Annotated in this window: 54 protein-coding genes, 1 tRNA gene and 6 pseudogenes (1 of these 61 running past the window's edge); 37 read left to right on the top strand and 24 right to left on the bottom strand. The window is 59.5% G+C overall.

Going from position 1 to position 57,257, the window contains the following annotated elements; genetic code table 11:
* Positions 1-50, bottom strand: the start of a protein-coding gene (locus tag NKI41_RS17910) for a DUF3320 domain-containing protein (RefSeq protein WP_352684284.1). The gene continues 5,539 nt to the left of window position 1, outside the view; 50 of the gene's 5,589 nt are visible here — the first part of the coding sequence; the start codon lies at positions 48-50; the stop codon falls past the left edge of the window.
* Positions 51-588: 538 nt separating this feature from the next.
* On the opposite strand from NKI41_RS17910, the gene NKI41_RS17905 reads away from it, so the two are divergent.
* Positions 589-1,035 (top strand): thermonuclease family protein, encoded by a 447-nt coding sequence (locus tag NKI41_RS17905; RefSeq protein WP_352684282.1) that lies wholly within the window; start codon positions 589-591, stop codon positions 1,033-1,035.
* A gap of 54 nt (positions 1,036-1,089) precedes the next feature.
* Here NKI41_RS17905 and NKI41_RS17900 read toward each other — a convergent pair whose 3' ends face one another.
* A complete protein-coding gene (locus NKI41_RS17900) occupies positions 1,090-1,323 on the bottom strand; it encodes a hypothetical protein (protein ID WP_352684280.1) in 234 nt (77 codons plus the stop codon).
* A 2-nt stretch (positions 1,324-1,325) separates the two neighbouring features.
* Positions 1,326-2,072 (bottom strand): annotated as a pseudogene (gene tnpC, locus NKI41_RS17895) (IS66 family transposase); the annotation flags it as partial.
* On the opposite strand from tnpC, the gene NKI41_RS17890 reads away from it, so the two are divergent.
* Entirely contained in the window at positions 1,961-2,197 is a 237-nt protein-coding gene (locus tag NKI41_RS17890; protein ID WP_352684352.1) for an excalibur calcium-binding domain-containing protein, read from the top strand. The pseudogene tnpC and the gene NKI41_RS17890 sit on opposite strands and share 112 nt — an antisense overlap.
* Positions 2,198-2,226: 29 nt before the next feature.
* Here the strand turns inward: NKI41_RS17890 and NKI41_RS17885 are convergent, their stop codons facing one another.
* From NKI41_RS17885 to hemP, 11 genes and pseudogenes are all read right to left on the bottom strand, one after another.
* Positions 2,227-3,108, bottom strand: a complete 882-nt coding sequence (locus NKI41_RS17885) for a hypothetical protein (RefSeq protein WP_352491527.1) — start codon at positions 3,106-3,108, stop codon at positions 2,227-2,229.
* A gap of 126 nt (positions 3,109-3,234) precedes the next feature.
* A pseudogene (locus tag NKI41_RS17880) lies at positions 3,235-3,381 on the bottom strand (DUF4236 domain-containing protein); the annotation flags it as partial.
* Positions 3,382-3,439: 58 nt separating this feature from the next.
* Positions 3,440-4,480: an OmpA family protein gene (locus NKI41_RS17875; RefSeq protein ID WP_352684278.1), complete on the bottom strand. Its 1,041-nt coding sequence runs from the start codon at positions 4,478-4,480 to the stop codon at positions 3,440-3,442.
* Positions 4,477-5,790, bottom strand: coding sequence for a methyl-accepting chemotaxis protein (locus tag NKI41_RS17870; protein ID WP_352516048.1), 1,314 nt, complete (start codon positions 5,788-5,790; stop codon positions 4,477-4,479). Before NKI41_RS17870 ends, NKI41_RS17875 begins: the two co-directional genes overlap by 4 nt.
* Positions 5,790-6,608, bottom strand: a complete 819-nt coding sequence (locus NKI41_RS17865) for a hypothetical protein (RefSeq protein ID WP_352516049.1) — start codon at positions 6,606-6,608, stop codon at positions 5,790-5,792. Before NKI41_RS17865 ends, NKI41_RS17870 begins: the two co-directional genes overlap by 1 nt.
* Positions 6,601-8,034, bottom strand: a complete 1,434-nt coding sequence (locus NKI41_RS17860; protein WP_352684350.1) for a hypothetical protein — start codon at positions 8,032-8,034, stop codon at positions 6,601-6,603. Before NKI41_RS17860 ends, NKI41_RS17865 begins: the two co-directional genes overlap by 8 nt.
* 857 nt (positions 8,035-8,891) lie before the next feature.
* Positions 8,892-9,503: a nitrogen fixation protein NifQ gene (locus NKI41_RS17855; RefSeq protein ID WP_352491520.1), complete on the bottom strand. Its 612-nt coding sequence runs from the start codon at positions 9,501-9,503 to the stop codon at positions 8,892-8,894.
* 323 nt (positions 9,504-9,826) lie between these two features.
* The gene (locus NKI41_RS17850) at positions 9,827-10,027 is read right to left on the bottom strand and encodes a ferredoxin (RefSeq protein WP_352491466.1); all 201 of its coding nucleotides are present in this window, start codon (positions 10,025-10,027) and stop codon (positions 9,827-9,829) included.
* A 40-nt stretch (positions 10,028-10,067) separates the two neighbouring features.
* Entirely contained in the window at positions 10,068-11,285 is a 1,218-nt protein-coding gene (locus NKI41_RS17845; RefSeq protein ID WP_352684275.1) for a cytochrome P450, read from the bottom strand.
* A gap of 846 nt (positions 11,286-12,131) precedes the next feature.
* Positions 12,132-13,199 carry a hemin-degrading factor gene (locus NKI41_RS17840; RefSeq protein WP_352684273.1) on the bottom strand — a complete coding sequence of 356 codons (1,068 nt, stop codon included), beginning with the start codon at positions 13,197-13,199 and terminating at the stop codon, positions 12,132-12,134.
* Positions 13,200-13,231: 32 nt separating this feature from the next.
* Complete coding sequence (hemP, locus tag NKI41_RS17835; RefSeq protein ID WP_023678236.1) at positions 13,232-13,336, bottom strand: hemin uptake protein HemP; 105 nt, start codon at positions 13,334-13,336, stop codon at positions 13,232-13,234.
* A 589-nt stretch (positions 13,337-13,925) separates the two neighbouring features.
* Here hemP and NKI41_RS17830 point away from each other — a divergent pair.
* From NKI41_RS17830 to NKI41_RS17750, 17 genes are all read left to right on the top strand, one after another.
* A complete protein-coding gene (locus NKI41_RS17830) occupies positions 13,926-14,246 on the top strand; it encodes a HesB/IscA family protein (protein WP_023678237.1) in 321 nt (106 codons plus the stop codon).
* A 264-nt stretch (positions 14,247-14,510) separates the two neighbouring features.
* Entirely contained in the window at positions 14,511-14,756 is a 246-nt protein-coding gene (locus NKI41_RS17825) for a NifU family protein (RefSeq protein ID WP_352491468.1), read from the top strand.
* A complete protein-coding gene (gene nifS / locus NKI41_RS17820; RefSeq protein ID WP_352684271.1) occupies positions 14,707-15,924 on the top strand; it encodes a cysteine desulfurase NifS in 1,218 nt (405 codons plus the stop codon). The genes NKI41_RS17825 and nifS overlap by 50 nt, the downstream gene beginning before the upstream one ends.
* The gene (gene nifV / locus NKI41_RS17815; protein ID WP_352684269.1) at positions 15,921-17,129 is read left to right on the top strand and encodes a homocitrate synthase; all 1,209 of its coding nucleotides are present in this window, start codon (positions 15,921-15,923) and stop codon (positions 17,127-17,129) included. The genes nifS and nifV overlap by 4 nt, the downstream gene beginning before the upstream one ends.
* On the top strand, positions 17,126-17,506 hold the full coding sequence (nifW, locus tag NKI41_RS17810; RefSeq protein ID WP_352684267.1) for a nitrogenase stabilizing/protective protein NifW: 381 nt from the start codon (positions 17,126-17,128) through the stop codon (positions 17,504-17,506). The genes nifV and nifW overlap by 4 nt, the downstream gene beginning before the upstream one ends.
* A 189-nt stretch (positions 17,507-17,695) precedes the next feature.
* Positions 17,696-18,547 (top strand): electron transfer flavoprotein subunit beta/FixA family protein, encoded by an 852-nt coding sequence (locus tag NKI41_RS17805; RefSeq protein WP_352684265.1) that lies wholly within the window; start codon positions 17,696-17,698, stop codon positions 18,545-18,547.
* 18 nt (positions 18,548-18,565) lie between these two features.
* Complete coding sequence (locus NKI41_RS17800; RefSeq protein ID WP_352684263.1) at positions 18,566-19,675, top strand: electron transfer flavoprotein subunit alpha/FixB family protein; 1,110 nt, start codon at positions 18,566-18,568, stop codon at positions 19,673-19,675.
* A 9-nt stretch (positions 19,676-19,684) separates the two neighbouring features.
* The gene (locus NKI41_RS17795) at positions 19,685-20,992 is read left to right on the top strand and encodes an FAD-binding protein (protein ID WP_023678244.1); all 1,308 of its coding nucleotides are present in this window, start codon (positions 19,685-19,687) and stop codon (positions 20,990-20,992) included.
* A gap of 11 nt (positions 20,993-21,003) precedes the next feature.
* Positions 21,004-21,303, top strand: coding sequence for a ferredoxin family protein (locus NKI41_RS17790; RefSeq protein ID WP_352594669.1), 300 nt, complete (start codon positions 21,004-21,006; stop codon positions 21,301-21,303).
* Between the two features lie 175 nt (positions 21,304-21,478).
* Entirely contained in the window at positions 21,479-23,242 is a 1,764-nt protein-coding gene (nifA, locus tag NKI41_RS17785; RefSeq protein WP_502901216.1) for a nif-specific transcriptional activator NifA, read from the top strand.
* 238 nt (positions 23,243-23,480) lie between these two features.
* Entirely contained in the window at positions 23,481-24,959 is a 1,479-nt protein-coding gene (nifB, locus tag NKI41_RS17780; protein ID WP_352684261.1) for a nitrogenase cofactor biosynthesis protein NifB, read from the top strand.
* Between the two features lie 31 nt (positions 24,960-24,990).
* Entirely contained in the window at positions 24,991-25,185 is a 195-nt protein-coding gene (locus tag NKI41_RS17775; RefSeq protein WP_352457023.1) for a 4Fe-4S dicluster domain-containing protein, read from the top strand.
* 99 nt (positions 25,186-25,284) lie between these two features.
* Complete coding sequence (locus NKI41_RS17770; RefSeq protein ID WP_352684259.1) at positions 25,285-25,605, top strand: nitrogen fixation protein NifZ; 321 nt, start codon at positions 25,285-25,287, stop codon at positions 25,603-25,605.
* Complete coding sequence (gene nifT / locus NKI41_RS17765; protein WP_352623411.1) at positions 25,602-25,814, top strand: putative nitrogen fixation protein NifT; 213 nt, start codon at positions 25,602-25,604, stop codon at positions 25,812-25,814. Before NKI41_RS17770 ends, nifT begins: the two co-directional genes overlap by 4 nt.
* A 37-nt stretch (positions 25,815-25,851) precedes the next feature.
* Positions 25,852-26,757 (top strand): SIR2 family NAD-dependent protein deacylase, encoded by a 906-nt coding sequence (locus tag NKI41_RS17760; protein WP_352684257.1) that lies wholly within the window; start codon positions 25,852-25,854, stop codon positions 26,755-26,757.
* A gap of 73 nt (positions 26,758-26,830) precedes the next feature.
* On the top strand, positions 26,831-28,699 hold the full coding sequence (locus NKI41_RS17755; protein WP_352594663.1) for an ABC transporter ATP-binding protein: 1,869 nt from the start codon (positions 26,831-26,833) through the stop codon (positions 28,697-28,699).
* Positions 28,699-30,594, top strand: coding sequence for an ABC transporter ATP-binding protein (locus tag NKI41_RS17750; RefSeq protein WP_352594661.1), 1,896 nt, complete (start codon positions 28,699-28,701; stop codon positions 30,592-30,594). The genes NKI41_RS17755 and NKI41_RS17750 overlap by 1 nt, the downstream gene beginning before the upstream one ends.
* A 603-nt stretch (positions 30,595-31,197) precedes the next feature.
* Here the strand turns inward: NKI41_RS17750 and NKI41_RS17745 are convergent.
* The 4 genes from NKI41_RS17745 to NKI41_RS17730 form a co-directional block, all read right to left on the bottom strand.
* A complete protein-coding gene (locus NKI41_RS17745) occupies positions 31,198-32,238 on the bottom strand; it encodes an LLM class flavin-dependent oxidoreductase (protein WP_352594659.1) in 1,041 nt (346 codons plus the stop codon).
* Positions 32,239-32,329: 91 nt separating this feature from the next.
* Complete coding sequence (gene hisC / locus NKI41_RS17740; RefSeq protein ID WP_352684255.1) at positions 32,330-33,469, bottom strand: histidinol-phosphate transaminase; 1,140 nt, start codon at positions 33,467-33,469, stop codon at positions 32,330-32,332.
* A gap of 235 nt (positions 33,470-33,704) precedes the next feature.
* A complete protein-coding gene (gene nifA, locus NKI41_RS17735; RefSeq protein ID WP_352566037.1) occupies positions 33,705-35,477 on the bottom strand; it encodes a nif-specific transcriptional activator NifA in 1,773 nt (590 codons plus the stop codon).
* 253 nt (positions 35,478-35,730) lie between these two features.
* Positions 35,731-36,072, bottom strand: a complete 342-nt coding sequence (locus NKI41_RS17730; protein ID WP_352684251.1) for a hypothetical protein — start codon at positions 36,070-36,072, stop codon at positions 35,731-35,733.
* 132 nt (positions 36,073-36,204) lie between these two features.
* On the opposite strand from NKI41_RS17730, the gene NKI41_RS17725 reads away from it, so the two are divergent.
* The 3 genes from NKI41_RS17725 to NKI41_RS17715 all read left to right on the top strand — a co-directional run bounded on the left by NKI41_RS17725 (position 36,205) and on the right by NKI41_RS17715 (position 39,131).
* Positions 36,205-36,414 carry a hypothetical protein gene (locus NKI41_RS17725; RefSeq protein WP_352503017.1) on the top strand — a complete coding sequence of 70 codons (210 nt, stop codon included), beginning with the start codon at positions 36,205-36,207 and terminating at the stop codon, positions 36,412-36,414.
* 54 nt (positions 36,415-36,468) lie between these two features.
* Positions 36,469-37,797, top strand: coding sequence for a dicarboxylate/amino acid:cation symporter (locus tag NKI41_RS17720; protein WP_352620933.1), 1,329 nt, complete (start codon positions 36,469-36,471; stop codon positions 37,795-37,797).
* Between the two features lie 302 nt (positions 37,798-38,099).
* Positions 38,100-39,131, top strand: a complete 1,032-nt coding sequence (locus NKI41_RS17715) for a LacI family DNA-binding transcriptional regulator (RefSeq protein ID WP_023678260.1) — start codon at positions 38,100-38,102, stop codon at positions 39,129-39,131.
* A gap of 581 nt (positions 39,132-39,712) precedes the next feature.
* Here the strand turns inward: NKI41_RS17715 and NKI41_RS17710 are convergent.
* Positions 39,713-40,642 carry a LysR family transcriptional regulator gene (locus tag NKI41_RS17710; protein WP_352506788.1) on the bottom strand — a complete coding sequence of 310 codons (930 nt, stop codon included), beginning with the start codon at positions 40,640-40,642 and terminating at the stop codon, positions 39,713-39,715.
* Positions 40,643-40,908: 266 nt separating this feature from the next.
* Between NKI41_RS17710 and NKI41_RS17705 the strand changes: the two genes are divergently transcribed.
* The 9 genes and pseudogenes from NKI41_RS17705 to NKI41_RS17665 all read left to right on the top strand — a co-directional run.
* Entirely contained in the window at positions 40,909-41,502 is a 594-nt protein-coding gene (locus NKI41_RS17705) for a NodA family N-acyltransferase (protein WP_352483781.1), read from the top strand.
* Positions 41,499-42,158 carry a chitooligosaccharide deacetylase NodB gene (nodB, locus tag NKI41_RS17700; protein ID WP_352457035.1) on the top strand — a complete coding sequence of 220 codons (660 nt, stop codon included), beginning with the start codon at positions 41,499-41,501 and terminating at the stop codon, positions 42,156-42,158. Before NKI41_RS17705 ends, nodB begins: the two co-directional genes overlap by 4 nt.
* Before the next feature lie 14 nt (positions 42,159-42,172).
* Positions 42,173-43,498 (top strand): chitooligosaccharide synthase NodC, encoded by a 1,326-nt coding sequence (gene nodC / locus NKI41_RS17695; protein WP_352609807.1) that lies wholly within the window; start codon positions 42,173-42,175, stop codon positions 43,496-43,498.
* Between the two features lie 80 nt (positions 43,499-43,578).
* Positions 43,579-44,175, top strand: a complete 597-nt coding sequence (gene nodS / locus NKI41_RS17690) for a nodulation methyltransferase NodS (RefSeq protein ID WP_352684345.1) — start codon at positions 43,579-43,581, stop codon at positions 44,173-44,175.
* A gap of 35 nt (positions 44,176-44,210) precedes the next feature.
* Positions 44,211-44,456 (top strand): annotated as a pseudogene (locus NKI41_RS17685) (carbamoyltransferase N-terminal domain-containing protein); the annotation flags it as partial.
* A gap of 43 nt (positions 44,457-44,499) precedes the next feature.
* A complete protein-coding gene (gene nodI / locus NKI41_RS17680) occupies positions 44,500-45,411 on the top strand; it encodes a nodulation factor ABC transporter ATP-binding protein NodI (protein WP_352684248.1) in 912 nt (303 codons plus the stop codon).
* A 3-nt stretch (positions 45,412-45,414) separates the two neighbouring features.
* Positions 45,415-46,203, top strand: a complete 789-nt coding sequence (locus NKI41_RS17675; RefSeq protein WP_352684246.1) for an ABC transporter permease — start codon at positions 45,415-45,417, stop codon at positions 46,201-46,203.
* 67 nt (positions 46,204-46,270) lie between these two features.
* Positions 46,271-47,233, top strand: coding sequence for a LysR family transcriptional regulator (locus NKI41_RS17670; protein WP_352684243.1), 963 nt, complete (start codon positions 46,271-46,273; stop codon positions 47,231-47,233).
* Positions 47,234-47,241: 8 nt separating this feature from the next.
* Positions 47,242-47,504, top strand: a pseudogene (locus tag NKI41_RS17665) (hypothetical protein); the annotation flags it as partial.
* 77 nt (positions 47,505-47,581) lie between these two features.
* On the opposite strand, the pseudogene NKI41_RS17660 reads toward NKI41_RS17665, so the two are convergent.
* A pseudogene (locus tag NKI41_RS17660) lies at positions 47,582-47,962 on the bottom strand (transposase domain-containing protein); the annotation flags it as partial.
* Positions 47,963-48,398: 436 nt separating this feature from the next.
* On the opposite strand from NKI41_RS17660, the gene NKI41_RS17655 reads away from it, so the two are divergent.
* Positions 48,399-49,190 carry a calcium-binding protein gene (locus NKI41_RS17655; RefSeq protein ID WP_352637434.1) on the top strand — a complete coding sequence of 264 codons (792 nt, stop codon included), beginning with the start codon at positions 48,399-48,401 and terminating at the stop codon, positions 49,188-49,190.
* Positions 49,191-49,250: 60 nt separating this feature from the next.
* On the opposite strand, the gene NKI41_RS17650 is transcribed toward NKI41_RS17655, so the two are convergent.
* Positions 49,251-49,448, bottom strand: coding sequence for a hypothetical protein (locus tag NKI41_RS17650; RefSeq protein ID WP_352637436.1), 198 nt, complete (start codon positions 49,446-49,448; stop codon positions 49,251-49,253).
* A gap of 137 nt (positions 49,449-49,585) precedes the next feature.
* Here NKI41_RS17650 and NKI41_RS17645 point away from each other — a divergent pair, with 137 nt between their 5' ends.
* The 3 genes from NKI41_RS17645 (at position 49,586) to NKI41_RS17635 (ending at position 54,531) form a co-directional block, all read left to right on the top strand.
* The gene (locus NKI41_RS17645; RefSeq protein ID WP_352637459.1) at positions 49,586-51,355 is read left to right on the top strand and encodes a type I secretion system permease/ATPase; all 1,770 of its coding nucleotides are present in this window, start codon (positions 49,586-49,588) and stop codon (positions 51,353-51,355) included.
* Positions 51,330-52,643, top strand: a complete 1,314-nt coding sequence (locus NKI41_RS17640) for an HlyD family type I secretion periplasmic adaptor subunit (RefSeq protein ID WP_352548197.1) — start codon at positions 51,330-51,332, stop codon at positions 52,641-52,643. Before NKI41_RS17645 ends, NKI41_RS17640 begins: the two co-directional genes overlap by 26 nt.
* Positions 52,644-53,313: 670 nt before the next feature.
* Positions 53,314-54,531: a tyrosine-type recombinase/integrase gene (locus tag NKI41_RS17635; protein WP_352637438.1), complete on the top strand. Its 1,218-nt coding sequence runs from the start codon at positions 53,314-53,316 to the stop codon at positions 54,529-54,531.
* Between the two features lie 21 nt (positions 54,532-54,552).
* Here NKI41_RS17635 and NKI41_RS17630 read toward each other — a convergent pair.
* Positions 54,553-54,628 (bottom strand) — tRNA-Ile (locus NKI41_RS17630).
* A gap of 173 nt (positions 54,629-54,801) precedes the next feature.
* Here NKI41_RS17630 and NKI41_RS17625 point away from each other — a divergent pair.
* Positions 54,802-55,512, top strand: a complete 711-nt coding sequence (locus tag NKI41_RS17625) for an SIMPL domain-containing protein (RefSeq protein WP_352472400.1) — start codon at positions 54,802-54,804, stop codon at positions 55,510-55,512.
* A gap of 132 nt (positions 55,513-55,644) precedes the next feature.
* Here the strand turns inward: NKI41_RS17625 and NKI41_RS17620 are convergent, their stop codons facing one another.
* Together NKI41_RS17620 and NKI41_RS17615 are read right to left on the bottom strand one after the other, a co-directional pair.
* Positions 55,645-56,004 carry a hypothetical protein gene (locus tag NKI41_RS17620; RefSeq protein WP_352637442.1) on the bottom strand — a complete coding sequence of 120 codons (360 nt, stop codon included), beginning with the start codon at positions 56,002-56,004 and terminating at the stop codon, positions 55,645-55,647.
* A gap of 225 nt (positions 56,005-56,229) precedes the next feature.
* Entirely contained in the window at positions 56,230-56,676 is a 447-nt protein-coding gene (locus tag NKI41_RS17615; RefSeq protein ID WP_023678278.1) for a YcgN family cysteine cluster protein, read from the bottom strand.
* Positions 56,677-56,911: 235 nt separating this feature from the next.
* Here NKI41_RS17615 and NKI41_RS17610 point away from each other — a divergent pair.
* Positions 56,912-57,257 (top strand): annotated as a pseudogene (locus NKI41_RS17610) (OmpA family protein); the annotation flags it as partial.

Genomic DNA, 57,257 nt, shown 5'->3' with positions numbered 1-57,257 from the left:
TCCTTTAAAGGCAGATCGCTTTGGAAGACCGATTTTTCAACTTCCGACACTCACACCCCCCTGATAGGCTGGACACATAGAGCCTACACAAGGGCTGTCCGCAACATAAAATGCTCGTTTTTCAACTTCGAATGGCTGCCACCAACACTTCAATCGTTTTAGCATTGTGAGCACCGCGGCTTAGTGGAAAAATTGCGGATGTTTGTTTAATGTTCCGGACACTTCGCATCCCCACCTTGATCTCGAGGTTCCCTTTCGGACAAAATGCCATCATACCTCTGGACGAGGTGTTGGCAGCTCTGGCATCTGCCTCGCCGGCCACGACCAACTGGCGCACAAGCCGACTTCTTTTTCAATCGGCCCTCCCAATTGCATTCCGAGAAAACTTGTAGGCTCCAGCGCGGAAAGATGGTCGTGTTCACGAAAAGGGCAACTACAAAGTCGTGACTTCGGGCTGATCTGCGAAGGCACCATGGTGTTCAAAGCGCCGAACTACAAGGCAAACCAGCGCCAGCGAAAAAGGCGCCTACGAAGCGTGCAGAGGCACGTTAGAAATCATGCAGCCTGCGTTTCGCAAAGGATCGGAAATTGAATAACAATCGCTATTCTCATCGTCGCCGCGCGCGACCAAGGCGCGGCGCGGAACCAATCGTCCGCAGACGTTTCTTTCCAGATGTGCCCTTGCCTCTGATCCTGGTGATCGTGGTGGCCTTGGCTGCTTACGCGACCCACTATTTTACAGGCTCGGGCGACCAGTTACGTGGTCTGGATATAGCAAACTCGACCGGGTCGAGACCGGCGCCGATTGTAGGCATAGCATCGGTGATTGATGGAGACACGATAGAGATCCACGGGCAGCGCGTCCGCTTCAACGGCATCGATGCACCCGAAAGCCGCCAATACTGCAATGACGCTAGCGCACATCAATACCCCTGCGGGCGCCAGGCGGCCGAAGCACTGGCGAATTTCCTTGCGGCTTCGCAGCCTGTCCAATGCACATTTGTTTCATGGGATCGGTACGTACCCATCCGGTGAAGACCGCAGACGTGTATCCGGCGGCCATGAGGACCTGAGCACCGCGGTGCCGGGTCAAGTTTTTGATGGGGAGACGCGATGATATTCTTCGAGGAGGAGTTCGATCTCCTCGATGCCTTCATCGGTGAAGGCCAAGATCCCGTCGTCATCGTTGGCGCCGTAGACCCAGATGACGCCGTCCTCGGGCTCGAGACCGAGCGTCAGGTCCTGGATGAGCGCTTCGCTGACGCCGAGGTCCCTGGCGACACGTTCAACGGTGTAGACGTGATGCACCTTATTGCGCTGCATGATCAGGCCGCCGCTGATTGGGTCCGCAGTTGTGCGAATCTCCAATTCCACGGCAGCAAATCATCGATCCGATGGGCTGGGTGGGCTGCGATGCGCGCCAGGATATCGGCGAGCCAGGCCTGAGGGTCGATATCGTTCATCTTGGCGCTGACGATCAGGCTGTAGAGAACGGCAGCGCGCTGTCCGCCGCGATCGGAACCGCAGAACAGCCAGGACTTTCTGCCGAGAGCGATGCCGCGCAGGGCTCGCTCGGCTGCATTGTTCGATAGGCAGATCCGCCCGTCGTCGAGGAACCGGGCGAAGGATGACCAGCGGCGCAGCATGTAGTTGAAGGCCTTGGTCAGATCATGTCCGCGCGAGAGCTTGTCGCGCGTCTCGATCATCCAGGTCTCGAGCTCCGCGACCAGCGGCAGGCTCCGCTCCTGGCGCACGGCGTGGCGTTGGGCCGGCGACAGGCCGTTGATCTCGCGCTCGATATCGAACAGGGCATCGATGCGCTTCACGGCTTCAACCGCGAGCGGATAGACCAGGTTGGGCTTCTCGCCGTGCGCCTTCTTGCGCGCCGCCGCCTCGATATCGGCTAGCTCGAACACTTTGCGCCGGCTGTGAGCCCAACAGCTGGCTTCCAGAATAGGCGCTGGCTGACGGGCCGCCGTATAGAGATCGCCATAACCACCAAAGGCATCGGCCTGCAGAATGCCGCTCCAGCCGGCGAGATGCGCCGCGGGATGTTCGCCTCGGCGATCGCGAACCTCGCCGCTTTTGCACGGAGATTTCATCTTGCGAAGAAGCGCGTTGGTATCTCGCCAACTGCTCATGGGGGAGCAAGTTGGATCGAGATAGCGATGGGATTCCATGCGAAGGCGTTTGCTGACCTGGCCATGCTTTGAGCCATCGCCACTATCAGTCCCTTGAGTGCGCGTTCAGCGTTATGGATTGGCGGTCGGAGCTTCGATGCAATTGCGCGAGTGCCGATAGAGCCTGGCAAAAGGGCTGGCTGACGTTTGTCTTGGAAAATTCCACCAGCTCGTTAAGTCCGGACGGGCTAGAAAACCGCAACGCTTCGTAGCGGCAGACAGGGATCTGCCGATTGTCTTTGAAACGCTTGTCGGGCCCGCCGTTTTTGTTTGGGTGAGCCCAAGTGTAGCTCACGATCTCCGCATCAGATGGAACTTTGCCGGTCTCGATAAAATTACTCGGGGCGAATTGGGTCTGCAGATCGGCATATCCGACTGCGCCGTATCGGTTTCCGTCCTTCACCAGCACTAGGTCAGGCATGAAGAAGAGCACCTGCCGACCCACATGGATTGAAGGCGGAGTAACGTTGCTGCGCACAACCTTCGGCAAGGAGCTTTCAAGTGTCGTGGGCTTTTTATCGACCAGCATGCTGGCCCCGGCATTTCGCTTCCAAGCCGTCAGATCCTCTATCTTGCCGCCGGCAGCGACATGCCATCTCCCGCCGCAGCCGGTGAGAGTTTCGAACGCGCCGACAAGTCGCCCGTAGGCGGCCTCCGCGTCTTTTTCCAAATCGTAATAGAGCACGCTTACCCGGCGGTAGCTGTCAAACCATTTGCCAATGAGCATACCCGGCACAAAGGCACCGATGCCCAGCACCGGTGCGGCACCTCCGAGCTTGGTCCCCACAAGGAAACCTGCAATCCCGAACAGAACCGCGAGTGCTACGGACAGCCGCGTCTGCGATTGCCTAGCATTGATTTCATCGAGTACATTGGCAAATGTCTCGTCACGCATCTCCACCACATCGCGGGACTCGATTTCCCTCATTACGACGCCGTCAGAGACGTACTCCGGGGGCGAGGATTGTGGACGGGGTTGCGGCGCAGATCGGGTTTGAGAGAGCTGTACTACCTTCTTGGCGCTAGCCTTGCCTAAAGTGCCACGATAGTAGAGCCCACCGACGCCGGCGTGGATGTAGTGACCTCGTGGCCCAGTGCCGATGCGGAGGCCCTTCACGCCAACGGAAGCGCCAACCCCGCCGGACGAAAAGTTAAAGCGGAATGGTCCCGCACTGATCGATTTTCGAACGTAAAACCCCATAGCCCAATCCCCCAACTCAACTGCCGTACCGGCTAAGGCGCCAGTCTCTCGTCCCCATTCATGGCTTGGCGCCACCAACCGGCGCCAATTTTGATCGCTGCCTCACCCTAATCTCGATGCGCCTTCGAGCCCGCACATCGCCCATCTGCGCTCCGTCGGTGAGATGATCGCCGGGCAGGATGAGCTGACCACCTGACATCGGCAAAATCGTAAACCCCTTTAATGCGGGCATGTCACTGAGCACACTCGTGACTGAAATCGCGCGCGCCAGACCAAGGCCGGCATTGTCGGCGGGATGGAGTGAGCCGATTTCCACTTTCCCTGACAAAACCGGTTGGAGCCCTTTGTCCATGTTGGAGGATTCGCCCGCCATTGCCTGTTCGTCCGTGTGTCCAATCACCTCAATCACGTCGACACCGTAAGAGGTCGCAGTGCCGGCGATTGTCTTCGCAAGATCGCGCAACTTTGTTTTGAACGGATCCGAAAGCTCTGCGCTTCCGGTATCGAAATTATAGCCATCCAGTTCGCTGAGACTAATGATCGGCGGCCAATCGTGAGGTTTTGCTGCTTGCGTCGGCTCTGCAGCCTTCTTGAGCACATCAGCCAGATCCTGCAGCCCTTTGTCGGTGCCGATGTAACCAAATTCTTTCAAGACCTTCGCCGCATCTATCATGGCCTTGGCCTGATCAACGCTTATGTCGTTGTCCGCAAGGACCTTCGCGACAGGGGCATTTCGCACGACCTCCTCCAGGGAAATACCTGCTTCCTTGACCGACTTAACAGCATCCTTGGCCAGGACCAGCTCGCGCCATTCTTCGTCGGGAACGGTTCCTCCGCTCGCGGGCTGAAACACCGCTTTTATCTGAGCCAGAAGCCGCTTGTTTTCGGCTTCGAGCCTCTGCACGTTTTCCTTGTTTGATTGAGTGGCTCGCAGCGCCTCATCGGTCTCTTTCTGCTTTTTCGTGATGATAGCACCGGCTGCTAGCAGCAGGCAGAACACCAAAAGCAGCATCGTCTCGGCCATGGTCAGGCCCAGTATCAAACCGCGGCCGTAACCCTTGCGCTCGAAGGCGACCGAAGTTCCGCCAGCGTCACTCACCTGCCCCACCAACTGGTTCGCTTCGGCGGTTCCGTTCGTTCGGCGGGAGGCTCGCTTCCCAGAGTTTGGAAAGCGTCTGGTTGGGGCTCAGGCTCGACCCTAATCGGTGCGCTCTCGACGGTGTCATTTGCGGCCAGATCTGCCAGTGGCTGTTCGATCGCGATAGGAGCGTTGAGAGGGGGAACAGGCCTCGGCGCGTGGAGGCTTCTTCCTGCCAAGGTTGCGACAAGGTCTCCGGTGTCCTTGCTTTGCTTTTGCACCACTGCAGCAAGCGCCTGGGTCAAGCGCTGTTGCGCTTGGACACTCTCCGCTGTTTGCTCTGCGGCTGCCACAGCCCTTTCCACACCTGCGGCCACTTTAGCCACAGCATCAACGATGCCCGCCATGCGGGCTTGCTGTTCCTGCGAAGCCGTCTCTGTTTTGACAGCATATTGGGCGACCGCGCTGCCAAGGAGTTTCACCATCGGCGCCAGATCGTTCTTAAGGACCTCATCAGGGACGACAACCTTCTCTAACTTGGTGGCTACGCTGTCGGCCTGTTCACCCAGTCTGCCAACTGAAGAGGACATTGAGCTGTTGGCCTTGTCGAGCAGATCGGCTGCCGCCTCGACGCGCTGTGCGATCGACGAGAACTGACTTTCGATCTGCCCAAAATTATCGCTCAAAGCATTGCTGAGCTTTCCCGAGGCCTCTTGAACCGGTTTGATCGATTCCATCGCGATTTTATCTAGCGCCGATCTTATGTGCTCTCCGTTCCGCTCCGCTTGAACGGCAATTTCGGCAAAACCCTCCTCCAACATCTGATTGCTGACGCGGCGAAAGTCAGCGAATTCCCTGGTTACACTTTCCATCTCAGCTCTTACACGACGCGTCATATCGGCGAGTTCGTGCCTGGCCGTCCGTTCGATGTCGGCAGGATCGCGGCGCATCTGATTGTAAAAGATCCGCAGAGCAATGCCCGTGATCGTCGACGTCACCGCGATACCAAAGTTCCTCACGATTGTGTCGGTGGATCCTTCGGAACCAAACTGAAACAGCGATACGCCGAGACTCGTCAACGTAAACAGGAAACCCATGTAGTAGAGATTGTCGCCAGTCTGCTCATCGTGGAGCCGCAGCTTGCCGGTGAAGACGGACGCGGCAAGATAGATGAGCATCAGGCATACCGGTGCGCTCGCCGCCATTATCGGGTCTACGCCCGACAGCTTGGCTATTGCGATGAACACACAGCCGCCCAGGGTTAGTGTCGCAAAGACGACAAGGGGCAGGCTCGGATGTCCCAAGAAGGACTCCCCTCGCTTCTTGGCCATCAGTTTAACCCCTCCAACCCTACCAGCTTCTCAAACTCGCCATGATGAGCTTGAACCCACCGGGTCCAGAACTCTGCATGTCCGAAAGAGCCAAATGGCTTCTTCGCCCTATCGACATAGAGTATCGTAACCCCCACGCCATCAAGCGATGTCCCGTAGGTCCTGTCGGCCGAACTATCAAGGTACTTCTGGTAATCGAGACCCGAACGATATTGTGAGTACAGCGCCGTATGTTCAATCATATCCGACACGACTATTATTCGCTTTGCGGTCTTCTCTTTCGCCAAACCGCTATCGAATAATGACAGTTTGATTTTTTGCATTCCGGCCATGATTGGAGATTGGCTAGCGGATTCTCCATTGGGAATCTGGTCGGGAAGCTTCGTCAGAGGATCCTCGAATGCATCTTCCCATTTCTTCTGCCGCCGGGACGGATTGTTCGTCCAGCTGTCGACCGTCGAGCCATCGCCCGGGTTGCATCCATCAAACATCACAGTCAGGTCGCCGGGGGTCGGGCCCAGCGTCAATATCCTCAGATAGCCGCCGGGCTCGACGCGCCCAATGGTCTTACGGAATTCATTCTTCAAATCGGCCATGGTTATTGGCGAAATCGGGTCGGTGGCGTCGATCAAGACCGCCGTCAGGCTTACAGGACCGGCCAACGGGCAATTCGTGCTGGCGTCGATTTGGTCCTTCCCGGATCTCGACCACATCCAAACAAAACCGGCCAGCATCGCAGCCGACAGCACGGCCAATCCAACTGCTGCCACAATGGTGCCGCCACTGCCATTCTTTCTTCTGCGGCCCCGCCTAGCCATTCACGCTGTCCGGATGAAGCTTGTCGAGATCTCGGTACTGTTCGATCCCCCGCTCGCATTCCAGCCCGATGAGCCGCACCTGAGCGTTGAGTTCTTCCTGCGCGTCACGAATTGAGGCGCCCAGGTCCTTCTCGCTCCATTCATCGTCGGACGATATCAGGGGTTTTATGCGCTCGAGTCTGTAGGGCGTGGCAAAATGTTTTGGCGCTGGCTCTGTGCGGGCCTGGATATTGGCCTCCCTGTACTTTGCGAGAAGCTGGTTGCAGGCTCGCTCCAGCTGGTCTTGATGCTGCACAAAGAGCGTCAGCAGCCTCGACCGATGATCGATGATCGCCCGATGCTCCCTGCGTCTGCTCCCCAGCCGCTTGACGATGTCCTCCACCTTCTCGTTGTGCTCATCGCGCACCTCTTGCAGAGCCTCGATGAGCTCGCTCTTGCGCTCGATGTAGTCTTCCCTGCGAGCGACCAATCTGTTTTCGACACCCGCATAGCCTGGGTATGGGTCGAGAACGAACCAGCCGTCGATAAATGCAAAAATCGAAAACATGAGACCGATGCCGAACAGAAGCCAGGATTTCACATCCATAAGGCCGGCCGGATTGGCGAGCATGCTGCGCACAACCTCGACACCGGCTCCGTTCACAAAGGACCCGCTGACCTCGCGGTAATGTGCAAGCGCTAGGTTTATGGTCAATGCCAAGCCGATGTATGCCACTATCGACAACGCGCCGATCACCTTCACGAAAAACGATCTGTGAGTCACCAGGCGTGCACAGAATATTGCGAAAAGCAGAGCGGCGCCGATGTTCAAAAACGAGAACGCGGCGGCTTCGAGGAGTCCGCCAAAAAATCCCTGGTCATTTCCCTTGGCAAGGAAATTTCCGTTCATCGCCGTTTCAATCAGAAACAGGAAAATCAGCAAGGAAATTCGGAAAACGTAGGCTGCTCCGTGCTGAATCCTAACGGCGCGGACAAGCCCGTGCTTCTGTTTGAACCAGGCGTGCTCCTTCTCCGCGTCGTTGAGCGATTTTCGCAATCCGTGAAGTTCGTCCAGGCCTACCGCGATCGAGGCCTTGAAATCAGAAACACTGGCGGCGTTCGCCTGACGGATCAGACCAAATTGCTCTTCAAAGTCGAGGCCCGCCAAACGTCCGGAGAGAAGCTGCAGGCTATCCTCGAGGGTGTGGTGTGCCGCCTTTTTTTCGTCCTCGACCCTCTCGATGACTGCATGCTCAACGTCGTCGAAATTCTTGGCCGCCTTCGGAGGTTGGTTCGCCTCGCCCCGCTGCTTTCCGCGATCTCCAAGATCCATTTCGCGATCAATTTTCGCGACATCCAAGCTATTGAACAATTGGGTGCTGGCGCGGAAATCGTGATTTGCCTCTAGCAGTGACTCTCGCAGTTTATTTAGCTTTTCGAATTTTATTCCCACAGCACCGCACCCAGATTTTGTACCTCTGCCCGCACAAATGGCTTCTATGCACAGTAGAAGCAAAGGGCAACTGCGTCTTCGCAACTCTGCGGTCCACTGCTCACGAGACGATCGTCTGATGTAAAAATGACCACGATAGCTGCCGTGGCAAGCGGGCTTGGGCGAATGAATAGGCCAGGCAGCATACTCTTCTCCGCCGGGCTTTGTGGCGAAGGAACTGAAGATCACGCCAACGAGCTGATAAAATCGACTCCAGAGGCGTTTGCGCAGTAGCAGAAGCGCGCGCCCTATTTGGCTGGGACTAGACTGCCGACCCCAATGTCCGCCGTCCTGTGAAACCGGCTACGACCTCGATTGCTTCGTCGGCGACGTTGATTCGTTTGAGGCCAACAGAATTAGTCTTGAGCTTGATCGCCAACTTTTCTGCATCCTTCAACCGGGCCAACTGCTGCTCCAACTGGGCTTGCAGCTTTGCAATTTCCGGTTCAGGTCGAAAGTCGCCTTCTCTTCGAGCGCCTTTCTTATCGGCCCGCTGAAAATCGGTCGAAGTCTGGCGTTACCAGGTATAATGCTGACGTCAACAATGGACGCTTCGATATACCCGTCCACGTGGCCAGTTCCGTTCGTTCTTGCCGACTGGTTCTGCTGGGCGCAGTTATTTATGGCGCCTTGCTTGCCGCAGGGGCTATTCGCAGGTCGCGGCCAGTCATCTTGCCCAGGAGGCCGAAAAGAGGGCTATCGCTGCCGAAATGGCCGTCTCAACGATGGCGTCCGTCGAGATTTGACAACAGACATATGGCGCGGCGGCGCGAGCGCTGACGCTGTACGACTGACGCAAGCGGCTCTCAATCCTAGGCGTTGTCCTTGGTCCGTGTGAGGCGGCTTTCGCCTTCATCCGGGCCGAAGCAGCTTTCGAAATCATTGCAGTCCCGGCAACTGGGGGCGCTGCACAGCGAAAAACCTTCGGCCTCGCAGAGCTTTCGGTAAAAGTATTTTTTCCATTTCATGTTTTGGGTGTTGCCGGCCGCCAGCGTCGGAAAATGCGAGGCGAGCAGGCGGCCGAGGTCGGTTCGATTAAAAAGGCCAAGGTCCTGCCAGAGGTGGTCATTGCGCATCGCACGCCGGGCGATGATCTTGGCGAAGCGGGCGCTCGCCGGGTCGCCATGTCGGGCATGCGCCAGCAGCAGTCCATGCAGAAGTTCTTCTTCCAGATCCGGCTCGGGCTCGCTCACCTCTTTCAAGGCAAACGCGTTGATAGGAAAAGCAGGGAAACAGCGGACCAGGACATCGCGCAACTCGGCGCGCGAAAGTCCGGTTGCCTCCGTCGCCGTCGCCTCGCCGGCCTCGATCTCCTCGAGCGCACGTGAAAGCACACAGGCAAGCACATGCTGGTCGAACCTCCTCTCCAGCTCGATGTGCGGCCATTGGCCGGTGCTGAGCCGGGCATAATGTTGGGCAAATATGGTGCGTTCTCCTGGTTTCGTCCTATCAAATCATGCAGAGACCCGGCCTGCCGCAACATGGGTCGGGCAGTTCTTCGGTATGGCACTCCGGGTCGCCTCGCGTCGAGTAGTTCGGCAATTCTCGTCTGGTCCGTCGGCTCTGACGCAAATTCTGTGATTGGAAGAGGTGTTCGCGAACCCCTGCCCTGCCGTTTGCGCCTCACGGGGAACACTGGCGCCGGAAATGCCCCTGCAGAGTTGGACGTGAACCGTGCGGGACAGAGGTCGCGTGCTGAGTGCGGCCACATGGTTCAAGCCCGCCAGACTCTCGGTTGAATGAGTCCTCAAAGCGCGCAGCGGGTGAGTTCCAGCGCACGTTCAGGACAGGATCGCGCGCCCCGCGATGCAGGCAGTTCCTCCCCTTCCGCAACTTCAATGTCACCGGGCAGGATGTAGCCCTCGTCATCAAGCTTGAAGATGTCCGGCGCTTGCGCCGCGCATCGCGCGTGACCCTGGCATTTGGCCTTTTGGACGATGATGCGCATTGCGCTGCCTCCATTGTCTGTGCCCCGGGTCGGGGCGGGCCTAAGACCAGTCCAGGATCAAATTTTCGATCCCGAACACATGGCCGCCAGAGGTTATGGGTGCCGTACCCTGCTTGATCCTGAAAGCCGGGATGCGCGCCAACCACTCCTCCAGGCCAATGACAATCTCCCGCCGGGCAAGGTGTGAGCCAAGGCAACGGTGGGGACCATAGCCAAACGCTGCGTGGCGGTTGTCCTCCCGCTCCAAATCGATTGTGTTGGGGCATTCGAATTCCGCCGGGTCACGATTGGCAATCATCGTGGCGCAGGAAACATAGTCCCCCTTCCGGATCGGCGCGCCTTCGAAGTCGATATCTTTCGTAGCCACGCGGATCAACTGAATGGGCGGATAGGCCCGCAGCAATTCTTCGGTTGCGAGCGGGATGCGGTCCGGTTCGCTCCGCAGCAATTGCTGATCTTTGAGGTTGCGCGCGAGGTACGCCAAGTCAAAGCCTATAGCTGCTGCGACCGTGTCGAGCCCAGCGACGAAGACAAGCACGCCGATGCCGCGGACTTGGGTGTCCGTCAGCCGGCGGCCCTCGACCCGTGCCTGCACGATAAAGCTCATGAAATCGTCAACCGCCTCCTGGCGGCGCATGGCTGCAAGTTCGTCGATGAATGCCACGATCGTCCGGGCAGCCACAGGTCGTTCCTTATCGTCGCCGTGGAGCAGATCTTTCCCCCAGCCGACGAATGTATCGAGTCGGTCATCGGGCAACCCCAGAAAGCGAAGAAAGGTGCTCACCGCGAAAGGAAAGGCAAAATCCTTCATCACGTCGCAGCTTGTGCCCGACGCGGCGATCCTTTCGATCAGCTCGACCGCCCGTTCGCGGACAGCCGGTTCCAAAGCCAACACCCGCTTTGGCGAAAGCAGCGGATTGAGCAGTGAGCGAAAGACGCCATGGGCCGGTGGATCGAGCTCAAGCGGGATCGTCGGCCAGTTTTCACCCAGTATGGAGGAGAAGATGCTGCGATGGCTGGAAAAAGTCTCTGCGTCATGCAGCACCTTCCGCTGGTCCGCGGCACGGGTGATGACCCAGGTACCCCGGCCATCTTGCGTGTTGTAGCGGGAGTAAAAGATCGGAGGCCCGTCATGTACGCAAGCGACAGCTGCGTGTGGATCCCCGTTGGGTGTTGGTGGCATCCCTGGCGATGTAAACAGGCTGAAGTCCCTCACCATTTCGGGCGGGACATGATCTGGAACGGGGTTGGTCGCCATTTTGTTTTCTCTACATTGGCGTTCATGGCTCGATTGAGATTGCACCGCTGTTCATAAAGTCGATTTCCAGCATGGGCACGTCTCTTGTCGGGCGCCTTCTAGATTCTGTCGCCTGATACAGCCCACCTGCACCAGCGCGGATGAGATCGGTTGCGAAGTCGATCAGAAGGGGCATCTCCGCCGCGCTGCGGGCATGAAGCAAAGCCGCCGCTTATCCCCGTTAGGGTTGAGAGGCTGGTCAATCACCTCTGAGCTCCGTGACGCACTGCTGATGCCCTGCTGATCAAATTGTCGAAGCAAGTCGCGTGCCGGATAGGCGTACCCATGGCGCTGCACCAAGCAATGCCAGCCTGCACTAGGCCCGCCGCCGATGATCACCTGTCCATCATTCTTAGGACAACGTCCGACAACCGACATCCGTGGTCGGTTTTGTCGAGTCCGCGACATCGGGCTGTTCGGCTTGGCTGCTGCTGCACAGCCTTCCGGTCGACGAGCGAGGAGATCGCTCGCACGGCCCGGATTGAGCAACGACGCGATCCAGCGCAAGGTTCGGGTGCGGTCCGACAAGACCCGGCCGCGCTTCCGCTTCGGTTCGGCGCTGATGGCATTGTTGTAGCCGCTGCAAGGATTTCCGGTCAGACGAGCGATGCACTCGTGCGCAGCGATCCGGCCGGCGACGAGCCTGACTGTATCGATGCGGTCAATTCCGGCGTGCACACCTGACCGTGCGTATGCGCTAACACGGCAAGCTCTATCGCACATGGACCTATATTTCCTCGCGAGCCGCTGTCGGAACGTGGCGCCGAGCCCTATGGCGGCCGGTTCAATCCTACGGGCCTGCCGGCTCTACACATCCCTGTCGGTCGGACCGGGAACGCGTGGCAGACTCTCGGCCAGAAACCGCCAGTCGCTGCGCTCGCGTTCGCCTTCCTTGCGCGTGCCGAAGAACTGGATGATCATCTTGCCGTCGGCGCCATAGGCTTCAACGGACGTGACGTGACCGTCCCTCGTCGGCTTGCGCACGGCCCAGACCTCGCGGATGTGATGGGTCCTAAGATGCAGATGGAAGGTCTCGTCTAGCACATTGATCCGCGGCCCGATCTGCTTGACCGACTTGATCGGGCCGGAATGGATCTGGATGCAACCACGATTGCCGACAAAGCACATGATCGGCATCTCGTCTTCGGCCGCCTGTTGGAACAGGGCGCCAACGGCATCATTGTCGAGCAGCCAGGCGTAATCCTCGTCGGCCATACGCATCGCCTGGCAGCGGCTGAGCTTCAGTGTTTTCAACATATGGTAGAACTGATGCACGTCGCTCAGCCGGCTCCAGTGCTCGCGTAGGTCGTCGACCGTGGCGGTTTGGTCTGGACTCACTGCGTTATCGCGCGCCCCGCTCGCCTCGACCGATATGATCGGCTCCTGGTCGGAGGATACGAGCTCTGCCGCCAGATTCTGATAGGCGTGCAGGTTCGAGGCGGGCCTGAGATGTATTTTGTGCATCGCCTCGCCGGTGGCATCAAAGAATTGCAGGCTGCGGCGGATCTCGGCTCCCTCGCGCTTCTCGACGGCGAAGCCATACGCCCACGCTTTCGGGAAGATGCGCAGGTCGATCTCGTCGCCGAGCACCATGGCATGCGGGTTGCCGGTGACCACTTTGTTGTAGACGCCGATCTTTTGGTGCACGGCACTTTGGTTGCGGGTGACCGCCATCACCTCGCCGACCGCTTCGAGGCCGGTCAGCAGATCATCGACGCGCGGCTCGATGCGCACCGCGCCGTGACCACAATGCGCCGCGACCAATTCGGCTTCCGAAATGCCCAATCGAGCGGCGAGATCATGCTCCCGGATTTTCGGATTGTCTTCGCACGCCCGCCGGATTTCGTCCGGCGACGGTTTCTCGCGCTGGTCCATGTCTTACCCCTGCTTCCACCTACGTGTGAGGATCAGCTGCCCTGCCGGTGAATCTTCAGCCGATAGGGCGCGCCGTAATGCTCGACCCTGATCTGCTGCTGGCCCGTGAACAAAGTGTCGCTGGACAGCGTGCGCACGTCGTCGCACCCGCGCGAAAACCGGGGGTGCTGTCGGAGCGGCGAGACCCGAGTGATACGAGCAGGCACATGCCGATGGAATCCCATCGAGCCGGCCGGCGCCCACTGGGCGGTGGTGAGCGATTGTGGGTGTTGTCGCAATCGGCCAATCGGGCATTCGGATGCCACAGGCGGCGCTGCTTTGCCAAACAAAGCGTATCTGACCCAGTCCTGACATGTTGCTCCCTTGCTTCGCCCCATCGATCGCGAGGGCACCCACGACATGATTGTGGATCGGCAGTCTCTTGCCGCCTCGCCAAATGGAGCTTCAAAAACCGTGCCAATTGCGCCGAAGCAAGCTCAGAAGAAGTCTTCTGTAATGGTCATTGGTTTAATGTGAGTTCAGCCAAGAACTCAGGCCTAACATCCCCCGTGGCGGACCCGACAAACCCGACAGTACGTGTCGGTTGGCCGACACCTTCGCAGCAATGGACTCACAAGAACCACCGCAGGGTCAGAGATGCCGCGCTGTATTGAAACATTTTTTCGCTTTGGCACGGTGCATGCAACGTGATGCGCAAGCAGGTCCCGGACTGAGGAGAATGGAGCCATGATTACGCTCACCGACAACGCTGTTGCCGCCATCAAGACTGCTCTTTCCCGCGCCAGCGAGCCGGCGGAAGGCTTTCGCATCATGGTCCAGGCCGGCGGCTGCGCCGGCTTCAAATACTTAATGGGCCTGGAGAGCGTGTCGCGCGAGGGCGACGCGATCACCGAGACAGATGGGATCAAGCTGTTCGTGGACGCGGGCTCCCAACCGCATGTCGCCGGCATGACCGTCGACTTCCTCACCGGGCTCGAATCTTCCGGCTTTGTCTTCGATAACCCCAACGCGCGCGAGAAGTGCGGCTGCGGCAAGTCCTTCAGTTGATCGCCCGAAGCGCCTGTGCGGGTCCATGAAGCGATTGCCGCCGACGGACTCATTTGCGGCAGAGGAGGCTTATATGGCCGGCACAACAGATGTCCCTGTCCTCAAGAACAAGGCAAGGTCGAAGCCGATCTTGGGACCGGCAATCGCTTCAGGTAGGATGCAAAGAACGTCGCCTCCCGAAACAGTTCGGTTCCTGGTGGCACCCAAGCTGCTGGCGGCCAAATCGCGCCGCTGCGCCAAATTCGGCTTATCGATAGCGTTGTCGTGTTCGGGTGTCCTTGCCTGCGGGCTGACGGCGGCGACTGCGGACTTGTCCATGTCGACGCCGATCCGGTCTACGTCAAACTCTCGGGCGTCTGCGCCGGCTGCCAGTTCGGGCCCATCATCATCAACGGCATACGCCAGAGGCTCAATGAGGCGGTCGCGCGCTCGCGTCATTCCGGTCAACTGAGGATCGCACATGAAACCTGTCTACCTCGACAACAACGCAACCACACGGGTCGATCCTGAGGTCGTGCAAGCGATGTTGCCGTTCTTTAGGGATCAATTCGGCAACCCTTCGTCGGCGCACGCTCTTGGCGCCTCAGTCAGTGCGGCGGTGAGAAAGGCGCGGAGGCAGTTGCAAGCTCTGATCGGCGCGGAGTTCGACGATGAGATCACCTTCACCTCGGGTGGGACAGAAAGCGACAATGCAGCGCTTCTTTCGGCGCTCGAGGCGGCGCCCAACCGAACCGAGATCGTGACGTCGGCGGTCGAGCATCCCGCCGTGCTGACGCTCTGCGCGCATCTTGAGAAGACCCGCCGCGTCAAGGTGCACAGGATCCCGGTGGATTGCCGTGGCCGGCTCGACCTCGACGCCTATATGGCCGCCCTCACCCCACAGGTGGCAATCGTCTCGATAATGTGGGCGAACAATGAGACTGGTGTGATCTTCCCCGTGGCCAGGCTTGCCGAGTTGGCCAAGGAAGTGGGCGCCCTTTTCCATACCGATGCTGTGCAGGCGGTCGGCAAGCTTCCGATGAACCTGAAGTCGACCGCAATCGACATGCTGTCGCTCTCCGGCCACAAGCTGCACGGGCCGAAAGGGATCGGCGCGCTTTTCGTAAAACGTGGCGTCAATTTCCACTCGCTGATCAAGGGGGGCCACCAAGAACACAACCGGCGTGCTGGCACCGAGAATACGCCCGGCATAGTCGGGCTCGGCATGGCGGCCGAACTCGCCTTGAAATTCATGGACGACGAGACCACACGGGTAAAGTCGCTCCGCGACCGTTTAGAGGACGGGATTCTCCAGCGCATCCCAAGCACCTGTGTCACTGGTGATCCCCTGGAACGGTTGCCCAACACCGCAAACATCTCCTTCGAACATATCGAAAGTGATGGAATTCCACTCCTCCTCAGCCGCGTGGGCATCGCGTGTTCCTCCGGCTCTGCCTGCACCTCCGGCTCTCTGGAACCGAGCCATGTCCTGAGCGCGATGAAAACGCCACACGCGGCAGTCCGCTTCTCCTTGGCGCGGGACAACGGCGAAGCGGACGTCGACCGGGTGCTCGAGGTCATGCCGGCAATCGTGGAGAAGCTGCGTGGTTTTCCCAGTTCTGGGCCGGGTAAGCGAAGCTCCGAAGACGTTCAATCCGGTCTATGCCTGAGCGGCAGCAGAACCGGCTACCGTTCATGACCCGTCATGTCTTTCTCAACGATACGACCTTGCGCGATGGCGAGCAGGCGCCCGGCGTCGCCTTTACCACGACGGAAAAGCTGGAGATCGCCGAGTCTCTTGCGGCGGCCGGCGTCACAGAGATCGAGATCGGCACGCCGGTCATGGGCGCCGACGAGATCGAAACAATTCGCGCCGTGGTCGCGCGGTGTCTCCCGGTTCGGCTCATGGCCTGGTGCCGGATGACGTCGCTGGATCTCGATGCAGCGATCGAGAGCGGCGTCCACGCCGTCAATCTATCGCTGCCCGCGTCGGACATCCAACTTGCCGCCAAGCTCGGCCTCGATAAGGCGGGAGCGCTCCAGGTCATCGAGCATATGGTCAGGCGCGCAGCCGCCGCCGGCTTCTTCGTCGCGGTGGGCTGCGAGGATGCCTCGCGGGCCAATCGGGATCATCTCGCCCGCGTCATCGAGATGGCTGCACGCGCCGGCGCAAGCCGCGTCAGGCTAGCCGACACAGTCGGCGTTCTCGACCCGTTTTCGACCTTCGAACTTGTCGCCCAGCTCGTGGCGCAGTCTCCAATCGACCTTGAATTTCATGCGCACAACGATCTCGGACTTGCTGCCGCCAACACGCTGGCCGCGATCCGCGCAGGCGCGCGCCATGCCTCCGTCACCGTCCTGGGGCTCGGCGAGCGTGCGGGCAATGCCGCGCTGGAAGAGGTGGCCGCCGCGATGGCGGTCCTCGACGGCGCGGATACCGGCATCGAGCTGACCGCATTGCCCGACCTCGCCGCCCAGGTGGCTTGGGCCGCCCGCCGGCAGACCGCGGCCATTAAACCGGTCGTCGGCGCCGATGTTTTCACGCACGAATCCGGCATTCACGTCGCAGGGCTGCTGAAGGACTCGCGCACTTATCAGGGGCTCGATCCGGCTCTCGTCGGCCGCTGCCGGCGTATCGTCATCGGCAAGCATTCCGGCGCCACTGCGATTGCCCATGTGCTGAGCGAAAGCGGTCGCGATCTCGACCCGGATCTGGCAGCCGCGATGGTGGCCCGCGTCCGGCGCGAGGCGGCCGAGACCAAATCGACCGTCACTGCAACTCAACTGGTCGAGCTCTACGATGGAATGTGCAGCGAGGCATCCCTCGCGGAGCTGTGCGGGTCCAGGTCAGCCGTGCGCGAGCGCACCGACACCACAGTTTTCCGACCAGGGAGAATGCAATGAATTGTTCCGCTGACAGCCGCCCCATCGACGTCACCGACATCCTCGCACGACTGAAGCGCCTGTCGGCTGCGGAGGAGTTCTTTGCAGTCCTTGGCGTCTCCTATGACCCGAAAGTGCTGAATGTCTCGCGGCTCCACATCATGAAGCGCGTGGGCCAATACCTTGCCGAAGAAGATTTCTCCGGTCTGCCCGACCAGGTGATTGCCGCGCGGGTGCGGGGGACGCTCGAACGCGCTTACGAGGACTTCGCGATTTCCTCGCCGCTCACCCATCGGGTCTTCAAGGTGCTCAAAGACCACGATCCGAACAAACCTGCCACGCCGGGCCGCACCTTTGTCCCGTTCGACTCCGTACTGAAGCGGTTCGGACAGGAATGACCGCGACACGGGTTGCGACGCGACAATGTCGAGAAGCCGACAAATCCGGTCATCACCACGGCGCCCTCAGAAGCAACCAAGCGAAGTTCTAGGAATTGGGGGCAGCGCAAAACAGTTGGCACGAATGATGCAAACCAAGGAGATGAACCGCCAAGCCCGCATCCGGACAGGAGCCTGGAGAAACCGCCAATGCACATCGTAATCTGCATCAAGCAGGTGCCGGACTCGGCACAGATAAGGGTCCATCCGGTGACGAACACGATCATGCGCCAGGGTGTTCCGACTATCATCAACCCTTACGACCTGTTCGCCCTCGAAGAAGCCCTCAGACTGCGCGACGCCTATGGTGGCGAAGTCACCGTGCTCACTATGGGTCCGCCCATGGCAGAGGACGCGCTGCGCAAGGCGCTCGGTTACGGCGCCGACCGAGCGGTGCTCTTGACCGACCGCTATTTTGCCGGCTCCGACACGCTCGCGACCTCGTTCGCCCTTTCCCAGGCAATCGCGAAGGTTGGCGAGACGTTCGGCACGCCAGACCTCGTCTTCACCGGCAAGCAGACGATCGATGGCGACACCGCCCAGGTCGGGCCCGGCATCGCCAAGCGCCTCGGACTCCTGCAGTTGACCTATGTCGCGAAGATCGCCTCTGTTGACCTTGCTGCGCGCGAGATCAAGGTTGAGCGCCGCTCCGAAGGCGGCACACAGATGCTGAAGAGCAGGCTACCTTGCCTGATCACCATGCTGGAAGGCACAAACGAGATCCGCCGGGGCTCGATCCAGGACGCCCTGTGCGCCGCGCGCAGCCAGGTCTTGAAATGGAGTGCGGCCGACGCCGGCATTGAGGATCTCACCAAATGCGGCCTGCGCGGTTCACCGACGGTCGTCAAGCGCGTTTTCGCCCCTCCTGCGCGGGCGGAAAAGGCGGCAAAAATCGACACCGCCGAGATGGCTTTGCGCGATGTCGCTGACGAACTCATCACGGCAATCTTCACCCGCCAGCCGGCATTGGAACATGAGCTCGCCTTCAACGGCGGCGCGTGAGAGGGCAAGGATCAGACGATGTCGAACGCGAACCGAGAAACCCCTCGCCCTGCCGCCGGCCGTGCCGGCATAAAGAAGGAGCTGCCCGCGCATTTCAAGGACTACCGGCACGTTTGGGTTTTCATCGAGCTCGAACGCGGCCAGGTCCATCCCGTATCATTCGAACTGCTCGGCGAAGGCCGCAAGTTAGCAGACAAGCTTCAGGTCCAGCTTGCGGGCGTCGTGCTTGGACCGCCGGGAGAGGCCATCGGGAACGCCGTTGCCGAAGCGTTCGCTTATGGCGCCGACCTTGTCTACATCGTCGAGGCGCCGCTGCTCGCCGACTATCGGAACGAGCCATTCACCAAGGCGATGACGGATCTGGTCGATACCCACAAACCCGAGATCCTTCTTCTCGGCGCCACCACACTCGGCAGGGATCTTGCCGGCTCCGTGGCGACGACCTTGCAGACAGGGCTCACGGCCGACTGCACCGAACTCGATGTGGATACCGACGGTTCGCTCGCCGCCACCCGTCCGACTTTCGGCGGTTCCTTGTTGTGCACGATCTATACGCTCAATTTCCGCCCCCAGATGGCGACAGTGCGACCGAGGGTCATGCCCATGCCGCAGCGGGCGGATAAACCGGTCGGGCGTGTCATCCGGCACAAGCTCTCGGTAGCCGAGGACGAGATCGTTACCAAAATCCTCGGCTTCCTGCCGGATAGTCAGTCGGCAAAGGCAAATCTTGCCTATGCCGACGTCGTGGTTGCGGGAGGGCTCGGTCTAGGCGCGGCGGAAAACCTGCAGCTTGTGAAGAATCTCGCGCGAGCAATCGGCGGCGAGCACGGCTGTTCGCGCCCGTTGGTCCAGAAGGGCTGGATGCCAGCTGATCGGCAGATCGGCCAAACTGGCAAGACCATCCGGCCGAAGCTTTACATAGCGGCCGGGATTTCCGGCGCCGTCCAGCATCGGGTTGGCGTCGAGGGGGCGGATCTCATCGTGGCCATCAACACCGACCCGAACGCGCCGATTTTCGATTTCGCTCACCTCGGGATCGTCACCGACGCGATCCGCTTCCTGCCCGCACTGACGGAAGCCTTCACCCGGCGGCTGTCGCCCCACAGTCGCGACAAGCTTGCGAGCTAAGGGATGGACATGATTGAGGAACAATTCGACGCCATTGTTATTGGGGCCGGCATGTCCGGAAACGCAGCTGCTTACACCATGGCCAGCCACGGCCTGAAGGTGCTGCAGTTGGAGCGGGGTGAATATCCGGGCTCCAAGAATGTCCAGGGTGCCATCATGTACGCGAACATGCTGGAGAAGATCATCCCGGATTTCCGGGACGATGCGCCTCTCGAGCGCCATTTGGTTGAACAGCGGCTTTGGGTGATGGACGACACATCCCATACCGGGATTCACTATCGGTCGGACGACTTCAATGAGGCGAAGCCCAACCGCTACACGATCATCCGTGCCCAGTTCGATAAATGGTTTTCGCGTAAGGTGCGCGAGGCCGGCGCGACGGTTCTGTGCGAGACGACCGTGACGGAACTCATCCGTGACGCCAAGGACAGGGTGATCGGCGTCCGCACAGACCGGGCCGGCGGAGCCATCTACGCGGACGTGGTCGTCCTCGCAGAAGGCGTATGCGGACTGCTTGGCACGCGGGCCGGCCTGCGCGAGATGCCGAAGCCGCAAACCGTGGCGCTCGCCGTCAAGGAAATGCATTTCCTGCCCGAAGAGGTCATTGAGCAGCGGTTCGGCCTCAAAGGCGATGAAGGCTGCGTGATCGAGGCGGTGGGCACGACCTCCCGCAGCATGGCCGGGCTCGGCTTCCTCTACACCAACAAGGAGTCGATCTCACTGGGCATTGGCTGCCTCGTCTCCGATTTCGCCGCCATGGTCGAGAGCCCTTACGTCCTCCTCGACGCCTTAAAAACCCATCCTTCGATCCGGCCGCTGATTGCCGGCTCGGAAGTGAAAGAATATTCCGCGCATCTCATTCCCGAAGGCGGCTACAAGGCTATTCCGCAGCTCTTTGGCGACGGTTGGGTCGTGGTCGGCGATGCCGCGCAACTGAACAACGCCATTCACCGCGAGGGTTCGAACCTCGCCATGACCTCCGGCCGCATCGCGGCTGAGGCAATCATCGAGGTCAAGAGCCGCAACGGTCCTATGACCAAACGCAATCTCGCCCTTTACAAAGCCATGCTGGACAAGTCCTTCGTGGTCAAGGACCTAAGGAAATACAAAGACATGCCGGCCTTGCTCCACACCAATTCCTGCAATTACTTCACGGCTTATCCGCGGTTGATGTCGCAAGCCGCGCAGAACTTCATGCGTGTCGACGGCACGCCGAAGATCGAGAAGGAAAAGGCGACCACGGCGGCCTTCATCAAGGCGCGCTCGCGCTGGGGGCTGGTCAGCGACGCGGTCCGCCTTGCATTGGCGTGGCGCTGAGGGGAGACGAAATGACGATCGCAGTGACGAAGTCACGTGTCGAGGACAAGCTTTACCAGAACCGCTACTTGGTGGATTCCGGCCGTCCGCATATCAAAGTGCGACCGCACGAGAGGCCAAGCGCGAACTTGCTCGCGCTGACCCACGTCTGCCCCGCGAAATGCTACGAGTTGAACGACAAAGGTCAAGTGGAGATCACCCCCGACGGCTGCATGGAGTGCGGCACCTGCCGGATTTTGTGCGAGGCCAGTGGCGAGATCGAGTGGAACTATCCACGCGGCGGCTTCGGAGTCCTCTTCAAATTCGGATGACCGAGGCACGCACCGTGTCAACAGGGTCAATCTTGGTACAGCTGAGGTCGCGACCAACGCCAAGTCTATCTTTGCTGGAATCGCCTCGCAACGAGAGAAGCTCGTGAATACTGTGCTTTCAAAATTCAGATACAAAAGGAGGAGCACTCTGGACGACAACCCCTGAGGTGTTTCCATGACCCACGGACCGCAAGATCGGGTCGACGAGGTAGGACCTCGGGAGACCGGCCCTGAACCGCCCATCAAAAGCATGCCCCAATCAGATATCGCGCTCAGGGGACTCTACGAGATATCGAAGGTGCTGACCGCCCCCAGCGAGCTGGAGATTACGCTCGCCAATGTCATGAACGTCCTGCCTTCGTTTCTGCAGATGCGTCACGGAGCAATCGTCGTCGTGGACGCTGAAGGAGAGCCGGAGATTGCCGCAACTGCCGGCAATACCCAAGCACCTCAAACAGGCACTCGCCGCGTCATACCACAGGCCGTAACAGATCAAATCGTCGCTACGGGGACACCGCTCTTCATACCGGACGTGCGCAAGTCCCAACTATTTCAGGCTGACCTTCAAACGTCTTCGAGCAGGGGAACGATCCCAATTGCCTTTATCGGTATCCCGCTAAAGGCTGATCATAAGATCCTTGGGACATTGTCGATCGACCGCGCCGGAGACGGCGCCACCGACTTTCGCGACGACGAGGACACATACTTCCTGACGATGGTCGCCAACCTTGTCGGCCGGACGATCCGTCTCCATCGCATCCTGAGTACAGATCGTCAGCGGTCTGTCCATGAGCAATGGAGACCGGAGAAATCGCCCAACGAGGGGAGGACCTACGACCCTGCCCGGCATGCGGATGTCAAAATCGACGGGATCATCGGGGAAAGCCCCGCACTCAAGCAGGTGCTCGAAACCGTCTCGGTCGTAGCAGGGACCAATTCCACCGTGCTACTGCGGGGTGAAAGCGGCACCGGCAAGGAATTCTTTGCCCAAGCCATCCATAAGCTCTCACGTCGGAGGAAGAAGTCTTTCGTCAAATTGAACTGCGCCGCACTGTCTGAAAGCGTTCTGGAGTCAGAACTGTTTGGGCATGAAAAGGGCGCTTTCACGGGTGCTATCTCCCAGCGCGCCGGTCGTTTTGAATTGGCAAATGAGGGAACGCTGCTACTTGATGAAATCGGCGAGATTTCGCCGGCCTTTCAAGCCAAGCTGTTGCGTGTCTTGCAGGAAGGCGAGTTGGAGCGAGTCGGCGGCACCAAAACGCTACAGGTCGACGTGCGCCTCATATGCGCCACCAACAAGGACCTCGAGACGGCCGTCATAAAAGGGGAGTTCAGGGCCGACCTTTATTACCGCATCAATGTGGTGCCAATTATCCTGCCTCCGCTCAGAGAGCGACCCGGCGATATTCCACGCCTTGCGAACGCCTTCCTCAATCGATTCAACAAGGAGAACGATCGCGCACTCGCCTTCGCGCCGTCGGCGCTTGACCTGATCTCGCAATGCTACTTCCCTGGTAACGTCCGCGAGCTGGAGAACTGCGTCCAAAGGACGGCCACACTTGCGCGTTCAAGGACGATCACGCCATCCGATTTCGCCTGTAAGAAGAGCCAGTGCCTTTCCTGGCTCCTCTGGAAGCGAGCCGACCGCTCGAATGGCGGCAATACCATCGACGATCTCGCACGGGTCAACGCAGTGCCGGTCGGATTGCGGCTGCCGGCCAGTCGCATCGGTGCCTCCGCAGGCAACGTATCTCCCCTTGCGGCCGGCGATCCAAACGATCCCGCTTGTCCCCCGCGTCTGACGGAACGCGACCGGCTGATCGACGCGATGGACAAAGCCGGTTGGGTTCAGGCCAGGGCGGCTCGTATCCTCGGCCTCACGCCGCGGCAAATCGGCTACGCCCTGCGCCGGCATGGTATCGAGGTGAAGAAATTCTAGACGTTGTGATGACGTCAAACGTAAGCCCGGAGTAGTCTCCCTCACACTCTGCGCGCCCAAGGCTGGTAGCCTTCGCGACCCGATTTGCTTGTCCACTGTCGGAAGCCCGACAAAGGTGTGTCGGAGCAATCCGTCGGAATCCGACACGAAAGCCAATTCGTGAACCAAAACCGCTCTTTGAGCTGGCATAGCTCTTGCGGTTTGAACTGCGACATTCACCCAGCAACGGAGCCGTTCGATGTCCGCACCGGCAATTTCGCTTGAGAGCCTCAGCACGACATTCGGTGACCAGTTGCTTGCCACCGTGAAAGCCGGTGGCTGCGCGTCTTCGTCCTGCGGCTCGTCGATAAAGCCGGACGACACGGATCCGGCTATCTGGGAGAAGATCAAGGATCACCCCTGCTTTTCAGAAGAGGCGCATCACTATTTCGCGCGCATGCACGTCGCGGTCGCGCCCGGCTGCAATATCCAGTGCAACTACTGCAATCGCAAATATGACTGCGCCAACGAAAGCCGGCCTGGGGTGGTCTCCGAAAAGCTGACACCCGACCAGGCGCTACGCAAGGTGGTCGCGGTCGCCAACGAGGTGCCGCAACTCTCCGTGCTCGGCATCGCCGGACCGGGCGATGCCTGTTACGACTGGAAGAAGACGAAGGCAACGTTCGAACGAGTTGCCAGGGAAATCCCAGACATCAAGTTTTGCATCTCCACGAATGGGCTCGCGCTGCCGGACCATGTCGATGAGCTTGCCGACATGAATGTCGATCACGTGACGATCACCATCAACATGGTCGACCCTGAGGTCGGTGCAAAGATCTATCCTTGGATCTTTTACGACCATCGCCGCTACGTCGGCATCGAAGCCGCCCGGATCCTGCACGAGCGGCAGATGTTGGGTCTGGCGATGCTGACCGCGCGCGGCATCCTCACCAAAATCAATTCAGTGATGATCCCCGGCGTGAACGATGAGCATCTGATCAAGGTGAATAGATGGGTCAAGGAGCGAGGCGCGTTCCTGCACAACCTCATGCCGCTGATTTCGGACCCGGCGCACGGCACGCAGTACGGACTGAGCGGGCAACGCGGCCCAAACGCAATGGAGCTGAAGGCTCTTCAGGATCGTGTCGAAGGCGGCGCCCAGTTGATGCGCCACTGCCGGCAGTGCCGGGCAGATGCCGTCGGCCTGCTCGGAGAGGATCGTGGCCAGGAATTCACAGTCGACCGGATTCCCGGCGAGGTCACCTACGATGCCAGCAATCGCAAGGCCTATCGGGAGCTGGTCGCGGAGGAGCGCCATGATCACGTGGCGGCTAGGAGAGAAGCGATCGGATTGGTCAAGGCAGCGAGCCCCGGCAAGTCCCTTCTCTTCGCGGTGGCGACCAAGGGCGGCGGCCGCGTCAATGAACATTTCGGCCATGCGAAGGAATTCCAGGTTTATCAAGCCTCGCCGAGAGGGATCAGTTTTGTCGGGCATCGGAAGGTGGAGCAGTATTGCCTCGGCGGCTGGGGCGGAGAAGCCGCCCTCGATGGCGTCATCGCAGCGCTTGAAGGCATAGATATCGTGCTGTGCGCCAAGATCGGAAATTGCCCGCAGGATCAGCTCGCGGACGCTGGAATCCGAGCCACCGACGCTTATGCCCATGACTATATCGAGACCGCAATCAGCGCGATTTACGCCGCCGCGTGTGGGACCCCCGCACTCGCGGCGACGGCCTGAGCTGTCTCATTCATTCGGACCAGGAGTTAAAATGGCTTTCAAGATCATCGCATCCCAATGCACCCAATGCGGCGCCTGCGAATTCGAATGTCCCTCCGGCGCGATCAAGTTCAAAGGCGAGAGCTACGTGATCGAGCCGCACAAGTGCACCGAGTGCGAGGGGGTCTTCGATGCGCAGCAATGTGCCTCGGTATGCCCGGTGCCGAAGACCTGCGTTCCTGCGTGACGGACATTGGGCTGCCGACATGGTCGGGGATGCCTTCGCAGGACGCCTGGAACGCCTTTGTTCACGATCTGCAGCCTCAAGAGAAATCAGGGAACGGACATGTCGCTCGGACGCGAAGAGGAGGTCGAAATCCGCAGGCCTCCACGATTCATGCCGGGAGAGCGGGTACGTGCCACTCGCCACATAAAGAATGACGGCACCTATCCTGGCAGGGAGATCGGCGAAAATCTCGTGCGGAAGGGCGACGAGGGATATGTGCGCGACATTGGCACCTTTCTCCAGCAGTTCTTCATCTATGCGGTCGAATGGATCGACCGTGGCACCGTCGTCGGCATGCGAGCGCGTGAACTGATGAGCCTCGACGAAGCCGAGGCGCCCTGCAGTGCTGAAAGCAATACCAATGAAGGGACGGCCAGATGAAAGTCATGATCCGCAGGACCGATGCTGGCTTGTCGGCGTATGTCCCGAAGAAGGACCTCGAAGAGCCGATCATCAAGTTCGAGAAGGAAGAGTTGTGGGGCGGAACTGTGACGCTCAGGAACGGGTGGCGGCTCCTCCTACCCGATCTTCCACGGGATACGCGTCTGCCGATCACCGTCGAGGCAAGGAAGATTTCCGAAGAGGACTGATGCTGCCCCTTGATAGGTGCGTCGCGAGGAAACGAGCATGAACACGATCCTGACATCGGGCCACCTCGTCATCGTGCGGGACAGTTTTGCCGAAAAGCTGCTTGACCTGGGGAAGGAAGCGCTCGCCGCCGATGAGGTGATCCCCTATCTCGGTCCGGGTCTTCTTGGGTTCAACTGTGCGGAACCGCCTGTGCCGCATACGCCGGAGCTCGTTGCCGCGGCACTCAATGCGCGGGCGCCAGCCCCTTCCAGGATCCGCACCAATATGTGGTCGGTTGCGCAGTTCATCGAACAGCGCCGGCATCGCCGGACACTTCAAGCTTGGATGACCGACATATTCGCAGCGCCGGTGGCGCCGACCCTCCTCCACGCCTGGCTCGCAAGGCTGCCGCTCTCCCTCATCGTCGACAGCTGGTACGACGGCGCGATGCGCACGGCTCTCGTAGAGACCGGCCGAACGGACGTCGTTGAGATACAAGGCGTCACGCGGGCGAACGAAATCGGTAACATTTGGACGAAAACCTACGATTTGTCCGGGAGGGAACTCGACCCCCGATCGGGGGCAAAGACGGTTCTCTATACACCTCACGGGAGTATTAGGCCGGCGCAAAACTTTCTCGTCGCAGATTCCGACTATGTCGAAGTCCTGACCGAAATCGATATCCAGACACCGATCCCAGACGTGGTGAAGGAACGGCGCATCACCCGCGGATTTTTCTTCGTTGGCTGCCGCTTCAACGATCAGATGCTGCGCACCTACGCCAGGCAGATCATGAAGCGCTCCCGAGGTCCACATTGCGCGGTAATGGACGCGGAAACGCTGACCAGAAACGAAGCGCGTTTCCTTGCGGCAAGCGGAATCACGGCGATCGACATGCCAGTAAGTGAAGCCGCGGCTCGGCTTATAGGAACGGGCACTGCTGCAGGTGGTGGACAGGATTAACAATGGCGGGCCCCTTTGATGATTGGTCCTTCGGCTTGCCTCGAAGGCGCAAAATGCAGTCGGGAATACACCCGTGAGCAGTGATGCTATCGGCAGCGCAACGAACGCTCTGAATTCGTTGACCCATGTGGAAGCGGCGCGCTGGGGCCGGGATTTGAGTACGCTGTTGCGCATCACGCGTATGAATTTGCGGCATCCCTGGCAGGTCGCCTTCGCTATGGGCTCGACGGTCCTGGCGGCAATCCTCCAGTTGCTCATTCCCCAGCTTCTCGGCCGGGCCGTCGACCTGACCCAGACAGCCATCGGGGGCGGTGTCGCGGGGACCGCGGCAGGACAAGCGCTCTGGATCCCGGCTCTCCTGCTGCTCGCCGTCAGCGCGCTACGCGGCCTTTTCACGATGGCGCAGAACTATTTTGCCGAAGCCGTCGGGCATCATGTCGCGTACGAACTGCGGCTCGCCTACTACGACAAGATCCAGCGTCTCAGCTTTTCCTTTCACGACCGGGTCCATTCAGGCGATCTGATCACCATCGGAATGCTCGATCTCCAAGGCGTGCGGATGTATTTTTCCACCGCGCTCGTTCGCGTGCTCCTGCTCAGCATGCTGATCGGGATCGGCGCCTACATGATGATCTCGACCGATCCCATGCTCGGCCTGATCGCGCTGAGCTTCGTGCCTTTTGTCGCCTGGCGCTCATCGGCCACACAGCTTAGGCTGCGCGCCACTTGGCTCGACCTGCATGAGCGGCTTTCGGTACTAAGCCGCGTGATGGAGGAAAATCTCGCAGGCATCCGCGTGGTCCGCGCTTTTGCGGCTCAAGCCTATGAGATGCTAAAGTTCGACGGCGCTTCCAAGAACGCGCTCGACCTCGCCCACGACCGAGTTGACATCTACGTGCCCAGCACGTCGGCGATGACCTTGTCCTTCTTTTTCGCAATGGGATTGGTGCTCTGGATCGGTGGCAGCAGGCTCGTCGCTGGCGAGATCAGCGTCGGAACGGTGGCGACCTTCCTGACCTTCATGACAATCCTGCAAATGCCAGTCCGCCAGATCGGCCTCATGGTCAATGCCTTTGCCCGCGCTTCTAGCTGCGGTTCGCGGCTTTTCGGTCTCCTCGACCAGGAGATCACAATCAGGGATGCTCTCGAGGCCAGACCGCTCGAGATAAGCGACGGCACTCTGCGCTTCCACAATGTCTCGTTTGCGTACCCCAGCGCCGAAAACTGCGCCATTCTGAAGAACCTCAGCTTTGAGGCCCGTAGAGGCGAGACGATCGCGATCGTCGGTCCGCCGGGTTCGGGCAAATCGACGATGGCTCATCTGGTCCCCCGCTTTTACGACGTGACCGGTGGCGCCATCACGCTGGACGGCCAGGACATACGTAATGTCACCCTCGCGACGCTTCGCAAGGCGGTCGCCGTCGTACAGCAGGATGCATTCCTATTCACCACCACGATCGAGAACAACATCGCTTATGGCGATCCCTGGGCGAAGAGACAGCGAATAGAACGCGCTGGCGAATTCGCCCAGCTCCACAACTACATCCTCGGGCTCCCAGCAGGCTACGAGACGGTCGTGGGCGAACGCGGCGTCTCTCTCTCTGGCGGCCAGCGCCAGCGTCTCACGATTGCTCGCACCATGATGCTGCGCCCCTCCGTCGTCGTTTTCGACGACTCAACGGCGGCGATCGATGCCGGCACCGAGCAGCGCATCCGCGCGGCGATGCGGCGCTTCGCCAAGGATCGGGTGACGATCATCATCGCGCACCGGCTGAGTGCGCTTATGCACGCCGATCAGATCCTTTTTGTCGATAACGGCGAAATCGTAGAACGCGGCACGCATCAAGAGCTTTTGGCGAAGCGGGGACGCTACAGGGCCCTTTACGATCTCCAGACGCGCCCGGGTGATGACATTATGACCCAGTATGGGGGCGCCCGCTGATGGCGCAGGGCCGCGCCGGCGAACTCGAAGCCGAACGTGACGACGGCAGACGCCCTCCGCGCGCCGTTGTCGGCTCGCACCGCATCGAGGAGGAGATGTTCGGCCGGGCTTTCGACAAGAGCATCCTCCGGCGCATCTGGACCTTCGTCCGTCCCTATCGGGCCAGGGTAGTCATCACGATTGCAGCAATGCTGATCTTCACCGGGACGCAGCTTCTCATCCCGTTGATCATCCGCTACGCGATCGACCAGGGCATGAACCCGGCAAGGACCGATCGCTCAGCCCAGCTTGCGGCCGTCGGCGCGTTCGTTTTGGCGATTTTGGTCAATTTCGCTGCCGGCTACATGCAGGAAACCGTGGTTGGGAAAGTGGCCGAAACTGTCCTGTTCGACATCCGCCGCGCCATGTTTGGCCATCTGCAGAAGGTGTCGCTCTCCTTCATGGACAAGACCGAGGTCGGACGCCTCATGTCGCGCCTGCAAGGCGACGTCAACTCCATACAGGAATTCCTCGAAACCTCGGTATATTCCGTAGGCGATGTTGCGCTTCTCTTCGGCATCGTTTTCGTAATGCTGTGGCTCGACTTCCGCCTCGGCCTCCTGACGCTCTCGGTTCTGCCGGTCCTGGTGATCGTCCGCATTGTCTGGCTGCCGCGTGCCCGCGCCGCCTTCATGGCTGCACACGAGACTAATTCCGTCGTCAACGGCGCGCTGGCCGAAGCCATTCACGGCGTGCGCACCGTCCAGTCCATGGACCGCCAGCAGGTGAATTTCATCCTTTTTGACGACAAGGCCCATGCCAACCTCAGGACCCACCTGATCGCTGCCAAATATGCACTGGTCATGGTGCCTATCGTCGATGGCCTCACCGGCCTCGCCATGGCCGCCGTTATTGTGGTCGGCGGCTCGATGGTCATGAATGGCCGCATAGATGTGGGCGTATTGGTTGCCTACCTATTTTACATCCAGCGCTTCTTTGACCCGATCCGCTCACTCACCCTGCAATATTCGGTCATGCAGCGCGCCATGGCCTCAGGCAAGCGCCTGACCGATGTGCTCGACGTCAAGATCGATGTTCAGGACAAACCCAATGCCGAGGTGCTTTCGCCCGAAATGGACGGCTCGGTCGAGTTCAGGGACGTCACCTTCGGCTACAATCCGAACCGTTCGGTGCTGAAAAATGTCTCCTTCCGGGTCAATCCCGGCGAGACGGTCGCACTGGTCGGGCCGAGCGGTTCCGGCAAATCGAGCGCGATGGCCCTGGTCCACCGCTTCTATGATGTTCAGCAGGGCCAAGTGCTGGTCGGCGGACATGATGTGCGCGATCTCACCCAGGAATCGCTCGGCCGCCAGGTCGCCATGGTGCTGCAGGAGCCATTCCTGTTCACCGGGACGGTCTTCGAGAACATTCGATACCACAAGACGGAAGCCACGCGCGACAAGGTGATCGAGGCCGCCAAGGCGGTCGGCGCCCACGACTTCATCATGAGCCTCGCCGACGGGTATGAGACCCAACTTGGCGAACGCGGCGACAACTTATCTCTCGGCCAGCGCCAGCTTATCAGTTTCGCCCGCGCCCTAGTCGCCGACGCCAAGATCCTCGTGCTCGACGAAGCTACCGCCAACATCGACAGCTACACGGAAATGCAGATTCAGAAGGCTCTGATAAAGCTGCTTGAAGGCCGCACTGGCCTCGTGATCGCCCACCGTCTTGCCACGACCCGGGGTGCCAACCGCATCATCGTGCTTCAGAATGGCCAAGTTGTTGCGACTGGCAACCACGATGAGCTAATAGGCATGGGCGGCCTGTATTCCAAACTCTACTATCTCAACTACGCCTCCTTCGACGACCTTCCCGAACACGATACGACCGTACAAGCCGGCTCCCAGACCTGACGTCTTGTCGGCCTTGTGGTACTGGCATTGACTTCGGGCGTGCCGGCGGACACTCAGGCCGCCGCAGACGAGGAATCAGGCAGCATTCATGGGAAGCACTCGCGCACATCGTGAAGACCGGCTGCGAAGATTTCCTCCAGCATCGTTATCCGACCGCGGTGCACCCCGCGACATCGGGCGAACTCGCTCCAGGTGGTGTCGCTCGGCGTAGCAAAGCCGCTCGCGAGCGCGCCCTCAACAGCGCCGTAGCGAGTGACGGCTTTGCTACCGCCGAGCCGCTGATGAAGCTGGATCTGGGCGGCGCACCGGCGCCGCCCCTGGCGAGAAGAACCTCTGCGGCGGGCTATGGGCAACGACTAGCGCGAGCGCGACGAGCAGACGCGCCCGCATCGTGACGCGCTCGGCTCCTTAGGATCGTGCAGGTTCACACGATGGCCCAGACGCCAGCCAACGCACAAACCTGGTAATCTGTGCCGCCGGCTCGTCGTCAGTTTGGCCTCCCTCCCGATTGCCCGCCCCCACCACGTGCACGCTCGAGCACGTGGATGTGAGGGAGCGCTGTTAGTACGATTTAACCTTCAGATCAGACCGCGAATTTCATGGTCAGCCAAGTCGAGCCATGATTTCGGATTGAATGGTCGTCGCGGTGTACAGGGAAGCATCTAGCGGCAGATTTCCAAATGCCAGTTGACAAAGAAGGTAGTTAGCACCTGCCTCTTCCAACTGACTGAGCAGGGCTTCTCGCACAGACGCTGCTGATCCTACCACGCACAATTCACGCTCTATTGCCGCATCGAAGGTCAGCGGCAGGTTTGGTGGAGTCGGGATGGCATTAAGGTCGTAAAGGAATTGGAAGCTCTTGAGCCATCGATCGTAAGCAGGTGCCGCGATCGAATACGCGTCTGTTTCAGAACGCCCAACCACGACCATGCGGAGCAATCCAATAAATGGCGCTTGATCGCCCGCGCCAGCGTTGTCCTCTCGATAGGCGCGGAACGCATCAGTAGTTTTGCGAACAGAAGAGGAAGGTCCTACACACGCGATATTTGCTCCATTCGCAGCGGCCCAGGCTGCGGACTCGGGTCGATTGGCGGCGACCCATGTCGGCGGATGTGGACGCTGATGAGGTCTTAGCGTCAAAGGAACGTCATTGAGCTCAAAATGGCGGCCTTGATAGCACAGCGTGCCAACCTTCATGGCATTAACAAGTATTTCAACAAGAATTTCGCTGGCTTCCGCATAGCGGCCCGGCACCGCGTCCGCACCAATCCCGAAGTAACCCAATTCGATCGGGAGAGCACCGCGCCCTATGCCCAGTTCGAGCCTGCCACCGCTCAACTGGTCCAGCATACAGATCTCTTCGAACGCACGCAGCGGATGATAAAGCGCAAGCAGCATCACCAAGGGTCCGAGACGCAGGCGCCGGGTGCGCTGGGCGACGCTCGATAAGAACAGATTCGGCGATGGACCTCTCCCATGGGGGGTACAGTGGTGCTCTGCGAGATGATAGGCATAGAACCCTAGCTGATCGCACGCCTCTGCTAATATCAGGCGATCTTCGTACTGCCGGGCGATATCGAGGCCGTCCTCGTCCAGATGATCGAAGATGCCGAAGGCTAGGTTTGAAGGAAAGACGTTTGTCACTCGATATTGTCCCCGATTTTGAAGAAAAATGTTGTCGTGCTTGGGTGACCAAGCAAGTCTAAAGATAGCAATGTGTGATATCGGATTAGCGTCAGCGTACCGAACGAGCAGAGCCTGACGCTCCCCTGCCCGTGGTGCTTGGTATGTTTGAGCTTCCAACTATATCGCGAGCGGCAGCAAGAAATGCATCCAATTGCTCTTTTGTGCCGATGCTGACGCGGATGCAATGTTCCAAACCATTGTCCGGAAAGTAGGCAACGAGTATCTTTTGCCTTTCCAAGGCTGCTTGCCACCATGAGCCGTCCTGTCCCGCTGGTACACGGGCTAGCAAGAAATTTGCGTGGGAGGGCGTTACGGAAAATCCAAGTTGCGACAGTGCGGCTGTCACTCGCTGTCGTTCATGTCTGATGTGCTTGTGGTTCTCTGCGTAGGCGCCGCGATGCGCAAGCACGCTGATACCAACCGCATGCCCAATCACGTTCATGTTGAAGACGTTCTGGATGTTGCGCAGCCTGCCAATAATCTCAGGGTGACCGAAACCGAAACCGACGCGAATGCCGGCGGCGGCATAGCTCTTCGAAAATGTTCTCAAGATCAGAAGGTTCGAATAACGGTTGATGAGGCGCAGCCCGTGATCGGGTGCAAAGTCGACGTAGGCCTCATCAAGGACGACCAGGCGATCCGATTGTGCCACGAGGCGTTCGATATTGCTTATCGAGAGGAATGTTCCGGTCGGATTGTTTGGATTGGCCACCAGAATGAACTTGGCGTCTTTTGCCGGACCGGAAAGCAATTGCTCCATTGGCAGCGAATGAGTTTGACATCCGATCTCGAGAAACTCAGCACCATGCAACATGGCAAGTTTGCGGTTGAACGAAAACCCTGGCGATATCATCGCCACCTTGTCGCCAGGGGCGAGGAAAGCTCTGTAGATGAGTCCGAGCAGTTCAGACGACCCGTTGCCTGCGATGACCTGATCCGTGGATACGCCATAGGTATTGGACGCTGCTTCCCTCAAGCTGATGTTATCGTCGTCCGGATACAGATACTGGCGCTGGAGGGCCGCCACTGCACTTTGCATTATGATTGGCGGCAACGGAAACGGGTTCTCATTCGTATTCAGCTTGACAAAACTTTTGTCCGGCGCTGGTCCGTTGGACGGCAGAGCATCTAACTGTCGCGTCCCTTGCGGAAGAGACGAAAGCACAGCTTGCAGTTTTGCATCGGACATATTTTATCTCCGTTTCAGTCGCACAGGGGCATCCGTATGAGCTCGCAACGAGAGCAACATGGCGGACGGATTGACGATGGCAGCGTCGCCTTTCACAAGATGGTCGCAACGCCGGCTGCCACGGGAATTCGGCCAGGCTGTCCTCGGTCGGATCGACTTGACGCGGACGCGGATCTGCATCCCTGCGCGGGCCAAGCCGCTAAGCGGTCTCAGCTAATCCGCCTGAGTCAAGCTTTCACAGACGCTTGACCTCGATGCCGTATTTCCTCAGCACGTAGCCAATCTGGCGCGGGGTCAGTCCAAGTAGGCGCGCCGCCTTTGCCTGCACCCAGCCACATCTTTCCATGGCAGCAATGACGCGCTCGGCGTCGGTGGTCCTCGCGCCCAATGAGTGGGTTGCTCCGGCAGGCGGGACTGTGGTGGCGGCCGAACGAGCGGCCGCATCCGGCGGCGTGGCCGGATTCACTGCCTCTGGGAGGATTGGCGCTGGTTGCAGCGCGGCCTTGCCCGATCTGCTCTTCCGCAGCGCCTCGGCAAAGCATTGGTCGTGGGAGCACGCAAAGTCGTTTCTCCCGATTGATCGTCCCTCCGCCAGGATCGCTGTCCGGTGCACGCAATTTTCAAGCTCGCGAATGTTGCCGGGAAATTCACATTTCATCAGTACTTCAATCGCACGCGCATCGAAGGTCAGCGTACGGCCGTTCTCATCGTTGAAATTCTTGAGAAACTCAGCTGCGAGGAGCGGAATATCGCTGCGCCTTTGGCGTAATGCCGGCACCAGCAAGGGAACCACGTTGATGCGATAATATAGGTCGGCGCGGAACTCATTCCTTGCAACCGCCTCTTCAAGGTTCCTGTTCGTGGCGGCAATCACGCGAACGTCGACCTTGATGGTCTGGTTGCTGCCGACGCGCTCAAACTCCTGCTCCTGCAGCACGCGCAGTAGCTTTGCCTGGAAGGAGGCCGAGATCTCGCCGATCTCATCCAGAAACAACGTCCCCTTGTCGGCGAGCTCAAAGCGACCCTTGCGGGAATTGAACGCGCTTGTGAAGGCACCCTTCTCATGACCGAACAATTCGGATTCCAGGACTGTCTCTGGCAGCGCTGCACAATTGAGTTTGATGAAGGGCCGCTTGGCGCGCGGCGACAACTCGTGAATTGCCTTGGCGACCAGCTCCTTCCCGGTACCGGATTCGCCTCGCAACAGAACCGTGGTCTTTGCCTTAGCTACCACTGCGATCTTCTCGAGCAGCGCGCTTAGCGCCGGACTATCGCCAATCATCCCCTTGACGTGAACCTTCTTGCGCTGCGGTGCAGGGTGCTTGACATCAGAGAATTGCGTTTGCAGCCGATCTTCCACCTCTGTCGGTCGTTCGCGGTCGCCCGCGGAGAAGCGGTGCAACTTGACTGTCTGTCCCACCATGTTGGCGATCATCGTGAGCAGCCGGACATCATAATCGAGCCGATACGTTGACCTGCTGTCCAAGGCGCGGTCGATAGTCAGCGTGCCTACGGCGTTCCCATCAACACGAATGGGAACGCCGATGAAGGACACGGTGTCGGAGGCCCCAAGCACCTCTATGTCAGCGGCAGTGAAGGCCGAATGCACCGCTATGTTCTCGGCGACGAGCGGCGTGTCCGTCGTCACAATCAGATCGATTGCCTTGCGCGGCAGGCGCATCCGGGAGCGCTCATCGCTGTTCTCGTCGCAGCCGGTGACTACGGTGATGTCCAGTACGCCCTCAGCGTCGAAGAGAGCGATGATGCCGTGCCGCATCTGCACAAACGAGGGCAGGAGATCGACGACCTTGGCCAACGTGACTTCGAGCCGGGCGGGGTCGGTGAGTACTTTCGATATTTCGAAGATGCCGGTAAGCGCGTGCTCGTGCGATGGCACAAAAGGGACCGCGGTGTTCATCTCGGACTTTGGGTAAGCCCTTTTCGCATCCGGAAGCGAAATGCGGCACTCGCTGGCATTTTGTTCTGATTTGGGAATGTTGTGGTGCATATGATCCTCGATCTCGCGCCATGAAATGCATGCCGGCGGCATGTGCGCCCGCGACGTCGCGGGCAAGCGCGAAAATGCTCTGACGTGAACTCGTGCCACCGCCGTGTGGTCGAGTGCAAAGCGGGTCGACCCCTGACGCATCGCTTGGCTCTCCCTCCACGAAGCTTGGCCACGTTCTCGGCTTGCACGGGGGCAACCACACGTTGATTTTCAAAAGACTGGAGCGAGGCGGGATAGTCAATCGAGCTTTCTTTCATTCGTGAAAGGAAACCTCGCGGCCTATGATAGAATTCATCAGTTCTAATTTTGTCGGCGATGTTGAACGACAGAAATACGGCGCCGGCGATGCGGTGCCCGAGCGGCTGACCGCGCCGAGTTGCCGGGCCGTGCCAGTCACCAGCGCCTGCGAACCAGGGGCGGGAGCGATAATCACTGCCGACGACACTGGTCGGTCGCGGCAACCGCCATTTCCTCGATATTGATGACGCAGATAAGGCGGCGGCGTCGCGTGTGAAGGCGCGAAGGTGGCGGTCGAGCGCGGCTTTCTCGGCGGTGCTCGGAACCGCATCGTCGCGGTCAGCACCAGCGGCGTCAATCCCTACGTCTCGACGTCGCTTTCAAGCTGTCGCTGCAGCGGCAGCGCGGCAAAGAACACGGCAATTCTCCGCTCTGGTGCCAGCGATGCGGCCCCTTCCCAAAGTCGGCAAACCGAGGAGCCCACCACGATGTGCAGCAAAACCGCAAGCCAGAGAGATCGACCGGCAATCTGCCGGAGAACATCAAGCGCGTGCTGGACGGCGGCCTTGTCATTCCCGTCTTGTGCCACCGCATTCATCCCATCATTGGCGAGCCCAACGTCAGTTCAGGTCATGCGGATCCATTTGGCATGGGTATTGCGGCGGCGTTGGTGCAGCGTTCGACCGGAGCGCCGCTATAGGGAGAAGCCCGGGAGAAGTCACGCCACCTCGATCCGGTCAGGGAGAGAGAAACAGTGTCAGCTGCACAAGTCCGCGGCGCGAGTCCCGCGCCCCGCAAACCCTTCTATGCCAAGCTTTACGCGCAGGTGCTTGCCGCCATCGCCCTCGGCGTCGCAATTGGCTATTTCTATCCGGGAACCGGCGAGAGCCTGAAGCCGCTGGGTGATGCCTTCATCAAGCTGGTCAAGATGATCATCGCGCCTGTCATCTTCCTGACAATTGCGACCGGCATTGCCGGCATGAACGATCTTCACAAGGTCGGCCGGGTCGCCGGCAAGGCAATGGTCTATTTCCTCACCTTCTCGACGCTCGCGCTGATCGTCGGCCTGATCGTCGCCAATGTCGTCCAGCCTGGCGCCGGCCTCAACATCGATCCGGCCTCGCTCGATGTCCAGGCCGTGAATACCTATGCCGCAAAGGCCCACGAGCAGTCGGTCACCGGCTTCCTGATGAACATCATCCCGCCAACGATAGTCGGCGCCTTCGCGGAAGGCGACATCCTGCAGGTGCTGTTCTTCTCGGTTCTGTTCGGCATGGCGCTCGCGATGGCCGGAGAGACGGGCAAGCCTGTCGTTTCCTTCCTTCAGGCGCTCATCGCGCCTGTCTTCAAGCTCGTCGGCATTCTGATGAAAGCCGCGCCGATCGGCGCTTTCGGCGCAATGGCCTTCACCATCGGCAGATATGGCATCGGTTCGGTCGTCAACCTCGCGATGCTGGTCGCGACGTTCTATTTCACCGCCTTCCTCTTCGTGTTCGGGGTTCTCGGCGCGGTCTGCCGCTACAACGGCTTTTCGATCTGTTCTCTCATTCGCTACATCAAGGAAGAGCTGCTGCTTGTCCTCGCAACGTCCTCCTCGGAGGCCGCGCTCCCCTCGCTCATGCAGAAGATGGAGAAGGCGGGCGCCAGGCGTTCGGTTGTGGGTCTCGTCATCCCGGCCGGATATTCGTTCAATCTGGACGGCACGAATATCTACATGACCCTGGCGGCCCTCTTCATCGCGCAGGCGACGAACACCGATCTGTCAATCGGCGATCAGGTGCTGCTGCTGCTCGTTGCGATGCTTTCCTCCAAGGGCGCTGCAGGTGTGACAGGTGCGGGCTTCATCACCCTGGCTGCTACGCTCGCCGTAGTTCCGAGTGTTCCCGTTGCTGGGATGGCCCTGATACTCGGCATCGACCGCTTCATGTCCGAATGCCGGGCGTTGACGAATTGCGTTGGTAACGCAGTGGCATCCCTCGTCGTCGCCCGCTGGGAAGGAGAATTGGACCAAGCGCAGATGAAAGCCGCCTTCTGCGGTCATCAGGTTGCCGAGGCATCAAACCGGCTATCCTCCGCCGAGTAAGGGCGACGCACCGCGACCGGTTTCGCCAAGCTGGTCACATGACCTGAACGATCGACTCGCAGGCTCTAAACGGCGCCTCACGGACCATGTATCAGAAGCGCTAAATGTGTGAGTGCAAATCATCGCCGCCCTAAGCGAATGAACCTTCCGTTATACCCGGCCGGTCTACGTCTGGAGTAGTCCAATACGCTGTCGATCATTCAGTGTGCGGGCGTCTTCACTTTGCCCACCCGAAACCATTGTCGAATCGCGCTAGGTGACAGAGAGCCAGCCTGCGTCAAAAACCAATCAGAATAGGACCCATGACCAAGCGCCCCACAATTGCCGATCTCGCCCGCGAAGCCCGAGTCAGCGTAGCAACGGTCGATCGGGTTCTGAACGCCCGCCATCCGGTGCGCGAGGAGACCGCGCGGCGGGTCCACGACGCCGCCCACGCGATCGGCTATCATGCTGCCGGGCTCATCAAGCAGCGCTTGCGGCGAGACCTACCGTGCTACCGTCTGGGCTTCATCTTGAGAAAACCGGCCCAGCATTTCTACCAAGACTTTGCGCGCGAGGTCGAAGCGTCGGTCAATTTGGCCCAGTCCTTCCACGGCATTCCGCTCATCCAATTCGCCCCGTCACATATGCCGAGCGACCTAATCGCACCGCTCAAGGATTTGGGCGCACGCTGCCATGCGATCGCGATGGTGGCACCGGACCACCCAAAAATTACAGCAGCGGTTGAGGACCTCAAGGCCAAAGGCATTCCGGTTTTCTCGCTGCTTTCCGACTTCGCCGCCGGCGTGCGACAGGGCTATATCGGCCTCAACAACCGCAAGGTGGGGCGCACGGCCGCTTGGATGGTGTCCAAGGTCGCAAAACGGCCCGGCAAGGTGGCGGTGTTTGTCGGTAGCCATCGTTTCCAGGGGCACGAGCTCCGTGACGTCGGCTTTCGCTCCTATTGCCGTGAGAACGCGCCGACGTTCGAGGTGCTCGATCCGCTTGTGAACCTGGAGAAACGGCAGGTCACCTACGAGGCAACGCTTGATCTCATGCAGCGGGAACCCGAGCTCGTCGGCTTCTATGTCGCCGGGGGCGGCATGGAGGGCGCCATCTCCGCGGTCCGGGAAGAGGGTAAAAGTCGCGATCTCGTCGCGATCGTGAATGAAATCACGCCGGAATCTCGGGCGGCACTCGCTGATAACATCATCACGATGGCGGTCGCCACGCCAATGCGCCGGCTTTCCCAGGAGCTGATAACGCTGATGACGCGGGCTATCGAGACCGGCACTGCTGAAACACCAGGACAGACATTTCTGCCGTTCGACATTCATCTGCCGGAAAATATATGAAACTGATGGCCTCTATCGTAAGCGGGGAAGTTTCCTTTCATAAATGAGAGAAAGTTGATTGATGATCCCATCCACGCGGGGTAGCCGCACCCCACAGGCCTGAGCCGCGGCCCAGGATGAAGCGCCAATTGGGTGAACGGATCGGCCACGCGTTCAGGCGGAAGCGCGAGGTAAATTGCCTACATCCGCAGCGTCAATCGCGACCGGCTTCATTGCCAACATCTCGACGTTGTCGGTGCAGGGCGGTGTCGTCAAGGATGCCTCACGCCAGTAGCCGAGCGAGGCCGGCACAGTCCATTGGGATTGACCTCGTCGACCGGCATCTCCTCGCCTGGCCGCGCGTGAAAAGCCGCGGCAGGGCCGGCAAAGTTGGCATTTGAGTGGGGCTAAACATCTTCTGGGACTTCGCACGCGAAATCGGAGGCGGCAGTCAACTCAGCACCAACCCGGGCATGTGTTCTGCTCGTTCCTGGCCCTCGTACTCAGCAAGGAACTGCGCCGCTCTGCCGAGCCAAAGGCCTGACGCCCGAATGGCAACCGCTCCTACGCGATCGCGACCGCCTCCAGGAAGCCCGAGACGCTCAATAGCTTTCAAGCAAAGGCGCCAGGCGAGATGCCTCCTGCAACATCATTTCCCGCATCCACAGGCTTGCCGGATCAGTATTGTGAAGCGCGGGCCATTGGACGGCCTCCGTGAATGCGGGATGAGGAAGTGGCGGCGGAAGTCCGACAATCCGCAGGGGTGTTGTTTTTGCGAAATGCTGCGCCAGCCGTAAGGGCATGGTCCCGATGCGGTTGGTGCCTGATATGACGGGCGCGATCAGGCTAAAGCCCTGTACGACGACCTCGATACGTCTCTCGAAACCGTGCTCGAGCAAATACCACTCCTCCATGGTGGGCTGCCGGGTGTGCCTGAATTTGAGCACGACATGCCCCATCGACAAGTATCGCTCGAATGTAAGTGGCTCTGACAGCTGCTTGTTCGTGCCGCAGCCTACGCATACGAGCATATCTTCGAACAGGGCTGCGCGAGGATGTTTCGACATGAACACTTCCGGCATAATCAGAAAATCAACGTCGCCGCGCCGGAGAAGCTCCTCGGGGTCGTCGCAAATAGGCAGACATTCGAAGCGGACGGCGGGAGCTTCCCGCGCAGTACGCTCTACGATCCTCTTAAAAAGCACGAGCGTGAGGTAATCGGAAAGCATGATTCGGAAGAGACGATCCGATTGGGCTGGGTTAAAGGCGTCGGAGGAAATAATCGATAGCTGGATGTGCAGCAATGCGTCCCGGACTGCTGGGGCAAGCCCCTCCGCGCGCGGTGTCAAAATGAGCTCGCGGCCGTTCATCGTAAATAGCTCATTGCTGAAGTAGGCGCGTAACCGAGCGACGGCGGCGCTCATGGCCGGCTGGCTCAGGTTAATACTGTTGGCCGCGGCAGTGACTTTACGCTCCCTGATCAGAGCGTCCAGCACAACGAGGAGATTCAGATCCAGCCCCTTAAACCGCATATCCTGATCTATCCAGCGTGTGGATGGGCATCATCTAAACAATCAATTTTACGAATTTACGAACCATGCATTAGAGGAACGTAAATGACCGACGTCAAGCTCAAATCGACGGCGCCGCGACGGGCGGGAACATCGAGAGAGCTCATTGGCGAGCCCCACCGGCTGGCTCACCTTCGCTAACGACAACGGTTGAGTGCAGCCAACAACGCCGCCGCTTTGGCCGGGTAATGCGGCCCGCAAGAAACTATTTTGAAGAGAGGTCCTGAATGCGCCCTCAGGTGCAGTGGAAATTGTGCTGGGAAAACGAGTTGCAGCTCTCGGACCACGTCGAGCTCGCCCAGTTCTTTCGTAATACCTACGGGCCGACTGGGGCGTCCAACGCAGAACCGTTCGAAGGTAGTCGAAGCTGGGCCGGCGCCAGGCCTGAACTCCGCGCAATCGCCTATGATTCGAACGGTGTAGCGGCTCACATGGGCATACTGCGCCGTTTCATCAAGGTTGACGCGGTCGATCTGTTGGTGGCTGAGCTGGGCCTGTACGGGGTACGTCCGGATCTTGAGAGTCTCGGAATCGCCCATTCAATCCATGTCGTGCTTCCAATACTGCAGGAGCTTGGCGTTCCATTCGCTTTCGGAACCGTCCGGCACGCGCTGCGGAATCATGTTGAGAGGTTCGGGCGGCGATACAGCCCTTTGGCCGTCTTGTCGGGAATTCGCGTGCGCTCCACCCGACCAGAGGCGCGCCTCGACCTGCCGCCCACACGCATTGATGACGCACTCACCATTGTTCTGCCAGTTGGACGGCCGATCAGCGAATGGCCCACGGGCACGATGATCGATCGGAACGGACCAGAGCTATGAGCCGTCCCGATTGCTTGTACGAAGTGCGCCGTGAGTGCTCTGACGGCACCGGCCGTCGCAGCGTTTATCTGACGTTTGACGACGGTCCCAATCCACTTTTCACACCGGAGATTCTGGATGTGCTGGCAGAGCAGCGGGTGCCGGCCACTTTCTTCGTCATCGGCGCCTACGCCTTAGAGCACCCGGATCTAATCCAACGAATGTTTGCAGAAGGGCACGAGCTAGGCAACCACACGATGACTCATCCGGATCTGTACAAATGCGGCTTCGGCGAAGTGCAACGTGAGATCTTTGAAGCGAACGGCGCCATCATGAGGGCGTGCCCTCAGGCCTCGGTGCGCTATATTCGCGCGCCCTACGGGGCCTGGAGCGAAGAAGTCTTCACAGCGTCACAGATCGCCGGGCTGACGGCCCTCCATTGGTCCGTCGACCCTCGAGATTGGTCTCGCCCTGGGGTCGACGCGATTATCGATACCGTGCTCGCCTCTGTCCGGCCGGGCGCAATCGTACTCTTGCACGACGGATGCCCTCCCGGCGAGTTGAGCCAGGGCGCTCACGCCGGTCTGCGCGACCAGACGGTCACGGCGCTGTCCCGGCTGATTCCAGCACTTCATGAGCGCGGATTTGTAATCCGCTCACTTCCTCAACATCACTGAACAAACGAGATCCCATGACTCTTCTTGGTACAACCAGCACTGTGGCCATTTCGCTTTATGCACTGCTCTCGACTGCTTATAAGAGCATGCAGGGGATTTATGCTCTGCCGACAAACGACTCATCGGCGTTGGAGGATCTCGTCGGCTCCGATCAACTGCCCAGCGTGGATGTCATCGTCCCCTGCTTCAACGAGGATCCGCGCACGCTTTCAGAGTGCCTGGCGTCCATTGCAGACCAAGAATACGCCGGAAGACTTCGGGTCTATGTGGTTGATGACGGTTCTGGAAATCGCGAAGCCGTACGAACTGTCCACGAAACCTACGCGCGCGACCCTAGGTTCGACATCATTTTGCTTCCCGAGAATGTTGGAAAGCGCAAGGCGCAGATCGCCGCGATACGCCGCTCATCCGGGGATTTGGTGCTTAACGTTGATTCAGACACGATACTCGCGTCCGACGTCATCACCAAGCTTGTACCGAAGATGCGAGATCCAGCGGTCGGCGCAGTCATGGGTCAGTTGATTGCCAGTAACCGGAGCGAGAGCTGGCTGACAAGGCTGATAGACATGGAGTACTGGCTGGCTTGCAACGAGGAGCGCGCGGCACAGGCTCGCTTCGGTGCCGTTATGTGCTGTTGCGGCCCATGTGCCATGTACCGCCGGTCTGCGCTCCTTTTGTTACTGGACCAGTACGAGTCGCAATTTTTTCGGGGCAAGCCAAGCGACTTCGGGGAGGATCGCCATCTCACTATCCTCATGCTGAAAGCAGGCTTTCGAACCGAGTACGTTCCGGGCGCCATCGCGGCCACAGTCGTTCCGAACAGACTCGGACCGTATCTGCGCCAACAACTCCGTTGGGCACGAAGCACATTCCGGGACACGCTGCTTGGGCTGCGCTTGCTGCCCGGCCTCAATAGCTATCTCACGTTGGACGTGGTCGGACAGAATCTCGGGCCGCTACTCCTCGCCCTATCGGTACTAACGGGCCTCGCACATTTCGCACTGACAGGCACTGTGCCTTGGTGGACAGGACTGATGATTGTGTCCATGACCATGCTCCGATGCAGCGTGGTAGCATTTCGTGCTCGACAGTTTCGATTTCTGGGCTTTTCCCTGCACACGTTCATCAACATCTTTCTCTTACTTCCCTTGAAGGCCTACGCGCTGTGTACATTGAGCAATAGCGATTGGCTGTCGCGAAGCTCTGCTGTCGCTACATCGAACACTGGGGGAAAACAGGCCCCCACCCAAACTCCGATCACTGGATCAAGCAGGGCAGAATTCTCACCGCATGCGGCTCCGCTTCGCAGGCTCAATCTTGCGCGGATTCTTCGGGATTAGCGCTGTCGAGCAACATCTGCGGCGACGAATGATCGCTAATTACCTAGGTGGACGAGAGGTGGACGAGTTTGACCCAGAACATGAATCATCAGTTGCTCGATCGGGAATTGGCCGCAGACGATCCGTGGCGCCTCGACGGCAATCCGTTCGAGCGGGAGCGCCACACGCAAATGCTCCAGCTGGCGCTTGCCCAAGGCCCCATTACAAATGCCCTCGAAGTCGGGTGCGCTGCCGGCGCATTCACGGAAAAACTAGCCCCCTACTGCCAAGGGCTCACCGTCATCGATGTCGTGGCGCAAGCGATTGCTCGAGCACGTCAACGGATAAAGGAGCCGTCGCGCATCAACTGGATAGTCTCCGATGTTCAACAGTTTTCGACCGACGAGTTGTTTGACCTGATCGTTGTGGCGGAGGTCCTATACTACCTCGAAGACATAGCCGAGATGCGCGCGGCCGTCAAAAACCTGGTGCGGGTGCTTGCGCCAGGCGGGCATCTGATCTTCGGATCGGCAAGGGATGCTAATTGCCGTCGCTGGGGTCACGCCGCTGGTGCTGAGCCGGTCATCGCCATGCTGAACGAAACGTTGATCGAGGTAGAGCGTCTTGAGTGTCGGGGCGAGTCGGTCAACGAAGACTGCTTGCTCGTCCGTTTCCGGAACCCGCTTTCCGCTTCCTGATGAATCGAATCTATCGGCGTTAACGTGGAGACACTATGCGCATCTGTGGTACCAAGCTGACCCATGATGGGGCGATCGCCCTTGTCGAGGATGGACGGCTCGTCTTCTGCGTTGAGCAGGAAAAGCGGCACAACAATCCGCGTTATCAAACCATCGATAATCTCGACGCAATTGTCGCCGCTTTGGCGGAACAGGGGCTAAATCCTTGTGATGTCGATCAGTTCGTTATCGACGGCTGGGATGGCGAAGACGAGTCACAGTTTCAGGTCCGGCAGGCAACCAAGCAACCGCCAGTCTTGGCGTCCCTCTCGGTAAAATGAACCCATGTCCATGGTAGCGATCGATCTTACTGACGTAAGCAAAACTTATGACAAGCTCGTTGTCGACAGACTGTCGTTCCGCGTTGCGGCGGGGGAATGCTTCGGGCTCTTGGGACCGAACGGTGCGGGCAAAAGCACGATTGCGCGTATGGTCCTCGGCATGACATCGCCTGATGCGGGGAAGATTACTGTGCTCGGCGCTCCAGTGCCGGCGCGCGCGCGTTTGGCACGTATGCGCATCGGCGTGGTCCCGCAGTTCGACAATCTTGATAACGCGTTCACTGTACGCGAGAACCTGTTGGTGTTCGGGCGCTACTTCCGGATGAGCAGACGCCAGATCGAAGCGGTCATACCGTCGCTGCTTGAGTTCGCCCGCCTCGAGAACAAAGCGGATGCGCGCGTCGCCGAACTGTCCGGCGGCATGAAGCGGCGCCTGACGCTCGCGCGTGCGCTGATCAATGACCCGCACTTGCTAGTGATGGACGAGCCGACCACCGGCCTCGATCCGCAGGCCCGCCACCTGATCTGGGAACGGCTGCGATCGCTGCTGGCGCGGGGCAAGACTATTCTTTTGACTACCCATTTCATGGAAGAGGCCGAGCGGCTGTGCGATCGGCTGTGCGTTATGGAGGAGGGGCGCAAGATCGCCGAAGGCCGCCCGTCCGCACTCATTGACGAGCAGATCGGCTGTGACGTGGTCGAGGTCTACGGCGGCAATCCGCATGAACTGGGTGCGCTGATCCGGCCGTACGCACAGCGCATCGAGGTGAGCGGTGAGACGCTTTTTTGCTATGCACCCGATCCGGAGCAGGTGCTGGTGCAGCTACGCGGGCGCGCGGGTCTGCGCCTTCTGCAGCGTCCCCCCAATCTCGAGGATGTGTTCTTGCGGCTAACCGGGCGCGAGATGGAGGACTGAACAATGGGCGAACGTTATGCGGCGGCCATGCCCGCCAATGCATGGAATTGGGTCGCGGTTTGGCGCCGCAACTATCTTGGATGGAAGAAAATCGGGCTTGCATCGGTTCTCGGCAACCTCGCCGATCCGATGATCTATCTGTTCGGTCTCGGCTTTGGCATCGGAACAATGATAGGTCCTGTTGAGGGCACTTCGTACATTGCGTTTCTCGCGGCTGGCATGGTTGCCACAAGCGCGATGGCATCGGCGACTGCTGAAACGGTTTACGGGAGTTTCGGCCGCATGGACAACCAGCGCACCTGGGAAGGAATGCTATGCACTCAGCTGACGCTCGGCGATATCTTACTCGGCGAATTGGCGTGGGCAGCCACCAAGGCCCTGATGGCGGGCACAGCAATCACTATTGTTGCCACCACGCTCGGCTACACATCGTGGCCATCCATCCTCTGCTTGCTGCCAGTCATCGCTCTCAGTGGCCTCGCCTTCGCGAGTCTAGCGATGGTCGTCACGGCGCTTGCGCCCAGTTATGAATATTTCATATTTTATAATACGCTTGTTATAACACCCATGCTGTTCCTTTGCGGCGCGATGTTTCCGGTCAACCAATTGCCCGGCGCTTTTCAGGACGTCGCCTCCTTGTTGCCGCTCGCACATGCAATTGACCTCATTCGTCCGGCGATGCTTGGCCGTTCGGCCGGCAGCATGGGCCTGCATATCGGCGCGCTTTGCATATACACGGTTTTGCCGTTCTTCCTATCGGTTGCTCTATTTCGTCGTCGGCTGATGCGTTGACGCTACTCACCATTCGTAAAATTGATTCTTTGGGCGATACCCATCCACGCGTCGGATAGGTCAATACATGCGTTTTAAGGGACTTGATCTAAATCTCCTCGTTGTGCTGGACGCTTTGATCAGGGAGCGTAAAGTCACCGCCGCGGCCCGCAGTATTAACCTGAGTCAGCCGGCCATGAGCGCCGCCGTCGGTCGGTTACGCGCCTATTTCAGCGATGAGCTATTTACGATGAACGGCCGCGAACTCATTTTGACACCGCGCGCGGAGGGGCTCGCCACAGCAGTCCGGGAGGCATTGCTGCACATCCAGCTGTCGATTATTTCCTGGGACGCCTTTAACCCGGCCCGATCGGATCGTCGCTTCCGCATCATCCTTTCCGATTACCTCACGCTCGTATTTTTTAAGAAGATCGTAAAGCGTGCTGCGCGGGAAGCTCCCGCCGTCCGCTTCGAATGTCTGCTTATTTCCGACGACCCCGAGGAGCTTCTCCGGCGCGGCGACGTTGATTTTCTGATTATGCCGGAAGTGTTCATGTCGAAACATCCTCGCGCAGCCCTGTTCGAAGATATACTCGTATGCGTAGGCTGCGGCACGAACAAGCAGCTGTCAGAGCCACTTACATTCGACCGATACTTGTCGATGGGGCAGGTTGTGCTTAAATTCGGGGACACCCGGCAGCCCTCCATCGAGGAATGGTATTTGCTCGAGAACGGTTTCGAGAGACGTATCGAGGTCGTCGTACAGGGCTTTAGCATGATCCCGCCCCTTATATCAGGCACCAACCGCATCGGGACAATGCCCTTACGGTTGGCGCAGCATTTCGCAAAATTAACACCCCTGCGGATTGTCGAACTTCCGCCGCCACTTCCTGCCGCATTCACGGAGGCCGTCCAATGGCCTGCGCTTCACAATAATGATCCGGCAAGCCTATGGATGCGGGAAATGATGTTGCAGGAGGCATCTCGTATGATTACCCCGCCTAAGAGCACCGGACGTCTCAGTTGTCGGCCGACGACCCCTCGGTTATGAGAGGAGGCATGGATGGCGATTGGGATTGGGCGATTCCTGCATTGTCGAGAACGATGCAGGGAGAGCAGCTCCTTCAGCCTGAAGAGGTGGCAGCGATGCTGCCGCTGCATGAGCTTGGCTGGGGAACCGACGGGCGAACGAATTCGGGTGCGCTCGCAACACGGTGCCTCGGTATCTAAGCGAGGGCGGGACTGTTCCGTTTCGCAAGCCTGTGCGGCCGACCGCGTTTGACGGACTGGACCATTGGCTGCGGGAGCGCTTCTTCCCCCATGGCTCGGGCTGGATAACGATCTCGACCCGCTCCAGATGCGCCGGGAACGCCTTGCGCGGTCGCGCAGCACGTCGCGGCTCGCCTGTCGGTCTTGCGGCCTCGAGCTCGGACTCAATCGCGCCGAGCCCGGTCTGGATTTCGTCGAAGGCGAAGGCCTGCTGGTCACGTTCGAGCTTCTCGGAGCTGCGACCGAAGCGGCGCGCTCCAGCTGCTTGACGATCCCATGAAGGTCGGCGATCCGCTCCTGGGCAGGCTCGTTGAGTGTCGCCATCCGGACGATCTCGGCCTTGAGTGTTTCGCTCCGGAGTTGTTGCAGTTCGGCCTTCTCCGCCGCCATGGCGACGAACATCGCCTTGAGCGTATCGATTTCGTGGGGACGGGCCGAAGCGCTTCTCGTCATGACGCCGACAGAAGCTTATTGTGCACGGCCTGAAGCCCGCCTTTTGCGCCTGAGTCACTTCGCCACCGCCTTCCGGCCGGACGCCGTCGCCGTTCGGCTCGAACGCGTGTCCAGTCCATGCCTTCGACGAGCGCCATCAGTTCGGCGCGGCAAGCCGATCACGCCGTTCTCCGCCAGCGGAACTTGTCCTCGTCCAGCGCTCACGGTGCGGGTATGCCGGCGTCGAGCAAACAGAGAGAAGTTTGGGGCCCAAACCAGGACGGCCCCGTTACGAAGTTCGTCCTGGTCCCGGTTTGAGTGTCGAATCTTCATCGATTGCTTGGGCGACCAGCGTCCCCGCCGCCAGCGAGCCCGCAACTGCTCAGCAGAAGGGCGAAGTGAACGTGAATGCATCCATTTCGTAAATGTGTGTCTATCCAAGCAATCGATTTCTCTAATTATCCGATGAGCAATATGAACGCGTCAGGCAGGGTGCATCATTAGGAGTATTTTCGATGGCAAAGATTATCGAGGGTGGCCCGGGTGCCGAAACACTCATCGGCACCGAGCTTGACGATTGGATGGAGGGTTTCCAGGGCGGTGACTGGATTGACGGTCGTGGCGGCAACGACGAGATCTCGGGTGGCCCGGACAGTGACCGACTCATCGGCGGCAAGGGTAACGACCGCATCTTCGGCGGAGATGGCTGGGACGATCTCTCCGGCGACAACGGCCGCTTCAACCCGCGCGTCTCCGGTGAGGACAATGACAGGCTCAGCGGCGGTCCCGGCCAGGATGTCCTCTACGTTGGTGACGGCCAGGACACGTTGACCGGGGGCACCGACAATGACACCTTCGTGTTCCAGTTCCACAATCCGGTGCCTGGGGTTGTCGGGTCGAAGTCGGACATTACCACTATCACCGATTTCAACCCGGCGGAGGACAAGTTCGCCTTCGATGCGGTGGGCCTCTACAATGACGGTTTTGGCGCGAACTTCGTCAACAACGCCAGCATACAGTCCGGCTACCCGGTGAGCAGCTTCTACAGTGGTGCGGCCTCGGGTGCGAACGGCGAACACGTCGTGGTAATCACTGGCGAATCTTTCAACTCTGCTTCTGAAGCCGCGAGTGCGATCTCCGGCGAGCACGCCGGCGACATCATTGTCTACCAAAGCAGCTACACCGACAGAGTCGCAACTCTGGCCTATGTCACCGCCGACAACAGCGCGCATGAATTCGTCCACCTGGGCGGTGTGGTCACCGTGGCCGACCTAGGCCTGACCGCGTCGGACTTCACCTTCGTTTGATCCAGAAAACCCATACGGAACAGCGCCCCGCCCCCCGGGGGCGGGCGCTTTGCGTTTCCGCTACGTGCGATGGGCCGGGGCGCCCGGGAGCAGTCGCAGCGTGTACAGCTTGACGAAGCCCTGCACGTCGCGCTGGTCGTACACCGAAATCTCCCTGAAGGCGTGGAGGCGGAAGCCTGTTCGGGCCCTTGCGGTCGGCCAGATGACGTTGCCCTTCCAAACCTTCAGCCGGACGGTGTTGTTGTTGACCCGCTCCATTAGATGCCAAACCAAACACATTCGGCGGGAGCACTGATCTTGAATCAGCGAGCGGATGCAGTCGGTTGCCGCTCGGGGAGCAATATAGGGAGCTGGGTCGCCAGATCCTCACGGAGACCTACGTGAGTAACCATTCCTTGAAGGATTCAGCTTTGAGACCTTTCCCTCTGACTTCCGCTATTTGGGGAATTCTGTTGATCAGCGGCGTGGTCAACGTGCTTGCGCTGATCTCGCCGCTGTTCATGCTTCAGGTCTACGACCGCGTTCTGGCAAGTGGCAGCGTATCGACGCTAGTGGGGCTCGTCGTGCTTGCTGCAGGGCTTTATGCGTTCCAATGCCTGCTCGACGTTTTGCGCGCCCGCGTGCTGCTGCGGATTGGCGAGCGTTTCGATGAACAGTTTTCCGGACGCGTTCACGATGCGATCGTTCGCCTTCCGCTTTTAACGCGCATGCCGGGCGACGGCTTGCAGCCGCTACGCGATCTCGACAATGTTCGCGGATTCTTAGGTGGAAACGGCCCGACAGCGTTCTTCGATCTGCCATGGATGCTGCTTTATCTTGGCATTTGCTTCCTCCTTCATTTCTGGATCGGCATGACGGCACTTATCGGGGCGATCGGTCTCACATCTCTGACACTCCTTACCAACACTCTCTCGCAAGGGCCGATACGCGATACCATTGACCACAACATGGTACGCAATGGTCTACTGGAAGCAGCGCGCCGCAATGCCGAGGTCGTGCAAGCTCTCGGTCTCGCAAAGCGGATCGCCGCCCGATGGCACAAGGCCAATGCCAAGTATCTGGCCGCCAACCGGAAAGTCGGGGACGTGGCAGGTGGGCTGGGTGGCATTTCAAAGTCGCTGCGCGTGCTGCTGCAATCGGCCATTCTTGCCGTCGGCGCGTACCTTGTCATCAGGCAGGAGGCTACGGCCGGGGTCATGATTGCCAGTTCGATCATGATGGGGCGTGCGCTGGCTCCGGTCGATCTGGCCATTTCAAGCTGGAAACCCTTCCTCATGGCGCGCGAGGGTTGGGCGCGGCTGGAGGACCTCTTGGGAAAGGTTCCTGAAACCGCTCCTGTTATGCCAATGCCTGCACCTGAACGCGAACTCCGCCTCGAAGGCGTGACAATCGTTCCGCCCGGCGAAAGGAAGCCGACCGTGACCGGCCTTGCGTTTGCCGTTCAGGCGGGAAGCGCACTCGGGATCATCGGTGCATCGGGTTCGGGCAAGTCGACACTCTCGCGCGCCATCGTCGGCGCATGGGCGCCGGTCGCCGGAAAGGTTCGCATCGACAGCGCAAGCCTCGATCAATGGGACCGGGAAGCGCTAGGCCGTCATATCGGCTATTTGCCGCAAGGTGTTGAACTATTCGACGGCACCATTGCCGAAAACATCGCTCGTTTTGAAGATAATCCTGACCCTGAGGCTATTGTCACCGCGGCGAAAGCAGCGGGCACGCACGAACTGATCCTCCGATTTGAGCACGGCTACGAAACTCCGATTGGTGAGGCCGGATCGGCACTTTCCGCCGGGCAGCGCCAGCGTATCGGTCTTGCCCGTGCTCTTTATCGAGACCCTTTCCTTGTTGTGCTGGATGAACCCAATGCCAATCTCGATGCGGAAGGCGAGGCTGCGGTTGTCAAGGCGATCGCCTCCGTGCGCGAGCGCAAGGGCATTGCGGTTGTCGTTGCCCATCGGCCGAGCGCCATCCGCGCCGTGGATTTGGTGTTGGTGATGGAAGGTGGACGGCAGCGAGCATTCGGTGCGCGTGATGAGGCGCTTTCCAAAGTCCTTAAGGGGGCAGCGATGGCATCAGGCGCTGGGGTCAAGGCCATCGAGTCTACACAGGATAACGAGCGCGCTGACATGGAGGATCCCGGTGTCCGGCATTCATCAGAACAATGACGTTTCCAGGTCCATTCGCCGGCACCTGGTGGCGGGCCTGCTGGCGAGCGTGATCTTTGTGGGAGGAGCCGGAGCCTGGGCGGCCTTCACGAATCTCTCCGGCGCGGTTGTCGCGTCCGGACACTTTGTCGTCGATTCCTATGTGAAGAAGGTGCAGCACCCGACCGGCGGGGTGGTGGGAGAAATCCTGGTGAGCGAAGGTGATAAAGTAAAAGCCGGCGACATCCTCATGCGGCTCGACGCCACCCAGACGCGCGCCACTCTCGCTGTAGTCACCAAGCGGCTCGATGAGCTGGCCGCCAACCTGGCACGACTCGAAGCTGAGCGTGACGATCTGGCGGAGATCGCCTTCCCGGACTGGCTGCTCGCCCGCAGAGATGTTCCGGACGTAGCTTCGGCAGTACATGGCGAGACGCGGCTGTTCGAATTCCGCAGACAATCCCGCGACGGAAGGCAGGCGCAGCTAGCGGAACGCATCACTCAATATGAGCACGAGATCGAGGGGCTCAAGGCGCAGGCAATCGCTTGTGAGAAAAGCACCGAGATCCTCCAAAAGGAAATTGCTGCCCTGAGTGGGCTGCGCGACCAAGGCATTGTCTCGGACCAACGCTTGAACAGTCTGAAGACGCAGGTTGCCACTTTCGGCGGCGAACGCGGTGAGAAGATTGCACATCAGGCACAGACGGCAGCCCGCATAGCCGAAACGCGCCTGCAGATCCTGCAGATCGATCCGGATTTCAAGACGGAAGTCGGCCAGGAGCTCAGAGAGGTTCAGGCGCAGGTTGGGGAGTATGTTGAGCGCAAGGTGGCGGCTGAACAGGAACTGCGACGGATCGATATTGTCGCGCCGCAGTCAGGCGCCATTCAACAACTCGCAGTTCATACGGTCGGAGGAGTGATCACGCCCGCCGATCCGATTATGCTAATCGTGCCGGAAGGCGACGATCTTGCGCTTGAAGCACGAATCACCCCGAAGGACATCGACCAAATCCAGCTTGGTCACAAGGCCGTGCTGCGGATGTCAGCCTTCAATCTGAGGACCACGCCGGTATTGAACGGATATGTCAGCCGGATCGCAGCCGATCTGGCGACGGACGAAAAAAACGGCGTTTCGTATTACCTGGTGCGTCTGTCGGTTCCGCATGCGGAACTGACGAAGCTCAAGGACCTGACGCTCGTGCCCGGCATGCCGGCCGAAGCGATGATCCAGACGGGCGAGCGTACGGCGCTTTCTTATTTTGTGAAGCCGCTGTCGGACCAAATCAGTCGCGCATTCCATGAGGAATGAAAGTAACCACAGAAACATTTTGTTGGTATTCTTGTTGGTTGTTACGCATGCATGAGAGTCATAACCGTCTGAAAACACAGCCATACTTTCCTCAGTTGGATTCCGCCTCTGACTCAGATTCGTGGTTCCACGGTCATTTTGCCCTTCCAAGTCGCCGACCATTCAGTTCTTGGCCTCGAGCGCATTAAGATACCCATCATCGTACACAAAGGCTGGAAAAGAGTCCGGTGTCTTGAGCGATCCTGAGGTCTGGAGACCTAGGGTGAGCCTGCAAGCACAGGGCCAGGACATGATTGAGCGTCTGCAATATTCGGACAGGTACATAGGAAGACAGGCAGGCGTCAAAAACGCGCTTTCAACGCGCTAAACCGATGCTACGCACCCCGAGCGTCTTGCCGCCCTCGCTCCCGCCGGTAGGAATCAATCGCGAGCAGGCTGCGACGTTCATCGGCGTAAGCTCAACGACCTTTGATGAAATGGTCCAGGACGGCCGGATGCCCCAGCCACGAATGCCGAGCAAGGGGCGCATTGTTTGGGACGTCGAGGAACTTGTATTGGCCTTTCGAAAGCTCCCTCACCGCCAAATCGGAGGAGCACCAAAGCTTGACGAAGATTCGCCGCCACTAGACAATCCTTGGGATCGAAAACCACGAACATGACGGATGAGCCCGTGAAAATCGATCTTAAGGGCGTAGTGAAGGACACTGATCGCCACGGCAATGATCGGTACTATTTTCGCGCACCGGGTCGGAAGAAGGTCCGGCTCCGTGAACCGACCGGCAGCGACGAGTTCCTCGAGGAATTGCGGTGCGCGCGCGCCGAGGTCACTTATGTTCGGCCCGGCACTCTTCCCGAGATTTGCCGGCGCCTCCCCAAGCCTTCCGAGCCAGCGAAGAAAGGCACGTTGCTGTGGCTTTGCCAGGAGTATTACCGTCGGGGCGGCACGGAAATCACCCAAGACACTATGGCGCGCCGACGAGCAATTCTGGAGCGCGTATGCGAATTACCTCATCCCCTCGAAGGTGACCCGGATCCTCAGTATCCCACCAAGGGATCTCTGCCATTCGCCGGTATGAAACGGTCTCATGTTAAGGAGATCAGGGACACCAGGCTCGACGCCCTTGGCGCGGCAAACAATATCGTAAAAGCCATCAGCGCGATGTTTGAGTGGGCAAAGGACACAGAGATTCCGGGCGTCGACTCCAATCCCGCCCGCGGCATCAGACGGCTAAAGAGCGGCGACGGCTGGCACCCATGGGACGTGTCGGAGATCGTTCAATATGAGAGGCGGCATCCGCTGGGTACCGCAGCCAGACGTGCGCTCTCGATCTTCATGTTTACTGGCCTGCGGTTGTCCGACGTCGCGATCTTCGGTCGACAGCACATCACGCTCGTCTACAACGAGGAGACCGAGCAGTGGGAGAAGTGGATCAGAATTAAGCCTGGGAAGACCAGTCGTAACAAGGATGCGGTGTTGGTGGAGCTCCCGCTTCTGCCCGAACTAGAGGCGGAACTTGAGCACACGCCCTCCGACCAGATGACCTTCCTGGTCAATGAGTATGGTCGCCCGTTCTCGGAGAACGGTCTGGGCAACAAGATGCGCCAGTGGTGTGATCAAGCTGAGCTGCCGCACTGCAGTGCTCATGGAATTCGCAAGGCCGGCGCGACGATCGCCGCTGAGAACGGCGCGACGCACGAGCAGCTGAAGGCGATATATGGGTGGACTACGTACCAGCAGCCCGACCACTACATCAAGAAAGCGCGTCGCCGGAAGGTAGCGAGAGCGGCGAAATACCTGCTGGTTATCGATCGAAAAGAGAACAAAATTGTCCCACTTTCTGAGGGGGTTGAAAGAGGTGGGACAAAAATGGCCAAAAAATCCAATTAAATCAACGGCCACAAAAGCCAATGGTGGGCCCGGAGGGACTCGAACCCCCAACCAAGCGGTTATGAGCCGCCGGCTCTAACCATTGAGCTACAGGCCCCACGGCGCTGGATTAGTGTTTTTCCCTGAACCGCACAAGGCTTTCCGAGCAGGCGTTCCAAGGGGGCTGGCAGGGATCGCCCAAATCAGCCCATATTGATAACCTATTGCACGTCGCCCATTGGACGCCGGCCAACACTCGGCTGTCTTGGGATCCCAGATCGAGGAGATTTCATGACCAGACGTATCTTGCCCCTGGCGATTGCCGCCGCAATCGCATTTCCGGCGATCGCGGCCGCCGCCGATTCGCCACCGCCGCCGCGTATCGTCGTCACCGGTGAAGGCGAGGCGGCGATAGCACCCGATCTGGCTCTGCTGACGCTCAGCGTCATGCGCGAAGCCAAGACGGCACGTGCAGCGCTCGATGCCAATAACGACGCCATGGCCGCGGTGATCGCTGCCATGAAATCGTCCGGCATCAAGGAGCGCGACCTGCAGACAGCGGGCATCCAGATCAATCCGCGCTATAACTACACCAACAAGCCCGACGGCAGCCAGGAGGCCGAGCTTGTCGCCTATCAGGTGACCAACACGCTTTCGGTGCGCGTCCGCGACATCGACAAGACCGGCGACATTCTCGACAAGGCGGTGTCGCTCGGCGTCAACCAGGGCGGCGGCATCTCCTTCTCCAACGACGATCCGGCGGCAGCCGTCACCGAGGCGCGCAAGAAGGCCGTCGCCAATGCCATGGCCAAGGCCAAGACGCTGGCCGAAGCGGCCGGCGTCGGCATCGGCCGGGTCCTGGAAATCACCGACCAGAATTTCGCACCACCGCCGATGCCGATCAACGCCAAGGCATTCGATGCCGCCGGCGCGTCGGTCCCGGTGCAAGCCGGCGAGAATTCCTATACCGCACAGGTGACGGTGACTTTCGAATTGAAATGATCATCGCTTGCAGCATGAAAAAACCCCGGAGGATTGATCCTCCGGGGTTTTTTGAGCCGCGCTTTCCGTCCTGGCGGAAAGGGCTCCGCTACTCTACCGGCTGCAAGTCAGCCGGCCGCAAGCCCGAAGACCTTAGCGATAGATGATCGGACAGCCGCGCTCGTTGGCGAATACGATTACGACGCGGTCGCCATACTGGCGGCCGGCGACCTTGACCGTGCGGCGGTTGATGTCGATGATGCGGGCGCGGTGCAGGCCCATGCGTTCGGCCTTGTCAATGGCACGCTCCGGCGAACAGGACCGGCGCCAGCCGCCATGACGGCGGTGTTCGCGATAGTAACCATCATCTTCGTCGCCGGTATAGACGCCGACGCGCGGATCCTGGTTGTTGCCGAAGCCGAGATAGATGCTGTCAGCATGAGCGGGGATGGCAGCAAGCGTGCCAAGGCCGACAAGTGCCGAAAGAGCAACCGTCTTGATGGTATTGAACATTGTCTTCTCTCCTTGTTTGAGGGTTTCCACCCGTTTTCGTCAAACCTATGCGAGGAGAATGCACCCGCCTGTCTGAATTTTTTGCGAACCGGCCATTCATCCCCCGTTCATGCGGCAAGAATGGGCCAGCCGTTAGTCTGTCCGTTTCTGGAACCGTTCTATGCAGGGCAGATGGGGAACGTACCCTTTTGCCATGGTTCCCGGTCTTCGTTACCGCAGGAAATCCTAAGGCTCGTCCGCGAGCATATGGTCGAAATAGTCGTCCGGCTCGGCAAGGTCGGTCTCGCTGGCGCTGACCCGGCCGCGCATCGAGATGCCGGCCTCGTGCACGGTCTCGTCGCTTCCCGACACCAGCCTGTGCCACCAATAGAGATCGCGGCCCTCGGCCACCAGCCGGTAAGCGCAGGTCTTGGGCAGCCAGCTGATGGTGCGCACGTTCTGCGGCGTCAGCCCGACGCAATCCGGAACACGCGCCAGCCGGTTGGCATAGTCGGAGCAGCGGCAGCTTCCAGCGTCGAACAGCCGGCAGCCGACGCTGGTCCAGTAGATCTCTCCGGTGTCCTCGTCTTCGAGTTTCGACAGGCAGCACTTGCCACAACCGTCGCAGAGTGATTCCCACTCGGCCGGGGTCATCGCCTCGAGCGTCTTGGTCTTCCAGAACGGCTTTTCCATCGTCGGCATGTGGCCCCCGGACGCTTCAAGGTCAAGCACGGCAACCGTGCACCCTCGTCCGAACGATACGCCGGGACCATACGCCGGAACATACGCCAGGACCATACGAATGACATGAAGTCGCCTTCAAAACGCCGGTCAATCGCCCTGTGCCACAGCTAGAACCTACAAACAGGAACCAAACATGGTTGCTGAAAGTTTGGGCAGGGATGGGACGCCACAAGGAGTGTTTATGATGAAACGCCAACCACGGATTCTGGCAGGCACGGCGCTTGGCCTGTTGATGGCGTCCGCGCCGCTAGGCGCGTTCCCGCTGCAAGGCGACGCCGCATTCGGCCCCGTGCAACGTACCGCAGCGCCGCTCATCCCAGTGCAATCGAGTTGCGCCGAGGGCGAGTCGGCGGAGGCCTGCGCGCAAAGCCAGCAGGCAGAGCAGCCCAGAAAGAAGAAGCGCGACCAGCAGCAGCAAACGGAATCCGCTCCGGCCGAGCAGGCGGCTCCAGCCGAGTCCGAGCAACCCCGCAAGAAGCGGCGCAATCAGCAGCAGCAAACAGAATCCGCTCCGGCCGAGCAGATCGCTC

The sequence above is a fragment of the Mesorhizobium sp. M0601 genome (assembly GCF_040320845.1).
GTDB lineage: Bacteria > Pseudomonadota > Alphaproteobacteria > Rhizobiales > Rhizobiaceae > Mesorhizobium.
This window is presented reverse-complemented; position numbering and strand designations above follow the sequence as displayed.

Excerpts from the sequence above, each read along its gene's own strand:
- NKI41_RS17900 (WP_352684280.1), bottom strand. The coding sequence starts at position 1,323 with ATGCAGCGCAATAAGGTGCATCACGTCTACACCGTTGAACGTGTCGCC.
- NKI41_RS17885 (WP_352491527.1), bottom strand. The coding sequence starts at position 3,108 with ATGAGGGAAATCGAGTCCCGCGATGTGGTGGAGATGCGTGACGAGACA.
- NKI41_RS17870 (WP_352516048.1), bottom strand. The coding sequence starts at position 5,790 with ATGGCCAAGAAGCGAGGGGAGTCCTTCTTGGGACATCCGAGCCTGCCC.
- NKI41_RS17865 (WP_352516049.1), bottom strand. The coding sequence starts at position 6,608 with ATGGCTAGGCGGGGCCGCAGAAGAAAGAATGGCAGTGGCGGCACCATT.
- NKI41_RS17850 (WP_352491466.1), bottom strand. The coding sequence starts at position 10,027 with ATGCGCATCATCGTCCAAAAGGCCAAATGCCAGGGTCACGCGCGATGC.
- NKI41_RS17845 (WP_352684275.1), bottom strand. The coding sequence starts at position 11,285 with ATGGCGACCAACCCCGTTCCAGATCATGTCCCGCCCGAAATGGTGAGG.
- NKI41_RS17840 (WP_352684273.1), bottom strand. The coding sequence starts at position 13,199 with ATGGACCAGCGCGAGAAACCGTCGCCGGACGAAATCCGGCGGGCGTGC.
- NKI41_RS17830 (WP_023678237.1), top strand. The coding sequence starts at position 13,926 with ATGATTACGCTCACCGACAACGCTGTTGCCGCCATCAAGACTGCTCTT.
- nifS (WP_352684271.1), top strand. The coding sequence starts at position 14,707 with ATGAAACCTGTCTACCTCGACAACAACGCAACCACACGGGTCGATCCT.
- nifV (WP_352684269.1), top strand. The coding sequence starts at position 15,921 with ATGACCCGTCATGTCTTTCTCAACGATACGACCTTGCGCGATGGCGAG.
- nifW (WP_352684267.1), top strand. The coding sequence starts at position 17,126 with ATGAATTGTTCCGCTGACAGCCGCCCCATCGACGTCACCGACATCCTC.
- NKI41_RS17805 (WP_352684265.1), top strand. The coding sequence starts at position 17,696 with ATGCACATCGTAATCTGCATCAAGCAGGTGCCGGACTCGGCACAGATA.
- NKI41_RS17800 (WP_352684263.1), top strand. The coding sequence starts at position 18,566 with ATGTCGAACGCGAACCGAGAAACCCCTCGCCCTGCCGCCGGCCGTGCC.
- NKI41_RS17795 (WP_023678244.1), top strand. The coding sequence starts at position 19,685 with ATGATTGAGGAACAATTCGACGCCATTGTTATTGGGGCCGGCATGTCC.
- NKI41_RS17790 (WP_352594669.1), top strand. The coding sequence starts at position 21,004 with ATGACGATCGCAGTGACGAAGTCACGTGTCGAGGACAAGCTTTACCAG.
- nifA (WP_502901216.1), top strand. The coding sequence starts at position 21,479 with ATGACCCACGGACCGCAAGATCGGGTCGACGAGGTAGGACCTCGGGAG.
- nifB (WP_352684261.1), top strand. The coding sequence starts at position 23,481 with ATGTCCGCACCGGCAATTTCGCTTGAGAGCCTCAGCACGACATTCGGT.
- NKI41_RS17775 (WP_352457023.1), top strand. The coding sequence starts at position 24,991 with ATGGCTTTCAAGATCATCGCATCCCAATGCACCCAATGCGGCGCCTGC.
- NKI41_RS17770 (WP_352684259.1), top strand. The coding sequence starts at position 25,285 with ATGTCGCTCGGACGCGAAGAGGAGGTCGAAATCCGCAGGCCTCCACGA.
- nifT (WP_352623411.1), top strand. The coding sequence starts at position 25,602 with ATGAAAGTCATGATCCGCAGGACCGATGCTGGCTTGTCGGCGTATGTC.
- NKI41_RS17760 (WP_352684257.1), top strand. The coding sequence starts at position 25,852 with ATGAACACGATCCTGACATCGGGCCACCTCGTCATCGTGCGGGACAGT.
- NKI41_RS17750 (WP_352594661.1), top strand. The coding sequence starts at position 28,699 with ATGGCGCAGGGCCGCGCCGGCGAACTCGAAGCCGAACGTGACGACGGC.
- hisC (WP_352684255.1), bottom strand. The coding sequence starts at position 33,469 with ATGTCCGATGCAAAACTGCAAGCTGTGCTTTCGTCTCTTCCGCAAGGG.
- nifA (WP_352566037.1), bottom strand. The coding sequence starts at position 35,477 with ATGCACCACAACATTCCCAAATCAGAACAAAATGCCAGCGAGTGCCGC.
- NKI41_RS17715 (WP_023678260.1), top strand. The coding sequence starts at position 38,100 with ATGACCAAGCGCCCCACAATTGCCGATCTCGCCCGCGAAGCCCGAGTC.
- NKI41_RS17710 (WP_352506788.1), bottom strand. The coding sequence starts at position 40,642 with ATGCGGTTTAAGGGGCTGGATCTGAATCTCCTCGTTGTGCTGGACGCT.
- NKI41_RS17705 (WP_352483781.1), top strand. The coding sequence starts at position 40,909 with ATGCGCCCTCAGGTGCAGTGGAAATTGTGCTGGGAAAACGAGTTGCAG.
- nodB (WP_352457035.1), top strand. The coding sequence starts at position 41,499 with ATGAGCCGTCCCGATTGCTTGTACGAAGTGCGCCGTGAGTGCTCTGAC.
- nodC (WP_352609807.1), top strand. The coding sequence starts at position 42,173 with ATGACTCTTCTTGGTACAACCAGCACTGTGGCCATTTCGCTTTATGCA.
- nodS (WP_352684345.1), top strand. The coding sequence starts at position 43,579 with ATGAATCATCAGTTGCTCGATCGGGAATTGGCCGCAGACGATCCGTGG.
- nodI (WP_352684248.1), top strand. The coding sequence starts at position 44,500 with ATGTCCATGGTAGCGATCGATCTTACTGACGTAAGCAAAACTTATGAC.
- NKI41_RS17675 (WP_352684246.1), top strand. The coding sequence starts at position 45,415 with ATGGGCGAACGTTATGCGGCGGCCATGCCCGCCAATGCATGGAATTGG.
- NKI41_RS17670 (WP_352684243.1), top strand. The coding sequence starts at position 46,271 with ATGCGTTTTAAGGGACTTGATCTAAATCTCCTCGTTGTGCTGGACGCT.
- NKI41_RS17655 (WP_352637434.1), top strand. The coding sequence starts at position 48,399 with ATGGCAAAGATTATCGAGGGTGGCCCGGGTGCCGAAACACTCATCGGC.
- NKI41_RS17650 (WP_352637436.1), bottom strand. The coding sequence starts at position 49,448 with ATGGAGCGGGTCAACAACAACACCGTCCGGCTGAAGGTTTGGAAGGGC.
- NKI41_RS17625 (WP_352472400.1), top strand. The coding sequence starts at position 54,802 with ATGACCAGACGTATCTTGCCCCTGGCGATTGCCGCCGCAATCGCATTT.
- NKI41_RS17620 (WP_352637442.1), bottom strand. The coding sequence starts at position 56,004 with ATGTTCAATACCATCAAGACGGTTGCTCTTTCGGCACTTGTCGGCCTT.
- NKI41_RS17615 (WP_023678278.1), bottom strand. The coding sequence starts at position 56,676 with ATGGAAAAGCCGTTCTGGAAGACCAAGACGCTCGAGGCGATGACCCCG.